Origin of the sequence: Mesorhizobium sp. WSM3866 (assembly GCF_002294795.1) — a bacterium.
Lineage (GTDB): Bacteria > Pseudomonadota > Alphaproteobacteria > Rhizobiales > Rhizobiaceae > Mesorhizobium.
In genome coordinates, this window is sequence record NZ_NSGC01000008.1 from 109627 (window position 1) to 164169 (window position 54543).

Here is a 54543-nt window from a genome sequence, read left to right on the forward strand (position 1 = left end):
CCGTGGCGGGCGTTGTCGCTTTCCACTTCGGCCTCACCGCCCTGCCCGGCGGCTTTGCCGGCGTGGACATCTTTTTCGTCATCTCCGGCTATCTCATCACCCGCCATTTGGTCAGCGAGATTTCGCTCACCGGCCGGCTCGACCTCCTTCGCTTTTATGCCCGACGCGCGCGGCGCCTGCTGCCGGTGGCGCTGTTCGTCATCGCCGCCACGCTTGCCGTCGGCACGCTGATCCTGTCGCCGGAGGAGCAGCAGCTCTATTCCAAGGGCGCGATGTTCGCCTCCGCTTACATGATCAATCTGTGGCTGATCCGCTGGTCGTTCGACTATTTCGCCAACGACGCCGCCAACAATCCCTTCATCCACTACTGGTCGCTGTCGGTGGAGGAGCAGTTTTACCTCGCCTGGCCGGCGCTGCTGATGCTGGCGGCCTGGCTGAGGCCCGGCAAGCGGACGATCATGCTTGCGATCGGCATTGCCGGCCTGGTCTCCTTCGCGGTCTGCGCCTGGCTGACCCCCATTTCGCAGCCCTGGGCCTTCTACTTCTCGCCGCTGCGCGCCTGGGAATTCGCCGCCGGCGGGCTGGCTTCGATGGCGCCGGCATGGCTGCTCCAGAACCGCCCGCGGCTCGGGACGGCGTTCAGCCTCTGCGGGCTGGTCCTCATTGCCTTCGCTTACCTCACCTTCAGCGAGGAGGCTCCCTTCCCCGGTTTCCTGGCGCTCGTGCCCGTGGCCGGTACTGTCCTTCTCTTGCTGGCGGGCGCGGCCGGCGTCGGGGACGGCATTCTTTCACGCAATTTCGAACGGAAAAACGCGGGGCTCTTTTCCTCGAATTGCGTGAATGCCGCCCTGGCGCTGCCGCCCTTGCAGTGGATCGGAAAGGTTTCCTACTCGCTCTATCTCTGGCACTGGCCGGTGATCGTCTATGCCGGCATGCTGGTCGAGGAGCTGACTTTTGCGCAACGCCTCGCCTGCCTCGGGCTGACGTTGGCGCTCTCTGCGCTGAGCTATCATTTCATCGAGAATCCAATCCGCCGCAATGGCTGGCTTATGGCCAATGCGGCGCGGGCGCTGGTGCCGGCCCTCCTCCTGACCGGCACCGGCGTCGCAGCCGCTTACGGCAACGCAGCGCTTGCCGTGCGCGCCGAGGACCCCGAGCAGCGCGCGATCGCGGCAAGTGCGGCCGAGCCGGCCACCGCGCGCGCCAAGGCCTGCGTCGAGGGCTACGACACGGTAACGCCGAAACCCTGCGTGTTCGGCAATGGCCAGCGCGTGATCGCGCTGTTCGGCGATTCGCACGCCGATCACTGGTCGACACCGCTGATCGAGGCAGGAAAGAAGAACGGCTACCGCGTCGAGACCTGGCTGAAGAGCTCGTGCCGGCCCTCACGGTTTTCCTACTTTGTCACGAAGCTCAACCGCGACTACCGCGAATGCGACCAATGGCGCGAACAGGCGATCAAGGAGATCATCGCGGCCAGGCCTTCGCTGGTGGTGATCTCCGAACTGGCGCTGACCTCCTCGCGCAAGATGGCGGCGGGCAAGGGCGAGCCGGACACGCCGGACGCCGTATGGCGGGCCGGCCTGCGCTCGACACTGACCAGCTTGAGCAAGGCTGGGCTGAAGATCGCCTTCATCCGCGACGTGCCCTTCAACGACGAGAACATCGACACCTGCGTGTCGCGCGCGCTGTGGCGCGACAAGGCGCCCTCGCTCTGCGACCAGAGCCGCGCCTATGCCGCCAACGACCAGATGGCGGCGGTCGAGCGCGAGATCGTCACCAGCGTGCCCAATGCCACCTACGTCGACCTCACCGACCGCTTCTGCAACGCCACCACCTGCCACGTCTTCATCGACGGCCAGCTCGCCTTCCGCGACCAGCATCATCTGGCGACGCCGTTCGCGGAATCGCTGGAACCGGAGGTGGAAAGACGCGTGATCTCGAAGGTGGGAAGGTAGGGCGCCGCCCCTGTCGTTCGTCATGCTAGGGCGGAGCAAGGAGCGAAGCGACGCGCGCAGACCCTAGGATCCATGCCGTGACGCTAAAGCGTTGCACCAGTGACAGAATTCTGCACCGTAGCGCTTCACGCCGAAGGTCACCGCATGGATCCTCGGGTCAAGCCCGAGGATTGCGACCGTGCGACCGTCGGCGTTCCTTCACACCTCGTCTGTCCTGCCAGACATCCCCCGCAAGGGGGGAGATCAGCAGCTTCTGCTCACTCCGCCACAACCACAAAATGCTTGGTCACCGGCTCGAGGATCTTCCAGGTGCCCTTGAAATCGGCTTCGACCACGAAGGCGTCGCCGGGGCCGACCTCGACCGGCTCGCCGCCATCGGGCGTGATGAGGATGCGGCCGGCGATCATGTGGACGAATTCATAGTCGGTGTAGGTGGCGTGATAGGTGCCGGGCGAAGCGCGCCAGGTGCCGGACATCACCTTGCCGTCCTCGCTGGTGTGCTGGACGGCGGTCTGCATGGTCGGCGATCCCTCGACCGCGATCCAGCCCGGCAGATCGCCGCCATCGCCATGCTCGACGGGGCCGAATTTCAGGATAGTGGGCTTGGTCATGGCAGGCTCCTGCGGTTGGGATTGGCTGGACGTGGCAATAGACGACGACGCCGAGCGCGCACGCGCTGCACGGCGACAGCAGGTGGCGATATGGCGACTCCGAAGATCGAAAACAGCGGGGCGAAGAAAAGCGTGACCTTCCCCGCAAGGGCGAAGATCGTCAGCTTCGGCGCCGCTTCGCTCCTTGCTGGGCCCAGGATCGCCGCCCAACTTTCTCGGAACACCACCGGTCCCGAAACCGTTTGTGCCTCGAAGGGGCAACCATCGACCTCAAGGAGGCAGCGATGAAAAAGCTTCTGCTTGCTTCGATGATCGCCATCGCCTCGGCGTTTGCGATCGCGCCGGCGAGTGCCGGTAGCGTTCAGTTCGGCATCGGCGTCGGCCCCAGCTACGGCGATTACTATGGTGACTACTATGGCGGGTATTACCCTCACCGCTATTACCGACACGTCTACGGTGACGACTACTACACTCCCTATCGCGAGCGTTATGTGGTGCGCTATCATAACCGGTATTATCGCGATCATTGCCGGATCAAGATCGTGAAGCACTGGCGCCACGGCCACCGCGTCATCGAAAAGATCCGCATCTGCCGGCGCTGACCGACCAGCGAGCGGACATCTCCCCTCGGGCGAGGGGAGATGTCCGGCTGCGGCTGCGCCGCCTTGCAAATTCCCGCCAAAATGCCATCTAGAAGCCGGCATTCATAAGGAAAGCAAAAAGTGACGCAGCGAAGCGGCAGCGCCGACCTGCCGCTGCATGGCGGGCGGGTCCCGAAATGGCTGGGCGATCGCATGACGAGGCTCGGCGCGGTGCTGTGCGAAGCCATCATCCATCATTACGGCCGCGACGAGCTTTTGCGGCGCCTCGCCCATCCCTTCTGGTTCCAGTCCTTCGGCGCCGTGATGGGCATGGACTGGCATTCTTCCGGCATCACCACTTCCGTCATCGGCGCGCTGAAGCGGGGCCTCAATCCGATGGCCGGCGAGCTTGGCATCCATGTCTGCGGCGGGCGCGGCGCACATTCGCGCAAGACGCCGGGCGAGTTGCTGGCGATCGGCGACCATGTCGGCCTCGACGGCCAAGCTCTTGCCACTGCCAGCCGGCTGGTCGCCAAGGTGGACAGCGCCGCCGTGCAGGATGGCTACGACCTCTACCTGCACGGCTTCATCGTCAGCGATGACGGGCGCTGGGTGGTGGTGCAGCAGGGCATGAACGGCGACGCCCGCCAGGCGCGCCGCTACCACTGGCTTTCGGAGGGGCTGACCAGCTTCGTCGACCAGCCGCATGCGGCGATCGAGGGCGAACGCCAAGGCGAGATCGTCAACCTCACCGACCACCGCGCGGAGAAAGCCCGCGGTGGGCAGATCGCGCTTCTGAAGACGATGAGCCCGGAAAAGATCCTGAGCGAGCTTGCCGTGCTGGAGCCGCGAGCCGAAGCGCCCGAGCCGGCCGCGCAGCCGCTGCTGCCCAACCTCGTCATGCCGGCGCATCACGACGTGCGCGAAAGCGACATCGTCATGCGCCGCCTGCACGGCAACATTGCCGCCGCGATCGAGAGCGGCCCGAAGGATTTTCCCGAACTGCTGCTGGTGCCCGGCGTCGGCCCGCGCACGGTGCGCGCGCTCGCCATGGTCTCCGAGGTGGTGCACGGCGCGCCCTGCCGCTTCTCCGACCCGGCGCGCTTCTCGCTCGCCCACGGCGGCAAGGACCGCCACCCCTTCCCCGTGCCGCTTAAGGTCTATGACGAGACGATCTCGGTGCTGAAATCGGCGGTGAGCAAGGCCAGGCTCGGGCGCGAGGAAGAGCTGCAGGCGCTCAAGCGGCTGGACGGGGAGTCACGCCGGATGGAGCGCTATGTGACGGGGCCGAGCCTGAAGGAGATCGTCGCGGGGGAAATGGACCAGTCGCATTTGCTCGGAGGGCGGAGCGTGTTTGGGTGGGAACCACCACCTGATAGCGACCCGAAGCCGCTGAAGAAAGGCGCTTGAGACACGGCTGAAACGGCGTCACGCAAAGCGCGCAGATAACCGCATCGATCGGCGCTGCCCCTCATTGCCCTGCCGGGCATTTCTCCCCGTATAGTGACGGGGAGAAAGATGCTGTCACCGCCGCTTTCGCCAACCGCCAACGTCGCGGAATAGCTGCCAGCGTCGCGGCCATCCCCTTCTCCCCGTCACTATACGGGGAGAAGGTGCCGGCAGGCGGATGAGGGGCAGCGCCGAGGCCAGAAGTTTTTGCGCGGTCGTCTTTCAATACGCTCTTCGCAGTGAATCGTCGGAATGAATAACAATGCGAATTTGTCCTTCGGCACGTGGTTTAATCAGTGCTGGGATTGGGAGAGAGCCGCAGCCGCCTCCTGCTTCCAGCTTCAGCGGCCAGTTTCAGCCACTTCAAACTTTCGCCGGCGTCGGCTCTCACCCCGTCTGCCCCAGTGGCATAGGCTTTGCAACCATAAGCTGGTAGGGTGTTGCTGGATCGGCGCCTTCCTCGACAACCAGCAGGCCCCACGAGCCAAGCCGACGGAACCAGTAAATCGCATCCGCCTCTTCTAGACTGGATGGTCACTGCGAAGCGAGGTGGTCGTGGTCGGCTGGCCGGGTCATCTTCAATCCGGAGATCAGTGGATTAACGGTCATCGCCAGCTCGATTTAGGTGCCCCCAGGCGGCCTTAAGCACAAACAGCAGTGTCATCAACATTGCGGTGTTGAGAACAGGATGGGCGCTAAACACGGTCGCAATTACTGCAGCGACGCCGATCATGAACATCATTGAACCGAAAACAAGTCTAATGAAACGCATTCAGTCACTCCAGTTGCATAGTCACATAAGCAGCTTTCGATCCGGCACAAGCTAGGCACATCGCTTTCCCCTCACCCTACCTTCCTCCCCATCATCATCCCGTAATGCACCGCCAACAAATCCAGCCCGACCTTCAGCAGCTTGACCACCACATCGCGGCCGTCGCCGGTGCGTTCGGCGATGGCCTTCACCGACTGGCCTTCGAGGCAAATCTTGCGCACCACCTCCGCCACCTCCCAGTGGGCGAGCGCGGCCGCTGCGTGGGCGTGGGCGCGGCCGGCTGAGAGCACGCGGTCGGGCACGCCGCCGCCGAGGCGGCCGCCGTCGATGCGCTCGCTCCAGGATTGCGGCTGCAGGCCCTCGCGGGCGGAGCGCTCGAAATCGTCGCGAAAACGCTGGCCGGCTTCGCGCTGCTGACGGGTGAGCGAGGTGATGCCGGTGAGCGGATCGACATTGCGCAGGCGCACGATGCCGCCGGTTGAGGTGTAGCCACCGTTCGACACCTGGTAGACGCGGCGCGCCTCGGCCGTGCCGGGGGTGAGGCGCTGGCGGCCGAAGGCGTCGGGCTTCAGCGCGAAGTCATGGCCGATCTCGCGGCGGATGCGCACCTGCTCGGCCTCGCCCTTGGGGAGTTTCGGGGGTTGCGGTTTCTTGGCGGCTTTGCGGGGCATGGGCGGTGTCCTTTGTGGTGGGTGGTGTGAGTGGCCAACGGGAGAGGCTGCGTTCCTTCGCGCCCCCCTCTGCCCTGCCGGGCATCTCCCCCACTTGGGGGGAGATTGGCAGCTTGGGCGTCCCCGCTCAGACCTGCGAGGGTGGAGGTTGGCGAAAGCGGTGGCGAAGTCTGATCTCCCCCCTTGTGGGGGAGATGTCCGGCAGGACAGAGGGGGGCGCCGTCCCGCCGGCATTTCGATCATTGTCGGCTCCCCCTCCGTCGCGGCTGCGCCGCGCGACTAGCCGGGGCGAACCACGGGTCTCGCCCGTCCTTCGGACCCCCCACTTCGCGGCGGCGAAGAAATGAGCGCCCGCTTCGCCAACAGCTCCCGCATCAGCCGCCGTTCCCGCACCTCGATCGAAAGCTGGGCGCTGGACGGGCAGAACTGGGCGTTGTCGACCTTCGCCTCGCCGCGGATGAAGCGCTGGATCGCGGCTTGCACATCGGCAAGCTCGGCATCCTGCACGGCTGCGAGATAGCCGCGCAGCTGCATCTCGGGATCAGCGAGCGCGGATTGCGGGAAGCAACTGAACATCGCGGCCAGCGCTTTCGCCGCCTGCTGCAATTCGGCTGCGGTCATTGATCTCCTCGATGATGGCGTTGGCGGCATCGACATGTGTCTTGCGGCGATGCCAGTTCTGTCCGGCTGAACGGCCCGAAAATAATTTCTCGTTCTTTTGCCGCGGAGCGGCAGCCCGGGAAGAAAACGCCAGGGCGTTTTCTCCCGATGGATCTATGGCTATTGGATTGTTGGATTCTGGATTCTTGGATTCTGGACTCTGGGGCTTATCCTCCCCCTTATCCCCTGACTTAACCCGCCGCTTATCCAAGCGCGAAAACGCCCTTTCTTTCGAAAGGCTTGGGTTGCCGCCCTTGAGGCCGTTGCGGCGCACCACGCGCGCCTTACGCGCATCCGCGATCATGCGCCGGGAGTAGATGCGGCCATGCCGGTCTCGCGAGAAGACGCGGTTCTGCTCGAGCTCGGCAAGCAGGCATCCCAGCTCCATTTCTGTGCAGCCGGCAAGGCGCGCGAGCGCCGCCTCCTCCAGCCCCTTGCCGGCGATGGCGACATAGCCAACCGGCTCGTGCGCGGCGGCAATGCAGAGCATCCGCATCCACAGGCCTTGGGCCGCCAGCGAGCAGAGGCGCAGATTTGGATCGGACTCCCAATCCGACCAGAAAAACTTCGACCAGGTCGTACCGCTCATGGGATTGCCTGATGAGAGGCCGGGCAGCGGCAGGTGGCTAATCTCCCCCCTTGCGGGGGAGATGGCCGGCAGGCCAGAGGGGGGTGCTGTCCCGCCAGCCTATCCGCTCTGCTTGTCCTCCACTTTGCCCATTGTACTGCTGTCGTACCTTGAAAGGATTGGCGAGGCTGGCGTTCCTTCACACCCCCCTCTGTCCTGCCGGACATCTCCCCCGCAAGGGGGGAGATTAGCCACCTGCCGCTGCCCGGCGCCTTCATTGTTGCCACTCTCACATCCCCCTCCCGCGATGGCCGTGAAACCGCGCATGATGATGCGCGCAGTAGGAGCGCGTGGCCGACGTCGGCAGGCCGCAGCAGAGCATGTCGGGACCGGGCCGCGCGCCGACGGGATCCTCGTCCGCCTCCTCGCGCAACGCGAGATCGACCGGCGCGCGGCAGCGCTTGAACAGGCAATCAAGGAAGCGCATCGCCGCGACATGCGGCTGGCGGCCGGGGTTTACCGGGGGCGGCGGCGCGGGGAGCTTGTAGAGCTGGACGTCCGATTTCTCGCGGGTGCCGGGGGAAAGCCAGGCGGGCGGCATGCTGCGCGCCGGTTTGCGGGCTTTGGATTTTTTGGGTTTGGGGGGAGTGCGGGCATCCGGCTCCGTGGATAGCTCAACAGCCGATAGGTTGGCGGGACAGCACCCCCCTCTGCCCTGCCGGGCATCTCCCCCGCAAGGGGGGAGATTGGCAGTTGCGGCGCCGGCGCCCTCAATCAGTTCGGCATGCCTGGAAAGCGCTGCCGGCTCGGAGAGCGTGACACCTCCAGCCGCCACCCTGCCCCGCCGGCCCGGCCGGTCCGGCCGTGCATGTTTCCGCGGCCTGCCGCGGCGCGGCCACCCTTCGGGTTGGCGAAGCCGATGGCACGAAGGCCGGCGTTGCGGTGCACGATGCCGATAATGGCGTTGCGCGAGACCGGGCTGCCGCGCAGCGCGCTGAAGCGGCCGGCGATGCGGGAGGCCGATAGCCCCTCCTTCAGCCAGGCGGCGATCTCGTCGATTTCCTTTTCGGTGTAGGCGGCAGCCATGTCTCATTCCATTGCTTGCGAAGGGTTGCGAAGCGCTCGGCATGTGGCCAAGCGCCAGGGTTCGGCCGCGGGGCCGTTGGTCAGGTCAGGGAAACGGTTGGGATCAGGCGGCGCCGGGCGCCGCACCAAGCAGGCGAAGAAGGGCCGCCTCGGCGGCGGCCCGGGTCAGGCCCGACACCGCCAGGCCCGCCTTGCGGTCGAACAGGATGACGGTGCCGTCCTCGGTGCGGATGCAGGAGACGAGCCGGCCCGAATTGGGGGCCGGAGCCGGGGGAGGAGCGGCTCCGGCCGTTCCGGTGAACCGGGGTGCGGGCGGTTCGACCGGATCCGGGGCAGAGGCCCCGGAAAGCGTCCGGACCGGGGAGGAGGACGGCCCGGACGATTGGAATTCGACAGGCGAGGCAAGCGCGTTCATGCCGCCTCCCCTTGCATGGCGGCAGCGGCGCGATGGCCCGCCAGCCATTCGTAGCTGATACCGGCAATGCCGCGCCTGCGGCTCGCGGCCACCACATGCGGCCAGTGCTGCGGCGCGATGCGTCCGCGACGGCGCATCTGGCGGGCGGCTTCATAGCCGCAGCCGACATCTGCGGCGAAGGCGCCGATACTCTGCCAGGAATCAATTAGCCCCGAGATGCTCGTTGGCAGCCCCGAGATGCTCGTGGGCGGCCCCGGCACATTCGCGGCGGAGATGCTCGCAGGGAATGCGGAAACGCTTGCGGTAGGCTCATTCATGCGCTAAGCGTACGTTATGTACGAATGACGCGCAAGCGAAATCGTACAATTTGGACGATAATTTTCAGGCATTTTGTACGATGATGGATTCTCGGCACAGATTGCAGCAGGCGCGCGCCCAGGCCGGCTATGCCTCGCCCAGCGATGCCGCTCGGGCCTTGCGCGAAATCAACAAGAACACGCTTATCAGCCATGAGAACGGCAACCGGCCGCTGTCGCGCAAGGCGGCGGAGAAATACGGCCGGCTGTTCGGCGTCGACCCGGGCTGGCTCTTGTTTGACGCCGACGGCGTCGAAGCCGCGCCTGTGCACCTCGCCGCCTCGCCCATCACCATCGACGTGCCGATCGTATCGTGGATCAGCGCCGGCGAACTCGGCAGCCAGGACAGCGTGGTCAACCTTTCGGACTACCCGACCATCCCCACCGCCGATCTCGAGGAAGGCGAGTGGATTGCGCTGCGCGTCGACGGACCGTCGATGAACAAGATCTCGCCGCCGGATTCGATCATCTTCGTCAACCTGCGCGACAAGCGGCTGGTGACCAATGGCTGCTATGTGATCGCCGACGAAACCGGCCGCGCCACCTACAAGCGCTACCGCCCGAACGACACCCCGCCCTTCCAGCCGGCGTCCTATCTCGACATCCCGCCGCCGGAGCTCGAAGGCGCGATCACCATCATCGGGCGGGTCAAGCGCTCAATGATCGATATGTGAGAGACAATCTCGCTGAGAAACCGTCGCTCAACGAAGAACAAGAAGAACGTCGCGTTGCCAGGCTTTGAGGGTTGCGTTCTTTGGCCGAGAGCGAACACAGGATAGCGTTCGCAATTTCTGCTTGCATTTCGGAACAAAAACGGAACTATATAGGCAATTGCAGCCGCTGCCGCGGCAACTCCGGGGGGAGGATCAAAACATGTCACGCCGCACCGGCGCGTTCACCCGCGCATTCGTTGCATGGCTTTCATTTGGCCCGCTTTTGGCGCCGGCGGGAATAGTGGTGACGCTTGGCGGGCTTCGCAGTCCGGCCCTCGCAGAGAGCAAGGATTACGCTACTTGCTTCAGCGACGGCGCCCTCTCCGCCGACCAGCAGATTAGCGTCTGCACGCCCATCGCCGAGGACAGCGCCGAGATTCCCGATCTTCGCGTTAACGCCTATTTCTGGCGTGGCCTGGCTTACACGCAGAAGAACGATATCGACCGCGTCATCGCCGACATGACCGACGTGCTCGCGCTTGATCCGACATACGTGCCCGCCTTTACCAATCGCGCCATTGCCTGGGAGAGCAAGGCAGATTTCGAGCGAGCCGTCGCGGACTACACTCGCGCAATCGCGCTCACGCCAGACGATGCCAACCTCTATGCCGACCGCGCCAGGGCACTCAACAAGAAAGGCGAGCACGACCGTGCGATTGTCGAATGCGACAAGGCGATCGACATCGATCCCGCCAACGAGATGGCCTATGGCGTGCGCGGCGTCGCCTGGGAGGACAAGGGCGACGCCACGCGGGCCCAAGCCGACTATGACAAAGCAGAGAGCGTCCGCGCGGACCCCATCACCCCTTACCATGACCGCGCACTTTCATGGATCGCCAAGGGCGAGCGCAGGCGCGCGGAAGCCGATTGCAAGCACATCGCCGGCGTCGATGCAGACAAAGGGCGTGATTGCTCACGCCGGATCGCCGAGGCTTTTGGCGAGCCGCGCGACGGAGGTGGCGAGAAAACCGCCACCGCCCAAAATGCGGTCGGCATAGAATGGCAGGAAAAGGGCGACCATACCCGCGCCATCGCCGCATTCGACGAGGCGATCCGGCTCAATCCAGCAAGTTCCGCATTCTACTTCAACCGCGCCAAGAGCTGGGGCTTAAAGAAGAATTATGCCCGCGCTATCGCCGATCTGGATGAAGCCGTACGCCGCGACCCGGCCAACGCCCCGGCTTACCGCGTGCGCGGCATGACTATGGCTCGAGTCGGCAATTCGAAAGAGGCGCTTGCCGATCTCGACAAAGCGATTTCCATCAGTGCCGACGATCCAAAATCGTATTTCGAGAGGGCGCTTGTCTGGGAGGCGAGCGATCCTGATAAGGCAATAGCGGACCTGGACAAGGCAATCGCGCTCGACCCGGCCAACGCGGACTACCGAAAGGAACGGCTGAGCGTCCAGATTGGCAAGCGCAGGGCCGAGTGGCAACCCGTGCTGCAGTCACCGGGCGCTACGACCAGTCAGGCTCATGTCCCAATCCCAGCTGAGCCGCAGGCGGCCAAGCCTATCGCGCCTCCCACGTATGAGCCGCCGCAACTCTATGCCAAGCGCGACAATTCCGCCGCCATCGACTGGAATATGAAATCGGGGTTGCAGCAGATGCAGGTCGACCCCAAGGGCGCGATAGATACATTCAGCTTTGTCATCGGCCTCGATCCCTACAACGCCGATGCCTACTACCACCGATCCATCGCGGAGGCCTTGCTTGGCAATTTCGACCTCGCCGTCGGCGACTGCCGGCGAGCCGTCGAGCTCGACCCGAAGCGGGCAGGCACGTGCAGGGAACACCTGCCCGGCGAGCAAGGCAAGCCGACCGCCGCGAAGCCAGGCAGGGATCCGGCGACCGCCAGGATCCTGCTCGAGCGCGCCCAGATGCGGCTGTCGGCAAGGCCTTGGCCGCCAAGCGCGCCTACGACCTAGCGATCGCCGACTACGATCGGGTGATCCAGCTCGTTCCGGATCTGGTCTCGGCCCATATTCGCCGGGGGATGGCCAAAACCATGTCGGGCGATGTCGAGGGCGCGCTTGCCGATTGCGGCCATGCCGCCACGCTCGACCCGAAGGCGCGCGACGCGTTCTTTTGCAAGGGCATGGCCTGGCACGCCAAGGGCGACGGCGGGCGGGCGATCGCGGCCTATTCATTAGCGATCGCGATCGATCCGAAAGACGCCGCCAGCTATTATGGGCGCGGCATGGCACGGGCCGACAGGAAGGACTATGACGGCGCCATCGCCGATTTCGACCGGGCAATCGACCTCGACCCGCACAATCCGGATTACCTGGTCAGCCGCAAGGCGGCCGACGCGGCAAGAGGAAAAGGCGATGTCGCGGCCGAAGCCGGCGGGCCTGATCCGAAGAAGCTCAAGGCTTTCACCGATCTCGGCGATGCCCTCTACAAGAGGCACAAATTTGATCGCGCCATTGCCGAATACAACAAAGCCATCACGCTCGATCCGAAAATGGCGTCCGCATATCTGGGGCGCGGCATGTCGCTGGTAGCGAAGGGCAAGTATGACGCGGCCATCGATGATTACGGCAAGGGGATCGAACTCTATCCTGCCTACGTCGAAGCTTACCTCGGCCGCGCCGTCGCCTGGAGCAAGAAGAACGAACTGGATCGAGCGATCGCCGATTTCAGCCGCGCGGCCAAGATCGACCCCAGTTCTGCGCCAATCTATTTCGGGCGTGGCAGCGCCTGGCTCGCCAACGGCGATTACGACCAGGCGATTGCGGACTACGACCAGGCGCTCAAGCTGGATCCAAGGCTGGCCCTAGCCGAGGAGGGCCGCAAGCTCGCCGTGGCGGCCAAACGCAAGTCAGCCGGAAGCGATCCTGTCGGCTCTGACCAGAGCAAGTTGAAGACCATCGTCGACCACGGCTACGTCTGGTACAAGAAACGCAAGTATGCACGCGCCACCACCGCGTTCGAACAGGCCATCGCGCTCGATCCGAAAAACCCCGCCGGCTATCGCGGACGGGCGATGGTCCGCACCGACACCCATGACTATGATGGCGCCATTGCCGATTTCAGCAAGGTCATCGAACTCGCGCCGAAGAGCAGCGATGCCTATTTTGGGCGTGCCGCTTTGTGGGGGAAGAAAAACGAGCTTGACCGGGCGTTAGCCGACTATGACCGAGGCCTCGAGATCGATCAGAGTTGGAGCATGGCCTATTACGGACGGGCAACCAAAAGGCTGGAGAAGGCCGATTACGAGGGTGCGATGACAGACTTCGACAAGGCGATCGAACTGGATCCCAAAGTCGCGCGCTTCTACATCGATCGCGGCTTTGCCTATGCGGCAAAAAAGACATCGACAGCGCAACGCGAGACTTCAACAAGGCGATCAGCCTGGACCGGAAGAAGAGCGCTGGCGCCCATTTCGGTCTAGGTGCAATCAAGGAAAGCCAAGGCGACCACGATGGCGCCATCGCCGAGTACAGCCGCTCTATCGAGATCGACCCGACATATGCCGACGCCTACGATTTGAGGGCACATTCCTGGAGAGCTAAGGGCGATTTGAAGCGCGCCGAGGCCGACCGCAAGAAGGCGCTGAGCCTCGGACTGAACTAGACAGGCATTTTAGAGGGGCGGATGTCGCGTTGGAAATGGTTGCAGGTGGAGGCGGTCGTCCCCTTTGAGCTTCGTTGAGGCAAAAGTGCTACCAGCGATGTTCGGTGGCGGCAGATATCACCATGAGTCGGTGGCGAAGCCGCCCCAGCCTGTGATCACCGCCTACATCGATGCCTAGATCCGGAAGCAGGATCTCCAGATCTCTGAGGCTGTCGCCCGCGAATTTCCGGACGACTACGATGCGATGCTGCGCAAGATCACTGCCGCCGCCCAGACCGGAAGCCAAACAGAAGTGCGCAATACCAGCAGACAGGCCGTCGCCGATCTGCGGCACAGATATGCACGGCTCCTGCCTTCAGCGCCGGACAGCTAGTTCTCGCTAGCGCTTTCGGGCAACTCGACATGCTCAATCATGTCATGGCGCGCGAAACGCCGGCCACCTGCAACAATTACCTGCGCTATGTCTCGAAGTATGGCCTTTCCTTCAGCGCCTTGCCGTTGCCGTCGAGCAGAATTCCCGAGGCAAACAAATACCCGCCCATCGCTTCCATCTTCGCCATGTCCATGGTGCCGATGGCGCCGTTAGCATTCCTTCAAAAAATGCCGGTCGTTCAGCGCCGGGTTGGTGAGCGTGTCCTTGTTCGCCGCGATCAGCGGGTCGCCTGCGTGCTTCGCGCGGTCGACGGCGAAGGCGTAGCCGGCCCGCGTCCCTCGAAAAAAGCAGCGGCGGCTTGTCGGTTGGCGCCAAGGAACGCGTTTCCGGAAATGATCAAGGTAGTGTGCTCGTCCGGCAGCCGTAATCGGCGTAACGGAAGCTGCGCTGCTCCAAGCTTCCAAGCCCGGCCTCAACGCCTTCCAGGTCGAGTCTTCGGGCGTGACGTCGACCGCACCGGGCAAACCGTTTCCCCAATCCGCAGAAGAGCGGCCCATCTCTCTTAGGAGATGCCGGTCGTTATAAGATTTTTACCAGTTTCTTATAATGCTCTTGAATCTCGCCGAATAAGGCCCAGTTATAAGAAAATTGCAGGTTTCTTATAAGGCTGCGCACGCCCGGGAGCGGCCATGAAAACCATCGATCTTGCCTATCGTACCCTCTATGCCGAGCTGGTGCAGCGCAGCCTGGATGCCTCCTTCGAGACCGAATTCTCGACGGCAGGCAATTTCGTGCGCGTGCCGGTGAAAGGCCGCGACTACTGGTATTTCGAAGAGACGCGGCCGCAAAAGTTCAGGCGCTATGTCGGCCCGGCGGAAGATCCCGAGATCGCCAAACGGGTCGCGGCCTTCAAGGAGATCAAGGACGATCTCAGGGCTCGCCGCAAGCTGGTCTCCACGCTGGTTCGCGACGCCGGCCTGGCGGCGCCCGATGCTTTCAGTGGCGACGTCGTCGAGGCGCTGGAAAAGGCCGGGCTCTTCCGCCTGCGCGCGGTGCTCGTCGGCACCGTCGCCTTCCAGACCTATGCAGGGCATCTCGGCGTCAAACTGCCAGGAGCCGCGCTGCAGACCGGCGATGCCGACTTTGCCCAGTTCCATTCCGTCTCGGCCGAAGTCGACGACAGCATGCCGCCGCTCATCGAGGTGCTGAAGGCGGTCGACCCGACATTCCGGGAAATCCCGCACCGAACCGATGCGGGGCGCACGACGCAGTTCGAGAATGCTTCGCGCTACCGCATAGAATTCCTCACTCCGAACCGAGGCAGCGACGAGCATGCTGACCATGCCAGCCCGATGCCGTCGCTGGGCGGCGCCTCGGCCCAGCCCTTGCGCTTCCTCGATTTCCTGATCCGAGACCCGGTGCGGGCAGTACTGCTCCACCGCTCCGGCGTGCCGGTGCTGGTCCCCTCTCCCGAACGCTTTGCGGTCCACAAGCTGATCGTCGCGGCGCGACGCGAACGAAGCGCTGCCGCCAAGCGGGAAAAGGACCTGCATCAAGCGGGCCTGCTGGTCGAGGCGCTCGAGACCACGCGTCGGCGAGACGACCTCGCCCATGCCTTCGCGGAAGCGTGGAACCGGGGCGAAGCATGGCGTGAGGCGCTGCGCAAAGGCTTGCAACTGCTTCAGCCGGACAGGCGCGAGATGGTGGACCTGGTCCTCGGCAGGGCGCTCGACGAAGCGCGCATCGAGCTCGACGGTTTCATGAGACGGTCCAGGTGAGGTATCGTTCAAATTGTACGAAACGTTCTTGACCACTTTTCGTACCTAATGTACGATATTGCCCTTCGTTGAGGGGATATTCTTGAACACCGCGAACCATGCCGCTTTCGCCGACCTTTCCCGCCCCTTGCTCTCGCCTTTGCCGCTCGCCGAGCGCGAACGCCTGGCCGGCGCGTGGCGCATGGCCAGCCAGGACATCGCCGACGACATCCGCTTCATCCGGCAATATCTGAAGGTGATCGCGGAGAAGGACGACCGGCTTTCGACCGGCACGCTGGTGCACGGCCGCGCCTATGTCGAGGCCTGCGCAGCCTGGCTGCCCGAAACGATCGCGCGATATTTGAGGAACCTCAGGCTGATCAGCGAATGCGAGTGCGCGATGACTGCGGCGGCCGTGCGCTTTGCAAAATCGAGCGATGCCTGGCAGTGAGATGTCTTCCTTCTTCGCGGAAGAAGACCACCAATCGCGACGAGACAGAGGGGCGCGAAGGAGCGCGGCGACGGAACGGTTTCCGCCCGCGCCGGGTGTAGAGAATTCCATTTTGCAACCTTCGGATGCACCTCGACAAATGTATCGTTTCACACAATTGCCAATTGGTGGACGCGGGCGAGCGGCCGGTAGTTAATTCCTTTCGGGCGAAGGAAGGCATAGTCGCGTACCAGGGAGGAACTCGTTTGATAGACCAGCAAATCGACATCGGCGCACCAGCCGACGATCAGCCTTACGAAGTCACCTCATTCGCCAGGAAGCATGGGCTGACGATCCCGATCGCGGACGCGGTGCTTTTTGCCAAGGGTCCGTCGCCGTCGCGGGCGGCCTGCGATACCGCCGCGCTGGCTTTCCTCTGCGCCGTTGCGCAATACGCCAGAAAGCAAGGGAGGCGATAGCCGTTTAGCCTCCACCTCCGCGCCCTAAATCTTCGGGCGCGGGCTTGCTACATTTCGGTTGGTGCGGATGGCAGCGGCGGAACGGCCGCTGGGGTCAGGCCTTGGCTTTCGGCTTGGCAGGAGCCTTGGCCTTGGCGGGGGCTTTGGCGGGCGTTTCGGCCTTGGCCGACTTCGGCTTGGCGGCGGCCGTCTTTTTGGGCGCGGCCTTGGACTTCGGCTTTACTTCGGCGTCGATCTCGGCGGCCGCCTGGTCCCAGTGCTCCATATGCGCGCCTTCCGGCCGGCCGGCCTGCTCCCAGATCTCGTGCGCCCGCCGGCGAATGCGTTCCTGCCTGTCGTCCGTCACTGTCGCCTCCTTTGAGTGGGGCCGCTCCCCGACGGAAACATTAGCTGAATTTTCCGGTGGCGTCTTGCGCATCGACGCGTAGGTGCCTGAACTTCGGCAGCGATTTCTTCAGTGCACGTCGGAGACGATCGCAACGCCCAGATACGCCGCCTTCTTTGTAATCAATGCGGCTAAATCGGCGTCAGAGCGTTCGGTTCCGGTGCGCCTGCGCAGCAGGCCAATCGCTTCCTTCATCGATAAGAGGCCAGTGCGGCGTTCGGCCAGAAGCTGGTCGACCGCCTTTGCACAGTCGACTGATTCGACATGGGGGTGATGCATGGCTGCGACTCCTTCCTAGGAGCCGGCATCCCCCCGCCGGCATGGCGGGAGGATCGGGGCTCGTAAGCGTAAGATCACTCGATGACGTGGATGACCCTGCGTGTACCAGGATCGATCAGGACAGTGCGATCGTTGACCACGGCATATCTGTACTGAACGTCCGGCACCTCCCGCAGCTCGACCGTGTCAGGCACCGTCGAGCCGACGCCCAGTTCCAGCCCCAGTATGTTGACCGAGGCGATCGGGTGCTTGTGGACATATTCCTTGACGACAGTCTGCTGCTCCGGCGTGACGATGATCTGGTCCGCAGCGGCAAAGCCTACGCCGGCGATCAGAGCAAGGCCGGCAACAGCAGGAATAAGGGTGCGTTTCATCATAAGTCTCCTGTTGTGTTGGCGAGCTCCGCCCGCCTCCGCCGTCGCGGAAACCTGGCAGGTCGAACATAGGAGCTCCCGGGGCAAACGCGTGCATTGGGGTCTTGTTCCGTCTGCGGCGCCTAATTGATTGTTGCCGGCGGAACCGCCGGGGCAGCTTCGCATTGTTTGAATTGAATAAATTCGACCAGCAAAGGCCCGCCATGACTGCAGTTCACATCACAAGCGACATGCCGCTCCGCGCGCCGGTGGCGATCGCAGTCGGGGCCGGTTTCAAGCGCGAGATCGCTTCCCTGGCGGCGATGCAGAATTTCCTCAAAGAATGGCCGCCGGCAATGCGCGGCGACTGTTATGCCGCGGCCGTGCAGACCTGCGAGGCGGCGCGGACAGGCGAGAGGAAACTCGGGGAAGCGCGGCAGGCCTTCGTGGCATTCGCTCAGAAGGCCGGCATTCTGTGGACCGGCGTCGACCCCGTCACCGCGCTACGCGAAGCCAAGATCAGACGTCTCAAGGCCAGGAGCATAAGCCAGCAGCGCCGGCAATGGCCGCTGGCGTGACAGGCTGCTGAAGTCCGGGCCTATAGGATCGGGCTTATCGGACCAAGCATCATCGAAAAAGCCCTCGCGGCCGAAGGCTTTTGTCGCGTAGCGCCGCTCACTGCCGCCCAGTGCTGGACGGCAGCCAGTCGACATCGATAACGGCTGTCAGTTCAGCGAAGCTTCGCACGACTCGGTGAGGAAAGATGCGGCGATCAGATCGTCCGCATCGATGCGTAGGGAGCCATCGCCGCCCCCCATTATGGCCGCGACCTTCTGGAAGGTCTTTATTTCATGTGCGGTGATGTGGGCGTCTTCCATCCTGGCCCGCAACTCGGCGACGCGCATCCCGAGCGAGCGGGATGTTCCGATTTCTCGTTTCGACATGTTAACTAGTCCTCCTCGCCCCTGCCCATGCCTGTTCGCCGCCGCCCGATTCTGCTTTCTGCCACCGGTTTGTGTTGCCTATGAGACAGGTTTGTTTCTGCCACCGGTTTGTGTTGCCTATGAGACAGATTTGACCCAAAGCGCCCAACTTGGGTGTGGGTCAAAGGTTCCGTTAGCATATCGTAAATTAATAATTTTCCGTTAACCGCCCGCCGCCGTGACCGGCGGCGGGCCATCCGTTCGGCCGATTACGCTATCGGTTAATTGAGCACCTTGATGATCTTGCGCGTGCCGGGGTCGACGATCACAGTCCGGTTATCGACCACGACATAGCGATATTTGACGTTCGGCACCTCGTGCAGTTCGACCGTCTCGGGAAGCGTGCTGCCGATGTTCAGCTCGATGCCGGGAACCTTCACCGAAGCCAGCGGCTGCTTTTGCACATATTCCTTGATGACGGTTTCCTGCTCGGGCGCGATCACGACGGTGTCCTGCGCAGCGACGGCGCCAGCGCCGGCGAGAAGCAGGAGGGCCGCGGCGGCGGTGGTGATGTGCATTTTCATGGTCGTCTCCTTTGTGTGGTCAATCGCCTCCTCTGCTGCGCCTGCGATTTCCACAGCCGATCGGCACCGTCCTAACGCCGAGGACCGCGGCTTGTTCCTGCAAAATTCCGCGCATCCGCCGGCGTAAGAACGCCGCCGCCGCTTGGCTAAACAATCTCGGAACAATGCCTTCCAAGTCGTGTTTAACCAACGAAGGGACCGACTTTCCGAGGAGAAATCAGATGAAGCATCTTCTGATCACGAGCATGATCGCGCTCGGCGTTGGTTGCGGCGCCGCGATGGCGCAGACCGAGTCCGTGCAGCCGAGCGGCGGCGATAGTTGTGCCGCCGGCCAGGCCGACTGCCCGAAGGGCGGCAAGGCTGGCGAGCAGGCCCAAGGCAAGATGAAGTCTCAGACCGAGCAGAATGCCCAGGGCACCACCAAGATGAAGACTGAGCAGAATGCCCAGGGCGAGGCTGGCACCAGCACCGAGCAGAACGCCGAGGACAATACGCAGCTGAAGAAGAAGCAGCAGGCGCAGGGCAAGGCCGACACAAAGACTGAGCAGAACGCTCAGGACAATACCACGCTGAAGAAGAAACAGCAGGCCCAGGACAAGACCGGCACCAGCACCGAACAGAATGCTGACAGCAACACAAAGGTGCAGACCGAGCAGAATGCTCAGGGCAAGACCGGCACCACCACCGAGCAGAACGCCCAGGGCACCACCAAGATGCAGACCGAGCAGAACGCCCAGGGCACCACCAAGATGCAGACCGAGCAGAACGCCCAGGGCAACGTCCAGACCGACCAGGACAAGACGGCCTCGATCACCAATGTGACGGTCGAGCAGCGGACGCAGATCACGCAGATCATCCGCGAGACCAACGTCCAGCCGGTTCGCGATGTCAGCTTCGACATCTCGGTCGGGGTCGAGGTTCCGCGGCAAAAGATCCGGCTGCATCGCCTGCCGGCCCGCATCGTCAAGATCGTCCCGGCTTACGAAACCTATATGTATTTCGTGCTGGCCGACGGGCGCATCGTGATCGTGGATCCGGACACCTACAAGATCGTCGTGATCCTGGAGGCCTGATCCAGACAGCATTTCAGACAGGAGGCCTGCCGTGCCGCATGGCATGGCGGGCTTTTCTTATGTCGCTTCAGCCGCGGGCGCAAACGCCCCTCTCCCCGAGGCCGGGGCAGCCCCATCAAAGCCTTATCGCCCGCCCCCACCGGAACACAGCCGTCGGACTGAGGTCTGGTTTGGCAGGGCATTGGTCCCCCTCTCGAAACATACAGGCAGTTATCTTGTTGGATCATGACTGGCGAGCATAGGTCCCTTCATCGTCGGTTGTTGTTGCACCCGCCGCTACCTGCGATGCGGCGGGTGCTCCTTTTGGGGGTGCTGCATGCAACTCGGAGAGATCATTGCGAACCTGTTCGCCGCCGTTCTTCTGATCGGCGTTGTGGCGCTTGTGTTCTTCGCAGGCGGCAGGCCACTCTGGCCGGATCGCGAGGCCAAGATGGTCATCCTCTTGCCGCCGGATGCCATGAGAACGGGATCGGTCAGGGCGCTGGCGCACGTTCGCCTGCCCGACGCCTTCGATACAAGAATGGTGCAGCCAAGGCCCCAATCCCGATAGCCGGTGGGCCAGCCCCTAGCCGGCCGCGACGTGATCCGGCCGAAATGGGGGTCAGAGCTAACCCTCCACTTCTTTCGCGGAAAGGCGGAGAGGCCGGCCTCCCGCCGATGAAGGGACGTGCTCGGCGGGCGGGCACTGCGGCGATCGTCAGAGGGCGTCAGCACAGCAGCATTGCGGCAGCGGCGAAGACGATGCGCGTTCCAAAAGCAGGCGCAACAAGCCAGCGCGCCGCGTAGACGCTGCCGTCCATTAGCTACTCCTGATCATCGTTCCGCGAGGGAACGGAATCGGCCTCGGCTGGGTTCCTCAGGCGTAGGTCCTTCGGCGGGCCGGAATTAAGACCTATGGCAAGGGGTCTGCGTGAAGTCTTGCGATCCTGGCGGAAAAAGTGCAAGGGTCAAAATGGGTAGAGCAATGGGCGAGATCGTCGAAGACCCTAACTGGTCGCGGCGCTCGGTTGGGCAAATGTATTTTCCGCAGTTTCTTGTGGGAATGACGGCAACGCTTCTGGTGGTTCTCGGCTGGACCTTCATGTCCACCGGGTCCGTCTGGCAGTCGCTTGGCTGGACGTTCCTGGCGGGCGTGGTGCTGCAGGCAGGCTACTTCGTGGCCGTGCTGTGGCTCGTGCAAGCCGAAGGCCGGGCCACGGACGAGAGCAAGGCGAGCGACGCCGGCGCCCCCGCCAAGCTGCCCGGCCCGTTCGAGCGCGACGGCATCGTCCACGCGCTCATCTCGCGGCTGTTCCCGAGGCTGCTGCCGTAAGGCGGCTCAGCGTCCGGCCGAAGCCCCGACGCCGTCATCGTTGGGCGTAGCGACGCGAAGCGGAGCGAAGACCCGAGAACCCACGCTGTGACCTCGTCGAGGAACGCAGCGCGGCGGAATTCTCAACCGTCGTAACGCTCTGAGCTTACGGCCTGCAGTCTGCGCCGCGTCGCTTCGCTCCCTGCTCCGCCACAGGATGACGTGCCAATCTTGGCCGCGTGCGATCGAGCAATTGAGCGCGTCGCACTGGGCCGGTTCAGGCGACGCGCTGTTGGGTGCACCGTTACTGCGCCGGAGCGACCGTGGCCGAGCGCACCGTCTCTGCGGACGAGAAGACGATGAAGGCAAAGGTCAGCACCGCGGCGGCGACGATCAGCGAGCCGATCGCCACGACCGGCTCGATCTCCGGATGGCCTGCGGCCAGCATCCAGTAGAGCGCCGGCAGCATGATCACGAGGCCAACCGTGTAAAGACCGTAGTGGATCATGGCGATGCGGCGCTCGGCCTTGGCCGGATTGAGCGCGTAGTAACCGCCGAAGATCGCGCTGGTCACCCAGCCGAGAAGGTTGATGTGGGCGTGCGCCGGGAAGGCGCCGTGGTCGCCCGAAATCGCCATCTGCAGCCCGGCGGCTATGCCCAGGATGAGAAAGATGCTGGCCGTCTTGAAGAAAAGCTCCGAAACCCGTGGCATTTTGTTGTCCTCCCAATGCCCTGTGAAATCCCTCACCCGCTAAGTCTACACACCGCAATGCATATTAGCCACACGACAGCGACGTTTTGGTGTGCATTGCGCACAGCGTCAGGCGAGGCAAAAAGACTCGCAAGGTCGGCGGCGGCGGGGCAGCGCTCCCGGGCCTGCAGTTGTTTTCCCCAATGCAGGGCGGCTCGCAAAAGAAATTGCCCGTTCCCCATTCCAACGCCGGCTTTTATATCGTAGTACGACATTCACAGCGAGATCTCGGGGGTGGCAACCGGGGCCGGGAGCTGACCACGCAGCTCCCGGTCAAACTCGTTTTCGGCGCGCCGATTTTCGACTACCCGGTCTGCGTCACCGCCGTCGGTTCTGCCACCGTTTCAAACACGTGGCACAACGCCGACCAAAACCGACGAAAGGCTTCCAGCGGTGCGGACGCCGAGGGATTTTTAGCTATTCCTTAACTAATGTTATTCGGTCGGTACACCCCCGCATGTTAACCTTCGGACGCGGGTAGAAGCCGTCTGACCACCTCGGCTTTTGCTACTTTTGGGCTCGCCTCAAGGGCGAGCCTTTTTTTGAACTCCGCCCTGTGCCTCGGCGTGGCGTTTCTGCTCGCCGCAACCAGGATTCCCCCCGGCCTTCCCTGGATCAGTAGCCATCGTTCCAATGCATTGCCGTCAAGCCAAACAAAATGCCGCCGGGTCGCCCCGGCGGCATGCATGCACTCCACTGCGGCAGGTTCGCCGCGTGTGCCTTATGGCGTGGACGTCGCCGCGGCCGCCTGGTCGATCTTGTCGGCCAGCACGTCCTTGGCCCAGTCCGTCACCTCCTGATCGACCGGCTTGTTGGCCATGTCCTGCAGGGCGGCGTCGAGCGTGGCGTCATCGGGGGCAGGGTTAGCGGTCACCGCAGCCTGGGCATCCGTGACCGCCTGGGTGTCAGCGGCGATCGCGGCGTTCTGGGCGTCGATCTGCGCCTGAACGTCGGCAACCTGCGCATCGAAAGCCGCCTTTTCCTCGGCCGTCATGTTGGTCGTGTCTGTTGCATTGAGGTCGGCGAGCTGTTGGGTGAGCGTGCCGAGCTGGGCCTGGTCGGCGGCCAGCTTCGCGTTTGCCGCGTCAAGCTTGGCCTGCGCGTTCTGGGCTACGGCGGCCTGGGTCACATAAGCCTGAATGCCCGCGAACTTCTTGCTCTTGGAATTCATGTAGGCATTGATGTTGCGCTGGAGCGAGTTCAGCCGGCCGAGCTTGGCATGGATGTTCTTCTCCTTCGGGGTGGCGGCCGTAGTGGTATCGTCCGTCGTGTCGTCATCGGTTGCATCGTCGACCTGCGACTTGGCGGCCTTTGCCGATGCCGACTTGCCGTGCGAGGCGCCGCTGTTGCTGCTTTGGCCCTTGCCGCCGCCGTTGCCGCCGCCGTTGCCATTACCGCCGCCATTGCCGTTACCGCCGCCATTGCCGTTGCCGCCGCCATGGCTGCCGCCATTGCCGTTGCCACCGCCATTGCCGCCGGCTCCGGCGAGTGCGGGAGCAGCCGCGAGCGCCAGAATGGCAAGCGAAGCCAAAAGTGTTTTCCGGATTGTCATCATGTTTCTCCGCAGGTGAATCGCCACCAATGCCCAACCGCTAGATCGCGTCATATGAGATTTCCCTAACGGCTTGGAGTAACTTTTAAACAAATTCGGTGGCGGCAAGAGAGTATCCCGAGAAGCAGCTCCGGAAATCCTGCTGAACACCTGTTAACTTGCTGAAATTATTGCGTAAATAAATGGGCTAAGGCCAGGTCCGCCCTCTGGAACAATGAAGGCCCACCTCCCGTCGGACCATGGGCCCAACGCTATGCGGCCAGCGTCCGTCGAGGAGTACAAGACGCCTGTTTATAAAGGCGATTTTCGGACGTGCGCGGCATCGTTTCGGGCAACCCGCGGGAGCGGTGATGCCACCAGCGCTTGGGGCGCGCTACCGAGGTGTTCTTATCCCGCTTTGCGGCCAATCCCAGATATATACTTATATATTCTTCCTCGGCATGCCCTGAAGCGTGTCGCAATCTTTCGGCCCACACAGCTTGTTAAGCTTAGCCCTGGCTTTGACCCGAAACGAAGTCCCACTTTGGGGAGACGTGCTTCAGCTGTTGATCAGCGGCACGGTGACAGTGGTCGAGTAATTGATCGGAAAATCGCTGAAATAGGGAAAGTTGATGACGAAGGCATAGCTGGCGCTGACATGCGCCATCTTGAACCCGCCGCTCGGCGGGTCGGTGGTGATCGTAACTGTCACGTTCTGCAAGCCGAGCGCCTGTAGTTTCTGCGTCGCGATCGCCTGGATCTGAGCCTGGGTCATCGTCCTGTCAAGCTGCAGCGAGCGCGCCGAGGCCTCGAGCGCATAGCGCACGCTGGACTCGTTGTTCATCGACCAGCCGAAGGCGAAGATGCCGAACAGAAGCATGATCAGGAAAGGCACGATTAGCGCGAACTCGATCGCGGCGCCGCCAGAGGCGTTGCTGGCAAACAGCCTGGTTTTTTGCTTAGCGGACACGGACCACCTGCTGATGGCTGAGCGCGCTATTGCCCGGGAAGACGCCGAAGGTGAACGGCGGAACCCAGGTGCCCGACGCCTGGATCTGGACATAGATGGAAGGTACTTTCGATCCCGCACAGGTGGTCGACGACGTGACCACGGTCGTTCCGCATTTGTAGGTGCGTGTCACCGTGATCGCCGCATCGGAGGGTTTCTTCTCCCAACTCGCAAGAGCGGCGGCCTGAACGGCGGTGTCGTCTCCCCCGCCGGCCAGCAGCAGATTCGCCGCCGTCTTCACACCCGCCCGCATCGCCATCGAGCTGGTGACATAGGACCAGCCATCGGCGATTCCGAACAGCGCGACGCACAGCACCGGCAACACCAGCGCGAATTCCACCGCGGCCGCGCCGGAGCGATTCTTGCGGAAGCGGATCGCTGCCGGCGCCACGCGGCTACTCGACAATCGCAACAGACGGGGCGGCGGGGATGTCTTGCAGCCCAAGGCTCGAGCAGTTCTGGTTGATTGTGGAATTGCCCGACCACTGGATGGTGTCGGCCACAACCTGGGTGCAGCCGTTCGCGCCCGAGAAATTGCCGAGATAATTGACCTGCTGCTTGGGGAAATAGATTGCCCCGGTCAGCGAAGAAGTCGCCGTGCCGTTGAAGGTGCTCTGTGCGGCGTTGCCCGTCCTGTCGCCATAAAACAGCACGCCGGAATAGGTCCCCGAGGTCGGCGCGCTGAGCGTCACCGTGGCGTTGCCGTTCATGCTTATGGTGTTGCTGCCCGTCATATAGATGGTTACGCCGTTGGTGCAGGGTGCAGCGCAGGTGATGACCGCGCCGGCGTTGATCTTCAAATTGCCCTGGACAACGTAAGTGCCGGAAGAAAGCGCGACATTGCCGTTGAGGTTCATACCATTGCAGTAGGTACCGGGCTGGATTGTTTGCGTTGACTTGCCGCTGTTGACATTCTGGCAAGAGCCGCTGGTCGAGGGCGCCGGCAGGCTGGAGAACGGATCGGACGCGGGCAAGGCCTGGGTTATCGGCGACTTGCAGGTCGTGGTCACCGGGTTGTTCAGCGAAACGCCGCCGACCGAGATCAGGCAGTCGGCCTGAAGCCCTGCCGACCCCTGGACCTTGATGGCGTCCGCGGCGCTCGAATTCGACATGACCGAGCAGCCGGTCAGCTTGACGCTGGTGCTGCCGGAGAAAAGCGCCGCCTGCGAGGCCGACTTATTTAGCGCCAGCACGCAGGCCTTGGAAGCATCGGTAATGAGCGCCACCGCCCTCGCCTGCTCCGGCACCTTGGTCTGCGTGAAGATCGAGGTGAACATCCGGTCGAGGTTCTGGTTGAGGATGACCTCGACTGCCTTCTTGGCCGTGTTCGGCCCCGAGGTGGGCGGCGTGTGGACGGTGATGGTGCCATTGCCGAGGCCGTTGTCGGTCGCCGACTGGGTCGCGGCCGCCGTGATCGTCGCAGTGTCCGATCCCTGGATCTTTTCCAGCGCGCCGGCATAGGCGGCGGCGTCCGCCGTCGCCTGCAGCTTCAGGCTCGAATAGTACCAGTAGGACGTCTCGACGCCGAGCCCTGCCCCGCCGACGACGATCGGCAGGGTGAGCGCGAAGATCGTCGCAACATTGCCGCTCTCGCCGCGCCGCAGGCGGCGGGAGACGAACTGTCTGAAAATCCGACCGAATGTGTTCATGGCCGAGCGCGCCCAAGCTATCCCAGCCACCACGTTCAACACCCGGCGATAAACGAATGGCTAATTTTTTTCCTCGACTTGCGATTTTCAGACCCTTGCATGCATATTTACCGCCCTGCGCGGCCACGACTCAGACTTAGGTCCCACTCTATATAGGACGTTAGGTCAAGCTGCGGATAAATCAGCGATTTTAGCTTTTGCTGCATTTTATCTTTTTCGGAAATCGGTCGTAGAGACGGCTGGAGTAGTGTCTCTGCCGTTTCCGGCGAGGGGTGCTGCCATGATCAGACGGTTCTGGGCTTCGACGCGCGGCAATTTCGCGCTGGCGACCGCAATCGCCATGGTGCCGCTGATGCTTGTCGTGGCCGGCGCCGTCGATGTGGCCGGCACGAGCGACGACGCGGCGCAACTGCAGAACTCGCTGGACGCAGCCGGGCTGGCGGTGGGCACGAAATACCAACCGACCATGTCGGCCGGCGATGTGCGCCAGCTCGGCCTGACTTTCTTCTCAGCCAATCTGAGCGTCGCCGATGCCGGCGAATATTCGGGCAGCGTCGGGGCCTTCCAGGCAGCGGCCAGCGGCGATCCGAGCGGCTACACCATCGCCCTGTCGTCGAGCATCAGCCGTGCGGCTTTCATCAGCGGCGCGCCGGCCTGGCAGGCGACCCGCTCCGCCTCCGTCGAGGTCAAACCCGGGGCGCAAGCGTGCGTTCTGGCGCTCGATCCGCATGTCGGCTCCGCCGTCAACCTGCAGGGCTCGACCAATGTCGCGATGAACGGCTGCGTGATCGCCGCAAACTCGGACGCGGCCGACGCCATCGACCGCGGCGGCTCGGCCCTGCTCAGCGCGGCATGCGTCTCGACGGTCGGCTCGACCTCGGGGATAACGCCGCCCAACGCAACACTCTCGTGCGACGCACCGCTCGAAAACCAGTACGCATCGTTCGACCCGTTGGCCAATGTCACCCCGCCCGCTTATGGCATGTGCCAATCGATGCCGAACGGCAAGACGGTCACGCTTTCGCCCGGCACCTATTGCGACAAGACCTGGTCAGGAAAGATCACGCTTAATCCGGGCGTCTACATCCTGCGCAATGTCACCATAAAGCCCGGCGGCAACGGCAGCCTCACCGGCCAGGGCGTGACGATCTTCCTGATGGAAGGCTCGCAGCTCTACATCAATGCCAATGAGCAGGTGAACCTCTCGCCGCCGGCCAGCGGCGCCTATGCAGGCATCACCATCTTCCAGGCCAAGGGCAACACCTCGGCGCTGACGATCAACGGCGGATCCGGCTCGGTGGTCAGCGGCTTCATCTATGCCCCCGACGCGGCGATCTCCTATGCCGGGAATTCGGACATGAACGCGCAGGGCAATTGCCTGCGGCTGGTCGGCAATACCGTAGGCATGACCGGAAACTCGGCGGTGAAATCGGACTGCGCGGCCGAGCTCGGCAATCGCGAGATGTATGCCGGCAGGATGATCACCCTGGTGAAATAGCGCCGCTCTTCTTCAAGGGGAAATCAGCACTCGCCGACGATATCGGCGCCCGGCTGTTCGTCGAACAACACCGCGCAGCCGCGCTGCAGCGCCACCTGGCTCAACGCGTTCGCCGCCGCTTCGTCGGACGAGACGAAGTCCCCGGTCAAGACGCGCAGTTCCTCGACGGCTTTCGACATTGAAACAAGGCGCCCAGCCGCGCCATCGCTGGCGCAGGCGTCGACGACGCAGAGAAGATCGATCAGTTCGAAGCTGTCCATGGCGGCCTCCGCCCACAGGATCCCTTCGCGGAAGACAACGGCGTGACGGGCGGCCGGGTTCCGCTCGGAGTGGTGCATCATGATTTGGCGACAGCCTGGGCGGCCCGCGCCGAGATCGAGCGAAGCGGCAGGCAGGGCTTAAAAGCACGTCGCGCACGCCTGTGGTCGGATCGACCGGCAAAAGCGCGGCGAACAGGTTCGCGAATCTCGGCAGACTGCGGGATTGTGGGAGTTGCCCGCCACATCGCAGGAAATGGCGGGCAACTCCACTTTCAAACCGCCGATGAAGGGACGTTACTCGACGGTTGTGCCACAATGAGTTGTGGGCCTACTTGTTTCCGGAAATCGCCCATTCGGACCTCTGCGCTCAAAGGTGCGGCCTCAGGTCCCGCCTGACAAGGGACCGTGGCCCGAAAGCAGGAACATTCCAGCTTTGGCGCCGTTGCCACGACATCCCAATCGGCAGAGGAGAGGAAACCATGGCCGACAGACCTACAGTTGTAAACACCAGTGGCGGGGGCGGCGCCGGCACAGCCGTGGCCATCGTTCTTGCCATCATCGCGATCGTGGCCCTGCTGTTCTTTACCGGCATCATCAATGTCGGTGGCCGCACCGGCGGTGGCGGATCGACGGATGTCAACGTGAAGCTCGATGCGCCGAAGGTCGAGGCGCCCAAGGTGGAGACGCCTGCGGCACCGTCGACGACGCCGGCACCCGCACCGGCCGCACCGGCTCCGGCCCCGGCGCCGGCCAACGGCGGCTGATCCGCCAGGCGCAACCGGCAGGCCGGCTGCGCGTTTATCGAATGGCTACTCCAGCTTCGGCCCGCGCATTCCTCTGGTAGGCGCGGGCCCTTTTTCTCTCGGGCCCTCTTTTCTCGGGCAGGTCCGCTCAGTCATCCAATTCCATCGGCCGATGGCCCGGCCTTTGATGCCAGACGACCTGGCGGAAGTCCGTCAGTTCGACGACTTGGTCGCAGGTCGGACAGATATAGTTGTCGCAGCACTGGCGAAGCGCCGGCGGAGTGCGGCGCACTGCCCCGACCGGCGGACGGGTTTCCGTTTTTCCTACCTGATGAAGCATCGATTCCTCCCAGTTTTTCTGATTTTTCGAGTATCGCCTTACACCCGGCTTGGCCTCGCCTATGGCGGTTTCGATGGGCGCGGTGAGCGCGCGCCCGCGAGCGGAAATGAAAATGGACTATCGCGGACGGGGCCTGGCTTTGCCGCGGCGCTATTGGCGAAATTCACTTGCCGAGGGTTCACAGGATTCTCCCCAAGGGGCGAGAAACGGGGTGGCCCCTCAACCACCGTCGTGCCAGGCGCAAGGAACAGCAAAACACCGGCAGAGCGTGCTTGCAATAGGGCCTGCGCGGCAAAATCGATTTCGCGCCGCGCCCGGCAATTACATTAGCAATCATTCATTGAAAGGCGTATCAATCCAGCGGCGGTCGCCGACGATCGCGCGTCAGGCCCCGCTTGCAATCCTTGGAAATGGGAGGATGCCATGGCCGAAGCTGCAATGAAGGTCACCAAGCTCGAATCCAAGTCGCATAACAATCCCGACGAGGTTCGCTCGCCCGCCAAGACCCGCGTCGAAGTGGTGCGGCTGCCGGGCTACACGCTCGGGCGGCTCAACATGGAGCCGGGCTGGAGATGGTCCGAATGCGTGAAGCCGGTGGTCAAGACCGACAGCTGCCAAGTCTCGCATGTCGGCTATGTCGTGTCCGGGACGATCACCATACGCATGGACGATGGGACGCAGAAGACCTTCGAGGCCGGCACGTCCTATACCATCCCGCCCGGGCATGACGCCTGGGTGGAAGGCAATGAGCCATTCCAATGCATCGAGGTGCTCAGCGCCGAGCAATACGCCAAACCGGCCTAGCGGCGGCTGTCGGCGAAGGGACGGCCGATCCCCCATGTGGGACGATCAGAGGGGGCGCTGTCCCGCCATCGTCTCAGAACCTGGATCTCCGGCTCGGCCGCACTTCGTCATCCTGGTCTTCGCGCGTCGCTCGGCTCCTGACTTCGTCCTGGCATGACGCAGTTTTGGGCCGCGATCCTTCGCGCCCCTCCCTGGTCAGCGGTCAACCCGTCAAAGGGGAGCACACCGGCGCAACCGGTCAAAGCCCTTGGTTGTGACGGGTTGCAGATGTTCTCATACCCAGCTGGCCGGCTTGACAGGAAACTCCTTTTGTTCTCTTTATGTTCATACGCATTACCGCTTACAACAGTTGCTGCTAATGCTGCGATGCCGCAAAGCGGATGGATGGAGCCGGGAGCGCGATGGCCGCCACGAACGCCGCTTCGGCCGCTACGATCCTGCATGCCGATCTCGACGCCTTCTACGCCTCGGTCGAGCAACTGCTCGACCCGTCGCTGCGCGGCAAGCCGATCGCGGTCGGCGGCGGCGTAGTGCTTGCCGCTTCTTATGAGGCGAAGATTTTTGGCGTGCGCGGCGGCATGCCCGGCCGCAGGGCGCGCGAGCTCTGTCCGCAGCTCATCTTCGTCGGCGGCCGCTTCGGCGAATACCAGCGTCTCGGCGACGCCGCGATCAAGGTGCTCGACGATTTCACGCCGCTGGTCGAGCGCATCTCGATCGACGAGGCTTTCGCCGATGTCGCCGGCTGCACGCATCTGTTCGGACCGCCGGACGAAATTGCGCGAACCATCCGCCGCCGCGTGAAGAGCGAGCTCGGCCTGCCGATCTCGATCGGCGTGGCCCGGACGAAGCATCTCGCCAAGATCGCCTCGCAGGTGGCCAAGCCCGACGGGCTGGTGGTGGTCGAGCCCGGCACCGAGCTTTCCTTCCTGCACGATTTGCCGGTGTCGCTGATGTGGGGCGTCGGTCCGGCAACCAAAGCCAGGCTCGCCGAGATCGGCGTCGAGACGATCGGGCAATTGGCGCGCACGCATAGCGGCGCGCTGGAGCGGCTGATCGGCCATGCCGCCGGCCAGAAGCTCGCGGCCCTTGCCTGGAACCGCGACCCGCGCCGGCTGGAGACGCATCGCCGCGCCCATTCGGCCGGCGCGCAGTCGGCGCTGGGCCGCAAACCGGCGCTGCCGCGCGTCTTCGTGCCGACGCTCCTGCATCTCGCCGATCGCGTCGCCAGCCGCCTGCGCGCCAAGGACCGGCCCGGCCGCACGGTGACGGTGCGCGTGCGCTTTGCCGACATGCGCGCGGTCACGCGCTCGGTGACGCTGGAGCAGCCGATCCAGGCGACGGCCATGCTCGCTGACGTCGCGGAAGAGCTGGTCAGAGGCGTGCTCGCCGCTCACCCGGGCGAACGGGAAATCTCGCTGCTGGCGATCTCGGTCTCGCATCTGGAAGAGCATGCCGAGCTGCAGCTCGAACTGCCGCTCGGCCTGGCGGACGAGAAGCTGAAGCCCGGCAGCCGCAAAGGCCTCGCCCGCTTCGGCGCCGACCGCGCCATAGACAAGATCCGCCAGCGCTTCGGCAAGCAGGCCGTCGGCTACGGCACCGTCGCGCTGCAAGCAGCGCGCTCGGTGCCGGATGAATTCAGGGAGCTGGCGGAGAAGGAGCTGTGAGGGAGGTGCTTCGGCATCTGCTCTGCGGCGCTGGAGATTGGCGAAAGCCGACGCGCCGTCCGATCTCCCCCTTGTGGGGAGATGTCGCCGAAGGCGGCAGAGGGCGTCGCCGCGCGTGAAGCGCCGGCGTCGTCGGCGACGAAGACAATGCTGGCGATCTATGAGACGACCCTCTCTGGCCTGCCGGCCGTCTCCCCCTCAAGGGTTGAGATCACGCGCTCGGTCGGCTGCCCTCAACCCGCCACCGCCCAGTCCAGCCGCATCGCCGCGCTCATCGTTTGCCCATCTTCAAGCACCGTCAGCCCTTCGCCGTGATGCGCATCGACCGGGTGCGACACCGGCTCGAAGCAGAAGAAGTCGGCGTCGGATGACGGGGAATAGAGGATATAGACGCCAAGCTCCGGCGAGGCGGTGAGCGTGACCCCGATCCCCTCCTCGAGCTGCGCGATCGAGGCGCGACGATTCCAGCCGTCGAAGGCGTTGTTGACCCAGTCCCACGGCAGCGGGATGGAGCGCGAGAAATCCCAGGCCGGGCGCTCGCTCACGGGCACCACGCCGACCGGCAAATGGCGCTCGTCCTCCAGCCAGACACGCCTGGCCTTGGCCTCGAGCAGGGTTGTGTCGCCGCGCGGGAACCACGGATGGAAACCGAGGCCGTAAGGCAGGCGCATGCCGGCGCGGTTCTCCACCGTCAGCCGCGCCTCCAGCGCGCCGTCCCGCAGCGCATAGGTCACGGTAGCCGCATAGCGGTAAGGACCGATCGCGCCCTCGTCGAGCACCAGCTCCGCCTCGGTGTCAGTGCGGCGGGCGAGCCGCCACGGTTTTTGGAGACCGTCGCCATGGATCGGAAAGGCTTCGCCCGGAATGTTCGGCGCGACGGCGTGGAAGCGGCCGTCGAAAGTGAAGCCGCCGCCGGAGATGCGGTTCGACCACGGCACCAGGAGTTGGCAGCCGGACGTGCCGGTGCCATCGCCCGGCTTCAGCAGCGGAACCGGCGCGCTGCCGATCACCAGCGCGTCATAGCGCGCGATCGCCGCGCCCTTCTCAGGCGCCAGGACCAGCCTCGCCTGCCCGTCGTTCAGCTCGACCGCGCCGGCCATATCCTCACCAGCCGCCATCGATGGCGATGTTCTGGCCGCTGATCATGTCGGAGGCGGGTGAGACGAGGAACAGCACGAGCTCGGCGACATTGTCAGGCTCGATGCGCGTCTTGAGGCTTTGGTTCTCGAGGATCCAGTCATTGTACTGCTTCAACCGGTCGCCGAAGACGCGCGCCTCCGCCTCCGAGACCACCGCGCCCGGCGACACGGCGTTGACGCGGATGCCATGCGGCCCGAGCTCGCGCGCGAGCGACTTGGTGAGCCCGAGCATGGCGCCCTTCGAGGCGACATAGGGCACGTAGCCGTCCCAGCGGCCGTTGATCGTGATCGAGCAGAAGTTGACGATCTTGCCGTAGCCCTTCGCCTTCATGCCCGGCGCGCAGGCCCGCGCCAGCGCAAAGGCGGCCGAGGAGTTGACGCGGATCTGATCCTCATATTCGGCCAGCGAGAACTGCTCGAACGGCCGGTTGATGATCAGCGCCGCGTTGTTGATCAGGATATCGATCCCGCCTTCCTTGGCCGCCAGCGCGGCAACAGCCGCTTCCGCATCGGTCAGCCGGTTGAGATCGCAGCCGACGAAGGCAATATCGCCCCTGGCCTGCCCGGCAAGTCCCGCCACCGTCTGCTCGGCATCGCCGATGTCGGGGCGGTCGAGCACCAGCACGCGCGCGCCGTCCCGCGCCAGCGTCACCGCCTGGGCCCGGCCGAGCGAGCCGAGGCCGCCCGTCAGCAACACTTTACGACCAGCGAGTGCCTTCATTGCCTACCCTCACAGGACAGAATGGACTTCGTCGATCGAAGTGTCGCCGATGCGCTTGTCCAGCACGATCTCGCCGCGCGCCATCGCGACGATACGGTCGCAGCACTCGAAGACGTGGTGCATGTTGTGACTGATGAAGACGCCTGTCACCCCCTGTTCCTTCAGGCCGCGCACGAAGCCGATCACCTTGTTGGTCTCCTTGACCGAGAGGTGATTGGTTGGCTCGTCGAGGATCATTACCTTCGACTTGAAGTGCATGGCGCGCGCGATCGCGACGCCCTGGCGCTGGCCTCCGGAGAGCTCGCCGACGAGCGCGTCGGGGGAGCGCAGATGCAGGTCGACATTGGCGATGGCGCGCACGCTTTCCTCGGCCATCTTCTTCTGGTCGAGGATGCCGACGCCGAGGATCGAAAACCGGGTCGGCTCACGGCCGATGAACAGGTTGCGGGCGATCGACATGGTGGGGACCATGGAATTGTACTGGTAGATGGTCTCAATGCCGAGATCCATCGCGTCGCGCGGCGTCGCGATGCTGACCTCCCTGCCCTCGACCTTGATCTCGCCCTGGTCGGCGCGGTGGACGCCGGACAGGATGTTGATCAAGGTCGACTTGCCGGCGCCGTTGTCGCCGACCAGTCCGAGCGCCTCGCCGCGCTTGAAGTCGAGCGTGACGCCTTTGAGGGCATGCACGCCGGAATACCATTTGTGCAGATCGCGCACCGAGATGATGGCATCGCTCACGGCTCAGCCCTCCATCTTGATGGCCTTGGCGCGCTTGCGCATCCAGGCATTGGCGACGACGGCGAAGATGGTCAGGAAGCCGATGGCGAATTTGAACCAGTTGGCGTCGACATGGCTGAGCACGAGGCCGTTGTCGATGACGCGGATGAGCGTCGTGCCGATGATGCCGCCCATGACGGTGCCGATGCCGCCGGCGAGCGAGGCGCCGCCGATGACGGCGGATGCCACCGCCTGCAGCTCCATGCCCTCGCCGATCGAAGGCAGCGGCGACCCCAGCCGCAGCACCTGCAGCATGCCGGCGAAACCCGAGAGCACCGAGCACAGCATGAAGCAGACGATTTTGACCCTGGCGGTCGGGATGCCCATCGCGGCGGCGGCCGGCAGGAAGCCGCCGGTAGCCTTGATCCAGTTGCCGAAATTGGTGCGCGACAGCATCAGCGAGGTCAGCACCGCGACCGCGACGAACCACAGAAACGACATGCGGAACATGTTGCCCGGGCCGACAAAGGAAGTGAACAGCCAAGTCGGCAGGTCGGCGGGCAGCAGCGGCGGGAAGCCGCCGGACACGACGACGGTGAGCGAGCGCGCCATGAACAGCATGCCGAGCGTGGTGATGAAGCTCGGGATGGCGAAGCGGATGGTGACGTAACCGTTGATGAAGCCGATGGCCGCCGAGACGAGCAGCCCGGCGAGCAGCGCCAGCGGGAACGGCCAGCCCTGCACCATCAGCACCGCCATCGTCATCGGCATCAGCGCGAAGACCGAACCGACCGACAGGTCGAACTCGCCGCTGATCATCAGGATGGTAACGCCGATGGCGACGAGGCCGGCCTCCGGCAGGATGCCGAGGATGCCTCGCAGATTGTCCTGGTTCAGGAACACGCCGTGGGAGCGGACCTGGAACAGGACAATGAGCAGCACCAGGAGGATCAGCCCGGCCAGTTCCGGCTTCTCGAGATAGGTCTTGAACAGGCGCTTCAATGAAAGGCTCCGGTGCGGTGATTGTGAAAGGTACTGTGGCGCCGCGTTCCTTCACACCCCCCTCTGTCCTGCCGGACGGTCCGGCAGGACAGAGGGGGGTGATGTCCCGCCAGCATTTCGGTGACGGGCGTCTCGGCCAATCTCAAAGGCATGCGACCTCAGCGCATGCCCTGCGCGGACAGCGCCATGATCGCATCGGCGTCCTTCTGGCGCACGATGCCCTGCCCCGTGTCGATGTCGGAAGGCGCAAGACCGAGCTTCTTGTTGAGATAGACTTCCATCACCGGCATGAAGCCCTGCATGTAGGGCTGCTGGTCGACCAGCGCCTGGACATAGCCCTTCTGCATCTGCTGCAGCACTTCCGGCACGAGATCGAAGCCGCCGAGCAGGACCTTGCCGGGCGCGACCCCGCGATCGGCCAGCACGCGCGCCACGCCGGCGCACCAGAAGCCGGTGTCGAAATAGGCGGTGGTGTCGGGATGCGCGTTGAGATAGGCGCCGACGCGGTCGGAAGTGATGGCGAGGTCGGTGCCGCTGTCGATGCGCTCCCACGAAAGGTCGCGGTCCTTATGAGCGGCCTTGTATTCCTCGAGGAACTGCATGACGCCGGCGCCGCGGGTTTCGGACCAGTTCTGGCCCGGCGCCGAGATGCCGACCAGCACCTTGATCGGACCATCCTTCGGGAAGCTCTCGGAAATCGCCTTGGCGAGCGAGTAGCCGGCTGGCTTGAAGCCCTGGCCGATGAAGGCCTGGCGCGCATTGCCCTTGGCGCCTTCGGTGTCGTCGACATTGACGGCGATCACCACCACGCCGGCGTCGCGGGCCTCCTTGATGACATCGTCGAAGGCATGGTCGTCGACGATGGAGGTGAGCAGCGCGTCGGGCTTGGCGGCAAGGGCCGCGCGCATGTTCGCGACCTGCTGCTCGATCGATCCCTCGGTCTGGGTGAAGACCATGTTGCAGTTGGCCTCGACCTTGGCGCAGCCATCGTCGAAACCTTTCTTCACCGCCTGCCAGAATGTGTTGGAGGCCGACGAATGATGGGTAAAGACGATGTTGAGCCCGTCGGCTTTGGCGGCCGATTGCCCGCCGATGAGGGCGGCGCCGAGCAGAAGCATTGCTGTCAGTTTTCTCATGTTTGTTCCTCCCTATGGATCCTAGATGTGCGTCTTGGGCTAAATGTCCGTCTGGCTGCTGACGCGGCGGTGGACGGTGTAGGCCTTGCCAAGATCGGGACTGAGCGCCAGCCCGAGCCCAGGCCCCGGCGGCACGGTGATCATGCCGTCTTTCACCTCGGGCAGCGCCGTCACCAAGTCGCGGTACCAGGTGCGGTAGAAGGCGCGCACGCTTTCCTGGACGAGCGCGTTGGGCGCGTTGAGCGACAAATGGGTCGACGCTGCGAGCACGACCGGACCGGTGCAGTCGTGCGGCGCCACCGGCAGCCGCCAAGCCTCGGCCATCGAAGCGATCTTGCGCGCCTCCGACAGGCCGCCGCACCAGGAGATGTCGAGCATGACGATCCCCGCCGCTCCAGTCTCCAGAAGGTCGCGGAAAGCCCAGCGGCTGCCCAGCGTCTCGGAGGCCGAGATCGGGGCCGGACTGGCGGCGGCGTAACGCCTCAAATCGCCGAGGCTGTCCATGCGGATCGGGTCCTCGTGCCAATAGGTGGCGTAGGGCCTGAGCGCCTCGGCGATCCTCATCGCCGGCAGGAGCTGCCACATCGAATGGAACTCGACCATGATGTCGATCCTGTCGCCGACGGCTTTGCGAATCTTTTCAAAAGGCTCGAGCGCCGCCTTCAAGTCGGCTGCCGAGATGTCGTTGCCGCGCGTCTTCTCCGCCGCGTGGTCGAACGGCCAGATCTTCATTGCGGTGATGCCGTCGGAGAGCAATTCCTCGGCCAGCTCGCCGGCGCGGGTGAGGAAGGCGTTGAGATCGTCGTAATCGCGCCCGGCGCCGATGCCGTAATTGGCCGTCGTCTGGCCCTTGGCGTCCTTGATGTACTCGGTGCCGGCGCAGGTGTTGTAAGTGCGGATCGAGCGACGGCTGAAACCGCCGAGCAGCTGCGCGACCGGCTGGCCAGTGGCCTTGCCGAAAATGTCCCACAGCGCGATGTCGAAGGCGGAGTTGCCGCGCACCTCGGCGCCGCTGGAGCGGAAGCCGAGATAGCCGACGAGATCGGCGGCCAAAAGATCGATCTCCAGCGGATCGCGGCCGATCACCCTGGGCGCCACATATTCGTGCAGATATTCCTCGACGGTGCGCGATAGATAAAACGTCTCGCCGAGTCCGGTGATGCCCTCGTCGGTATGAACCTCGACCCAGAGCAGGTTGGGCCGTTCCTCGATGCCGACGGTCTCGATGGCGCGGATCTTCATCAGGCTATCCCCGCGTCGATGAGCGCCTTGACGCTCTTGTCGAAATGCTCGGCCATATGCTCGGCCGCAAGCCGCGGATCGCCCTTGAGGATGGCGTCGGCGATGTCCTCATGGCCCTTGATCATCTTGAGCTGGTCCTCGTCGGAGGAACGGGTTCGCCAGCCGATGACCCAGGTGCGCCGCGTCACGCCGCTGAAGGCGGTGACGATCAGCGAAAAGACCGGATTGTGCGAGGCCGCCGCGATCGCCTCGTGGAAGGCGATGTCATGCTCCATGACGGTCTCGGGGCTCTTGCAACTCTCGCGCATCAGCCGGGCCGACTGGGCGATCGCCGCGGCTTCCGCGTTGGTGCGGCGCAGCGCGGCCAGCGCCACGGTGCGCATCTCGATGGTGCGCCTGACGTCATAGACCTGCTGCACGCTGATCTGCTGGGTGGTGATGCCATGCTCGATCACCATCGACATGGCGCCGGTGTCGAGCTTGGCGACGGTGGCGCGGCGCCCGGCGCTCATGTCGATCAGCCGCATCGCCGACAGCGAGCGGAAGGCCTCGCGCACGACCGTTCGGGAAACGTTGAGCTGGCGCGTCATGGCGGCTTCGCTGGGCAGCGGATCGCCAGGTGCCAGGCCTTCCGAGCGGATGTGCTGGGTTATCGCCTGAATCGCCGTGCTGACCAGGCCAGGACTCGGTTCATCAGGTGGGTCCGTCTGCTCTTGCATGCGTTTCCTCAACACCTGTATGACAGGTTTATGTTGAATTGCTCATAGTTCGGCTTAAAGATATATGTCAAGCTGATTTTCTGACACGCTGCCCCGAGGCGCCCCATGCACGAGAAGCAAGCCGGCCTGATCTTCGATGCGCGCGACGTGGTCGGCGAAAGCCTGGTGTGGGACGAGCGCCGCGAAAGGCTGGTTTGGGTCGACATCATCGGCCGCAGGATCCATCGGCTGGATCCGCTGAGCGGCGCGCATGAAAGCTGGCAGACGCCCGATCTCGTGACCTCGGTCGGCTTGCGCAACGACGGCGGCGCGATCGTCGGGTTGCGCAAGGAGATCGCGCTATGGGACTTCTACGGGCCGTTCCGGGCGCTCGCGACGATCGAGGACGACAGACCGGGAACGCGGCTCAACGAGGGCGTGGTGGCGCCGGACGGTTCGTTCTGGGTTGGAACGATGGCCAACAACATCGGCCCGGACGACGCGCCGGTGCCCATCGCCAGCGATGAAGGTCGGCTCTACCGGGTCGGCCCGGACGGCAAAGCGACGCCGCTCAGCGAAGACCGGTTCGGCATCACCAACACGATGGTGTGGCTGCCCGACGGACGCTTCGTCACCGCCGACACGACGAAGAATGCGCTCTACTGCTATGACTGGGACAAGAAGGCGGGACGGCTCGGCCGGGCGCTCCCCTTCTTCACCGGCTTCGAGCGCGGCCTGCCGGACGGCTCCTGCCTTGACGCAGAGGGCTATATCTGGAACTGCCGGGTGGTTGGCGGAAGCTGCCTCGCCCGCATCGCGCCCGACGGCAGGCTGGACCGGATCGCCGAATTGCCTTGCAGCTGGCCGACGAGCTGCGCCTTCGGCGGCCCCGGCCTCGACACGCTGTTCGTCACCTCGGCGCGCTTCACCATGAGCGCCGAGCATCTCGACGCCAGCCCCTTCGAAGGCGGCCTGTTCGCGCTCAGGCCCGGCGTGCGCGGCGTGCAGGGCAACCGGTTCGGATAATCTCCCCATCGAGAGATCGGCAGCAGCGTTCAAAAAACTTCACCATCGATGTCGGACTGGCCAATCACCGTTCGTCATAGGAGCATAGACCGGCAATCAACAGGAGAAACGATATGCCCAGCACTGTCCGCCTGCACCGCGTGCTCGCCACCAAACCTGAAAAAGTCTATCGCGCTTTCATCGAGGCGGACGCGCTGGCGAAATGGCTGCCGCCGAACGGCTTCACCTGCACGGTGCATCACTTGGATGCAAAGGCCGGCGGCAACTTCAAAATGTCGTTCCGCAACTTCACCACGGGCGAAAGCCATGCTTTCGGCGGCGACTATGTCGAGCTCGTTCCGGGTGAGCTCGTGCGCTACACCGACAAGTTCGACGATCCCAACCTGCCCGGCGAGATGCAGGTGACGGTGACGTTGAAGAAAGTCTCGGTCGGCACGGAGATGGAGATCACCCAGGCCGGCATTCCGGACGCCATCCCCGCCGAGGCCTGCTATCTCGGCTGGCAGGAGTCGCTCAAGAACCTGGCAAGGCTCGTCGAGCCCGAGATCAATCAGTAAAGATCGATCGCAAGGTCTATGCGGCCGGCCGCGACGAAGCGGCCGGCAAGCGGCCCCGCTTTCCACTCCGCGACGTTACGCGTTTCCCCCGCTTGCCAGAACGGCTGCGCTGGGCTGGATTGAGCAAAGCCGAGCTCGAATGCCGAACGGACAGGCAGAAGGGGGGCGCGATGGAGCCGATTCCAGCCGGATCGTCACCGGCTGACGACAAGGTCGAGCATTACGAGCTCGGCCTCTGCCTGTCGGGCGGCGGCTATCGCGCCATGCTGTTCCATGCCGGCGTGCTCTGCCGGCTGAACGAGGCCGGCCTGCTTCAGAAAATCGACATGGTCAGTTCGGTCTCGGGCGGCTCGATTGCCGCCGGGCTGCTTGCGGTTCTCTGGCCGCGCCTCAGCTTTGCCGACGGCGTTGCCACGAATTTCCGCGAGCTTTACGTCGAAAAAATCCTCGCTTTCTCGCAGGTCTTCCTTGACGCGCCGTCGATCCTCAAGGGCGTGTTCAACCCGTTTTCGAGCGCGGCGCGCGAAGTCGCCGCCTGCTACGAGCGCCATCTGTTCGACGGCAAGGTGCCGACGCTGAAGAGCCTGACCCGGCGTCCGTGGTTCGTGGTCTCAGCACCGGCTCGCTGTTTCGCATGTCCAACCGCTACATTGCCGATTACCGGATCGGCATGGCCAAGCATGCGGACCTGCCGGTCGCGACCGCGGTCGCGGCGTCGTCTGCCTTCCCGCAGTTCCTGTCGCCGCTCAGGCTCGACCTCACTCAGTTCGCGTGGGAGAACGACAAGCTCGACGCGAGCGTCGGCCCGCCGGTCCCGGCCGGCCGCGCCGTGCTCACCGATGGCGGCGTCTATGACAATCACGGCATCGAGCCGGCGCTGAAGCGCTGCCGCTGGCTGTTGGTCAGCGACGCCGGCGCGCCCTGGCGAGCGTCCGGCTCCGGCTACTGGAACTGGTTCTCGCAGTTGAAGCGCGTGCTCGACACCACCGACAACCAGGTGCGCTCGCTCCGGCGGCGCGACCTCATCGCCCGCTTCCAGGCGGCGAAGGATGCCGACGACCAGGGCCTGCCCAATGACGCGACCCGGCCCGACTATGCCGCCACCCGCGGCGTCTACTGGTCGATCGCCAGCAAGCCTGACGCCGCCGAGCCGAGCTTCGTGCAAAGCGCGGCAATCGCGCCTGCCGATATCGGCACGTCGCTTCATTTCCTGGGAAGCGAGGAGACGATCGATCTCGTCAATTGGGGCTATTGCGCCAGCGACCAGGCGCTGCGGAGCTGGTACCGGCCGGCGGTGCCGGCTGGAAAGGGCGTGCCACTGAAGGCGGGCGACGTGAAGCCCGGACGCTGTGCGGTGGTGTCAAAGGCGCTGATGAGCGGTTTCAAGGTGTGAGCATGGCGTTCGGACTCCGCGTCCGCTTTCGCCAATCGGCATCGTGGCGCAATCCAAACCGGTTCGTGCCCTGCACCGCCGCGTGCTAACAGAGGCGCTTTCAACAAGGATGGACAGCGACATGGCAGGAGAAAAAGTAGCTCTGGTGACGGCGGGGGGCAGCGGCATGGGCGCGGCGGCGGCGAAGCGGCTGGCCGCCGACGGCTTCAAGGTCGGCGTGCTCTCCTCCTCCGGTAAGGGCGAAGCGCTGGGCAACGAACTCGGCGGTTTCGGCGTCACCGGCTCCAACCAGTCGAACGAGGATCTGAAGCGGCTGACCGACGGCGCGCTGGAACGCTGGGGCCGCATCGACGTGCTGGTCAACAGCGCCGGCCACGGGCCGCGCGCGCAGATCATCGAGATCAGCGACGAAGACTGGCACAAGGGCATCGACACCTATTTCCTCAACGTCGTGCGACCGACCCGGCTGGTGACGCCGGTGATGCAGAAGCAGAAGGCGGGCGTCATCATCAACATCTCGACCGCCTGGGCGTTCGAGCCGAGCGTCGCCTTCCCGACCTCGGCGGTGGCGCGCGCCGGGCTCGCCGCCTTCACCAAGATCTTTGCCGACACCTATGCGGCCGATAACATCCGCATCAACAACGTGCTGCCGGGCTGGATCGACAGCCTGCCCAGCGTAGAGGAACGCCGCCAAAGCGTGCCGATGAAGCGCTACGGCACATCCGAGGAAGTGGCGGCAACGATCTCCTTCCTCGCTTCCGACGGCGCGGCCTATATCACCGGCGAGAACATCCGCGTCGATGGTGGATTGATGCGGGGGTACTGAGGCTCGTTTTCGGCAGGCGGGTCGTTTCGCCGGCAATGCGTGGCCGGCGAACGCCCTCCGATGGCAGGAGGGAGCCGGCGCAAAGGTTTCGTATCCACTGCTCTCCCGGCCCTTGCTCCGGAACGCTGCGCGCCTGCTCGGTTGGCTCTCGACCGTTGCGATGGCGTTGTCGGCGTTCGGTCTTGCGGCAGGCTGGTTTTTCCAGCCCGGTCGATAGCGGACTGACGCGGCTGCGGCTTGACCGCTGGACAGCGGCCGCCGCCTCCCGCACCCTTAAGACTGCAAGGGAGACAAGGATGAGCGCTTCACTCAGGCTGGGCATTGTCGGCGGCGCTGGCTGGCTGGGCGGCGCCATCGCGGGTGCCGCGCTTTCGGCCGGCGTCGCGCGGGCGGAGAACCTTGCCCTCTCCTATCGCAGCACCAAGCCGGATCGCTTTCCAGGCGTCTTTTGGACCGACGACAACCAGGCGCTCGCCGACCGCTCGGACGTCATCATGCTTTCCGTGCGGCCGCAGGACTGGCCGTCGCTCGAGCTGGATGCCAAGGGCAAGCTGGTGATTTCGGTTATGGCCGGCATCCGGATGGCCGAGATCGGCGAGAAGCACGGCACCGGCCGCGTGGTGCGCACGCTGCCCAACGCGGCTGCCGAGGTCGGCAAATCGTACACGCCGTGGATCGCGAGCGGCGACGCCACCGAATTGGACCGCGCGACCGTGCGCGCGATCTTCGGAGCCTGCGGCGTTGAGGATGAGGTCGGCAGCGAGCGCGACATCGACTATCTCACCGGGCTGACGGGCTCGGGGCCCGCCTTCCCTGCCCTGCTCGCCGAAGCGATGATGCGCGACGCCGTGGCCTTCGGCCTCAAGCCGGAGGTCGCGCACCGCGCGGTCAACACCGTGCTCACCGGAACCGGCCGGCTGCTGGAGCTCAACGACGCTTCACCGGCCGATACGGTCGAGGCCTTTCTCGGCTATCGCGGCACGACAGCGGCCGCGATCGAGACGATGCGCGAAGCGGGCTTCGACCAGGCCGTTGCCAAGGGACTGGCGGCCGCGTTCCTCAAGTCGATCGCGATGGGCAAGGCGTGAGCCGACGACGCCGCCCTTTGAGCGCGGAATGCATCAGGCGAGCATCCGCCGGATCGGGCCCCGCCGCTCAGGTGAGTCGTGCCGCCTACGCGAACTCCTCGCGCCGCGATGCTTAATTTTTGATAAAAGAAATTAGTAATATTGTGTAAAACTGAGTGAGCCCTCGCGTGCAAATTGTATTAGGGCGTTCTCACTCTCTTTTCTTGCGAATAATTGATCGCTGAACGGCAAATTTTCTCTGTACTATTACACAATTCCTTGGAACGATACCCGGAATTACAAGTTGACCCGCTAGCGATCGGTTGAGTTCGCATGCCGATTCAAGCAAGCCGTGTATTGCGAGGAGGGTTGTCCGATGAGCAGCTTCGTCAATGCCGTAGGCGTTCCTCTCCCCTATAGCGGCTCGTCCAACCATTGGTACTCGGCGGCGGGGTCCGGACCGGACTTGTGGGGCACCTCCGGAAACGACACCTTCTATGGAGCTTCCGGCGTCAATGTCACCATGCACGGGAGCTACGGCGATGACATCTATTATCTCTATGCCGCGGGCAACAAGGTGGCCGAGGGCTATGGGGCAGGCATCGACACCATCAGCACATGGATGAGCTACACGCTTCCCGACAATGTCGAGAACCTGATCGTCACCAACGCCAAGAACTACGCTTTTGGAAACGACCTGGACAACATCATCACCGCCAAGGCCGGCCACCAGACGCTGGACGGCGGCAAGGGCAATGATGTGCTGATCGATGGCGGCGGCGGTTACGACACTTTCATCATCGCGAAAGGCAACGGAAGCGACCTGATCGCCAATTTTGCCGCGACTGACAGCGTCCGTCTCGATGGCTATGGGTTCACTTCCTTCGACGCCATCCACTCGAACATGATCCAGGCGGGACCGAACGTCATCTTGAACCTCGGATCCGGCGAGATCCTCATGTTCAGGGACACGACCATCGACAAGCTGCAGCCCAGCCAATTCCAGCTGCCGATCGACAAGTCCGACATGACGCTGTCTTTCAGCGACGACTTCAACGCGCTGAACCTCCACAACAGCCAAGGCGGCACGTGGGATACCAACTTCTGGTGGGGCGCGCCGAACGGCAGCACGCTCGCCACCAACAACGAGCTGCAATGGTATGTCGACGCCAATTACGCGCCGACGAGCTCGGTCCACCCGTTCAGCGTGAACAACGGCGTGCTCACCATCACCGCGGCGCAAGCGCCGGCGGACATCAAGCCGCTGATCAACAATTACGAATACACCTCCGGCATCCTGACCACGCATGACAGCTTCTCGCAGACATACGGCTATTTCGAAATGCGCGCCGACCTGCCGGAAAACGCCGGCGCCTGGCCGGCCTTCTGGCTGCTGCCGGAAGACGGCTCGTGGCCGCCTGAGCTGGACGTCATCGAAAGATACGGCCAGACCCCGAGCTCGCTTCTGATGACCGCGCATACGATGGAGACGGGTACGCACACCATGGTCGGGTCTACGGTGAATGCGATGGATACTGCCGGTTTCCACACCTATGGCCTGCTGTGGACGCCGGACAAGCTTGTCTGGACCTATGACGGCGTGCAGGTCGCGGAAGCGGCGACGCCCTCGGACATGGATAAGCCCATGTACATGCTGGTCAATCTTGCGATCGGCGGCCAGGCCGGCGCGCCGCCGGATCATCTTGCCACACCGGCTGAGATGAAGATCGACTACATCCGCGCCTATACGCTGGACGCTGTGGAGGCTAACCCCCTGATCGCCACCAGCAGCACCACCACCGCAACGCACAGCACTGCCACGCACAGCTTCGGCAGCAGCACGCTGCATCACGGTTCCGAGTTTGGGGGCCACGCTTAAGATTTTCAGGCGATCGGTTCGATGTCCCGGGATCATGCAGCGGCGGCCGATATGACTGCACCGTCGAGCCTGCGGGCGGTGTTCCTGCGCGCCGTCGGCGATGTCGGGCTCTTCTCGCTGCTGATCAACATCCTGCTTCTGGTGATCCCGCTTTATCTGCTTCAGGTCTATGACCGCGTGCTGCCCTCCTCCAGCGTCGAGACGCTGGTCTATCTGTCGGCGATTGCGGTTCTTGCGCTCGCTTTCCTCGGACTGCTGGACGCGATCCGCGCCGTCTACACGCAGCGCGTCGCGGCCGCCGTCGACAGGAAGCTCGGGGCAAGGACATTCGCCCTCTCGCTGGCGCCCAAATATGCCGGCGGCCTGTCGCCGCTGCGTGATCTCGCCTCGGTCTGCGCCTTCGTCCGGTCGCGCGGCGTGGCGGTGCTGTTCGACCTGCCCTTTGCGCCCGTCTTCCTCGCTTTGCTCTATCTGATCCATCCGGTGCTGTTCTGGGTGACAGTCGCCGGCGCGGTGCTTCTGCTCGTCCTTGTCGTCGCGAACCAGCTCGCCATTGGCCGGAACGATGCCATGTCCGCGGAACGCTCGGCGTTGGCGAGCCATGCGGAACAGGTCTTTGCCCGCAATGCCGAAACGCTGCGCGCCATGGGCATGGTCGAGAACGCCGCTCGGGTCTGGGGGCGGCATGTCGGGGCAGCGCTCACGCTTTACGACCGTTCCTCGAGCGCCAATGCGATCTTCAGCGGCGCCTCGCGGGCGCTGCGCATGATGCTGCAGCTGGCGATCCTCGGCGCCGGCGCGTGGCTGGTGCTCGAGGGGCAGATGACGGCGGGTATGATCTTCGCCTCCTCGCTGGTGTCGTCGCGCGCGCTGCAGCCGCTCGACCAGCTGATCGGCGCCTGGCGGCAAATCGTCGAGGCAAAGCGGGCCTGGAAGCGGCTGGAGACGGCGCTTGCTGCGCACCCGGCCGAGAAGCGGAAACTGGCGCTCCCCGATCCGTTAGGCGCGATTTCGGTGCAGGACGTTTTCTTCATGGCACCGAACGCACAGCCCGGCACCGAACCTATCCTCAAGCGGCTGAATTTCCAGATCGGCGCCGGCGAAGCGGTGGCGATCGTCGGGCCGAGCGGCGCCGGCAAATCGACGCTGGCGCGGCTGCTTGTCGGTGCCGCGCAGCCGACCGGGGGCGCAGTGAGGATCGACGGCGCCGACCTCAGGACCTGGGAGGAAAAACAGCTCGGGCGACAGATCGGCTACCTGGCGCAGGAGGTGGAGCTCTTTCCCGGCACGATCGGCGACAATGTCGCCCGCTTCGACGCGCAGGCCGAGGACGCCGCGATCGTCGAGGCCGCCAGGCGCGCCCAGGCGCATGAGTTGATCCTGGCGCAGCGCGACGGCTACCAGACAATGATCGGCCCTTCCGACAGGACGCTCTCGGGTGGCGAGCGCCAGAGGATCGGGCTGGCGCGCGCCTTCTACGGCAACCCGCGCATTCTCGTGCTCGACGAGCCCAGTTCCCATCTCGACGGCAGCGGCGAGGCGGCGCTCGAAGTGGTGCTGGTCGCCGCGCGGGCGGCGGGCGTCACGATCCTCGTGATCACACATCGGCCGTCCATCGCAACGGCCTGCGACCGCGTGATGGTTCTGCGCGGTGGGGTGATCGAGGCCTTCGGCCCGAGCGCCGAGGTGCTGCGGCGGTCCACTGTCGATAGAGGCGCCGGCAACGCCCCGGCCGCCCAGCAGGGCACGGTGGTGACCGGATCATTCGCGCCGATGATCCGCACGCACGGCATCCGCTTCGGATCCTAGACGATGACGATCGAGAGCCTTGCCTGGGATGGACAGCCGCGCACCGACTTCCGGCGCGTGGCCTTCATAGGATATGCGGCAATCGCGCTCTTTGCGGGCGGCTTCGGCTATTGGGCGGTAAGCGCGCCGCTGTCCGGCGCGGTAATCACGCAGGGCACGATCTCGGCGACGGGCGGCAACATCCTCATCCAGCAGCCCGAGGGCGGCATCATCCAGCAGCTGCTGGTCCGCGAGGGCGACCGCGTGCAGCAGGGCCAGGACCTCATCCTGCTCGACCGGACGGCAGCGCAAGCCGAGCTCAACCGTCTGACCAGGCAGTCGATCGCGCTCAAGGCGAGCATGGCGCGGCTGGAGGCGGAGCGCGACGGGCTGGACAGGCTCGCGCCGATCACCGAGGCAGCGCCGGCGCCGTTCCAGCAGGATTTCCAAAACCTCATCCGCGAGCAGCAGAAGGAGTTCGACGCCAGGCTCGCCCGGTTCCGGTCGGAGCAATCGATCATGGCGCAGCGGGTCGCCATGCATCGCGAGTCGGTCGTGGGCTTGAACGCCCAGAAGCTCGCCATCCAGCAGCAGGCCGATGTCGTGAAGAAGGAGCTCGGCATCAAGACAGGCCTGCTCGACAAGGGCCTCACCAACCGTACCGAATATTCGCAGTTGCTGCGCTCGGAAGCCGATCTGGTCGGCCAGGCCGGCGCGCTGGAGGCCAATCTTGCCGGGGCCAACAGCCAGATCGTCGAGGCGCAGGTGCAGGTCGAGCGGCTGACCACGCAGCGCGTGGAGGAAGCGCTGACCAAGCTCGACGAGGTGCGCACCAACCTCGCCGACATCGAGGAGCAGATCAGGGCAGCCGAAGCGGTGCTTCAGCGCACGACGATCAAGGCGCCGGCGGCAGGCATCGTGGTGTCCTCCACCTATAATTCGAAAGGCAGCGTGATCGCGCCCGGCGAAAAGATCATGGAGATCCTGCCCACCGCATCGGGCCTCAACGTCGATGCCAAGCTGCGGCCGAAAGACGTCGATCAGGTGCGCGTCGGCCAGCCGGCGAAGCTCAGGCTGTCAGCGCTCAACACGCGGCTGACGCCAGAGGTATCGGCGACCGTGACGCAGATCTCGGCCGACCGGCTGATCGACCAGGCTACCCACGAACCCTATTTCCGCGCCAAGCTGAAGATCGCCGACGCGCTCCCGCCCGGCGTCAAGCCGGAGCAACTCTATCCGGGAACGCCGGTCGAAGCCTTCATCAACACCGGCGACCGGACCTTCTTCGAGTATCTGGCGCGGCCGATGGTGGATTCGTTCGCCCGGGCGTTTGCGGAGAGGTGAGCGGGCGCTCCGCGCGACGCGACGGCGCCCTCCGTCGGGGAGTTGCGTGCCTACGCGGGAACATAAGTCAACCTGATCGCTTCCTCCCCGATCAAATCACTGGCCACGAGCCGGAGCCGCGGCCGGGGGCCGGCGAAGAATGGCTTTCCGTGACCAAGCACGACGGGATGGATGTAGAGACGATACTCATCGATAAGCCCGAGGTCGGTCAGGCTTCGCGCCAGGTCCGGTCCGGAAACGGCGATCTCCCCAGCGAGCCGAGCCTTCAGGTCACGTATCATCTCCGCCAGGCCGCCTTCGACAAGCGTGGCGTTGGGGCCAACGGACTGCAGCGTGCTCGACACGACCCACTTCGGCTGGCTCCGCCACGCCGTCGCGAATTCGCGGAGCTCAGGGGTCCACTCGGAACGGTCCTCGTCCCAGTAGCGCATGACCTCGTACATGCGACGGCCGTACACGCTGCCCGTCAGGCCGCGCACTTGCTCTATCCAGTGACGAAACAGCGCGGGATCGGGCGCAAATGCCTCGTGGTCGACATAGCCGTCCAGTGACTGATTCATTCCGAAGACGAGCTTCGCCATGCTAATTCCATCCCAGCATTCTTTCAGGATACCAGTGAATCGCGCCGCTGCGTGCTCTGTGACGGCCTTGTCACGCTCCTGGCCAGCACGATTGTTCAAACGGCGATCTGAAGCGCCCCGTAGCGTTTGACTTCGGCTTCGATCTCCCTGACCAAAGTCTCCAGCGCGGGATTTCGGGAGTTGCGTGCGCGCCTGATCACATAGGCCAGGTCCGGCGGCTTGGGGAAGTGTTTGTCGACGATCTCCATGCCGGGTTGCAGGTGCCGCTGGCTCAAGAGCGCGACGCCGAGCCCGGAGGTCACGCCGGCGACGATCCCGGCTGCGCTGGAGCATTCGAACACGGTCTCGAACACCGTTCCCTCGTCCTGCCCAAGATCGAGGCCCCAGCGCCGATAGAAGCAGTTCTCGTCGAAGGACAGGAACGGGATCGGCTTTTCCTTCGACAGGACCAGATCCGGCGACTTCACCCAGTGCAGCGTCTCGCGGTAGAGGACGATGTCGGCAGGGCGAACCTCGTGCTGGAACAGCTGGACGATCGCGGCGTCAAGGGCCCCCTGGCTGAGCTGCTCCCGCAAGACGAGGCTCATGCGCACTTGCGTACGGACGCTCACCTCGGGATGAAGCCTGCGGAACCGGCCAAGAATGCGCGAGAGATCCGTGCAGGTCGTATCCTCGGTCATTCCCAGCGCGATCTTGCCTTGCAGCGTGCTTTTCGAGAGGCTCAGTACCGCCTCGTCATGAATTCCCAGGATGCGCCGCGCATAACCCAGGAGATCGTGCCCGGCCGTGGTGAACAGCGGCGCGTTTGGCTTCCGGCTGAGGATTTCGCAGTCGAGGCTCGCTTCCAGCCGCCTCATCTTGTGGCTGACGGCCGATTGCGACAAACCCAGAACCTCGGCCGCACGGGTGACACCGCCATGTTTCTCGATCGCGACCAGCGCCCGCAGGGCATCGACATCCAGGCGGCGGCTCATAATTCCAGCCATGACAATCCTCGCTCGCAATGAAAGCACCGCGCCAAACCTCTGACACAGAGCGGATTTTCGGGCAAATATTTATGTCATTGTTCGTAGCTGTTTCATGAGCCTATCGAAATTTGTCATGTGCAAGGCAGCGAGTGTGCAGCCATAAGTCTGCGCCAGACAGCGCTGGTGATCCGCTTCAGGAGCATGGCGCACCGCTCGAATAAAGACAGCCCATGACGCTTCTGCAGAACAAGCCTCATCCTCTGGTATGGCCGACCGTGGCGGCAGCCCTGGTCCTAAGCTGGAGCTCCGGCTTCGTCGGCATCCGCTACGCCAGCGAGAACGCCGACGTCATGCTGGTCCTGTTCTGGCGGACTTTTTTGTCCGGACTTATCCTTCTGCCATTTGCTCTTTTGATCGGGCAGCGCATCAGCGGGCGCGCCTTGGCGCAGCAGATGGCGTTCGGCGTGGCGACGATGTTCCTCTATCTAGGCGGATTCGCCCTTGCCATCGGCCAGCGCGTTCCGACCGGCCTTGTCGCGCTGATCTCCGATCTTGTCCCTCTCGCCATCGCGGCGCTGTCGCAGCCCATTCTCGGCCACCGGCTGAGCGCAAGACAATGGATCGGAACAGCCCTGGGCGTAACGGGCGTCCTTATCGTCTCCCTGGACAGCCTCAGTCTCGGCAAAGCACCGGTCTGGGCCTATGTCCTCACGATCGCTTCCATGCTGGTGTTCGCCCTGGCGACCGTGGTGCAGAAGCGGATCAGGACGATCGATATGCCCATCCATCAGAGCTTGTGCATTCAATGCCTGACGGCGGCGATCCTTTTTGCCGCCTGCGCCGAATGGAACGGCGGCCTGACACCGCCGCTCGATGGGCGTTTCCAATTCGGCATGGCGTGGCTGGTGCTGTTCTCGACCTTCTTCTGCTACGGCGTCTACTATATGAGCCTGCGTCACTACACCGCCGCACAGGTCAGCAGCGTGGTCTATCTCAGCCCGCCGGTGACGATGCTCTGGGCGTGGCTGATCTTCGGCGAACCGCTATCGAGAGCGATGTTCCTCGGCCTGGCGGTGACCCTGTTCGGTGTCTGGCTCACGGCATCGAGGAGCGCTGCATCGAAGGACGAGGCGCGTTTGAGCTCATGCGAGCAGCCTGCCGGATAATCACGCGACACCAACAAGGAGTGCAATTCCATGAAGCTGACCGATTTCAAGGCCCTGACCTTCGACTGCTACGGCACGCTCATCGACTGGGAATCGGGCATGATCGAGGGCCTGAAGCCGCTGACAGAGCGCGCCGGGCGCCGTTTGAGCCGCGACGAGATCCTCGAGGCGCATGCCCGGCACGAATCCAGCCAGCAGAACTGGACTCCGGCAAGACGCTACCGCGACCTTCTGCCGATCGTCTACAAGCGGCTTGCCGAGGAATGGGGCGTCGTCGCCACCGCAGAGGAATGCACGGCCTATGGCGAAAGCGTGAAGGATTGGCCGGCCTTTGCCGACTCGGCGGAAGCCTTGCGGTATCTCAAGCAGCACTACAAGCTGATCATCCTTTCCAACGTCGACAACAAGAGCTTTTCGTTCAGCAACAAGAAGCTCGGCGTCGACTTCGACGCGATATACACGGCAGAGGACATCGGCTCCTACAAGCCCTCCGCCCGCAACTTCGACTATATGCTCGAAAAGCTGGCGATGATCGGGGTGGAGAAAAGCCAAGTCCTGCACACTGCCGAAAGCATGTTCCATGATCACGCTCCCGCCAATCGCGTCGGCCTGGCATCGTGCTGGATCTATCGCCGTCACGCCGACCAGGGCTTCGGCGCCACGATGCACCCCGGCGACATGCCAAATGTGGACTTCCGCTTCGACAGCATGGCCGACCTCGTCAACGCGCACAGGCAAGAATTGGGCGCCTGAGTCCGCAGCGCGCGGAGGAGGCGCTGACCGAGCCGATGAGACCCCGAGATAGCTACACGACGCTACGCCGCCTGCTTTCGTGGCGTCCTCTCGCAACCGGATTCAATCCGCCAGCCTTGGAACCAAAAGACCTGCGAGACTGTTCAGCTATCGTTTCATACAACGCTGACGTGCCCTGCCGGTTGGGCAATCGGCGCTTTCGAGGAGTCTCACCATGTCCAGAATTCGTTCAGCCGCGATTGCGGTCATCGCCGCTGTCGGCGTGAGCTTTGCCAGCGCTGCTCACGCCGACAGCGGCACGATCCGCTTCTCGATCTATAAGGCGGCCTTCTTCATCGGCGGCGCCGGCGGCGAAGGCACGCTGACCTTCCGTGGTCGCAACTATCCCATCTCGATCGGGGGCATCTCGGGCGGCCTCGCCTTCGGGGCTTCCAAGACCTATTTCAAAGGCACAGTGCGCCACATTCGCCGCGCCCGCGACGTGGCGGGAGTGTACGGCGCAGCGGGCGGCGGCGGCGCGCTCGGCAGAGGCGCTCAGGTGATCGTCATGACCAACGACAAGGGCGCCGAGCTCCAGCTCACAGGCCGGCAGGTAGGCCTGCAGATCAATGCCGATCTCAGCGGCATGACCATTGGGCTGAAATAAGGGGCGGTCAAAGCGGTCATTCCCTCCGCCAATTGGCGCTACCTGATCCAGCCGCACCGAGTGTCCGGTAGAATGGGAAGGGCCCGATGTCGGGCCCTTTCCCTTGCTTGCCTGGACTGTTTGCGTGGAGGCACGGCACGACGCGATCGCCAACAGTCGGAGGCTCTCTGGCTCAATCGCCGCCTGTAGACATCGCGCTCCCAATCACCCAATCTGAGCTGCGGGAACAGAAGCGCTTCAAAGAAAGCGCGGACCTTCGGGTGCGCATGAAAAATCGATGGACCTTGTATGATCCACGGCTGGCCTGGATGCTTATCGCGCCGGTGCTGCTGCTCTTGATCTTCTTCCTGGTGCTGCCGATCGCCGTGATGTCGGTCTACACCTTCTTCACCTTCGTCACCGCCGGCGTGGAAACCAGCGCGCTGACAACCGCGAACTGGCACGAATTCCTCACCGACAGCTACTATCACGGCTTTCTATTGAAGACGCTGCGGGTCGGCGCCATCACCGCGCTGCTCTGCGGCGTGCTCGGCTATTTTCCGGCCTATTTCATCTGGGCGACGAGCTTCAGGCACAAGTGGCTGCTGCTTCTCCTGCTCATCGTGCCGTTCTGGATCAGCTTCACCATCCGCACCTTTTCCTGGATCAACATTCTCGGCGAACAGGGCGTCATCAACGTGGCGCTCATAAAGTTGGGCATTGTCAGCGAGCCGCTGCCGATGCTCTACACCGAGGGCGCGGTGATCATGGGGCTGCTGCATTTCCTGCTGCCCTACATGATCCTCAACGTCTATGTCAGCCTGGAAAGCATCGACCGCACGCTGATTGCGGCAGCCCGCTCGATGGGCTGCACCAGTGCGCAGGCGTTTCGCGAGGTGACGCTGCCGCTTTCGCTGCCCGGCCTCGCGGCCGGCCTGCTGCTCTGCTTCGTGCTTGCCGCCGGCAGCTATGTGACGCCGCAGCTTCTGGGCTCGGGCCGCGACGCGCTGTTCGGCAATCTGATCTACGACACCATCATGAGCGAGCTGAACTGGCCGATGGGCGCCACGCTTTCGATCGTGCTGTTCGTCGTGCTCGGTTTCTTCGCCGCCATCTACACCCGCTACATGGGCATGTCGCAGATCGTCAAAGGCCTTGGAGGATGAGGGGATTGGGCGGATGAAGCCTGCACGCCGGAAAGAGGAAGGCAGATGGGCCTGGCGGCTGACTGGCTTCGTCACGCTCTGCGTCTACATCTTCATGTTCGCGCCGATTGCGGCGACCGTCATCCTGTCGTTCAACGCCTCGATGTTCGGCGGCTTCCCGATGACCGGCTTTTCGCTGCAATGGTACGGCAAGCTGATGGCCAATGAGGCGGTGCTGGCCGCGTTCCGAACGTCGCTGTGGATCGCCCTGGTCACTGCGGCCGCCGCCACGGCGATCGGCGTCGTCACCTCGTTCGCGCTGGTGCGTTTCGAGTTCCCCGGCAAGCAGACGCTGAGCACGCTGGTGATCCTGCCGGCGCTGGTGCCCGAAACCATTCTGGGCGTCGGCCTCCTGGTGCTGATCAAGGCGGTCGACCAGCCGCGAACGTTGCTCCTCCTGGTGCTCGGCCATATTCTGCTCGCCGTGCCCTATGTGGTGCTGATCACCCAGGCGCGCATGGTGGGCATCCGGCGCGTCTATGAGGAGGCCGCGCTTTCGCTCGGCGCCTCGCGCTTCTCGTCCTTCCGCGAGATCACGCTGCCGCTGCTCATCCCGGCGGTCGTTGCCGGCGCGCTGCTCGCCTTCACCATCTCGTTCGACAACACCTCGGCCAGCCTGTTCTGGCGGCCGGCCGGCGTCGAGACCATGCCTACCCAAATCCTTTCGATGCTGAAGATTTCGATCAGCCCGGAGATCAATGCGCTGGGCACGGTCATGATCCTGGTGACCGTCGGCATCCCGCTGATTGGCGGCATTCTCATGCAAAGCCTGACAAAATTGAGAAGACGAGGCGAACCAAAGGAGGAAGCAAAATGAAACTATCCACCACCAAACGGCTGGAACGGCTGCATGACCGCTACGTGAACGGCGATTTGAGCCGCCGCACCTTTCTGAGCCTGACCGCCGCCGCCGCGGCCTCGGCGGGCCTCTCCATGCCGTGGATGAGCCGCGCGCTCGCCGCGGTCGAGCAGGTGCGCTTCGACGGCTGGGGCGGAACCGTGCAGGAGGCGATCGACAAATACGCCTTCCAGCCCTACACAGCCAAGACCAAGATCAAGGTGGTCCAGGGCACGTTCGGCGACGAGAACGAGATCATCACCAAGATCAAGACG

The 54543-nt window shown here is 63.9% G+C and carries 62 protein-coding genes and 1 pseudogene (2 of these 63 cut by a window edge); 33 read left to right on the plus strand and 30 right to left on the minus strand.

Features of this window, described 5'->3' with window-relative positions; genetic code table 11:
* On the plus strand, window positions 1-1958 hold the 3' portion of the coding sequence (locus CK222_RS19140; RefSeq protein ID WP_245433095.1) for an acyltransferase family protein. The gene continues 55 nt to the left of window position 1, outside the view; the window shows 1958 of its 2013 coding nt (coding positions 56-2013); its start codon lies beyond the left edge, outside the window; the stop codon is at window positions 1956-1958.
* A gap of 257 nt (window positions 1959-2215) precedes the next feature.
* On the opposite strand, the gene CK222_RS19145 is transcribed toward CK222_RS19140, so the two are convergent.
* Window positions 2216-2569 carry a cupin domain-containing protein gene (locus CK222_RS19145; RefSeq protein ID WP_095778861.1) on the minus strand — a complete coding sequence of 118 codons (354 nt, stop codon included), beginning with the start codon at window positions 2567-2569 and terminating at the stop codon, window positions 2216-2218.
* Window positions 2570-2853: 284 nt separating this feature from the next.
* Here CK222_RS19145 and CK222_RS19150 point away from each other — a divergent pair, with 284 nt between their 5' ends.
* Together CK222_RS19150 and CK222_RS19155 are read left to right on the plus strand one after the other, a co-directional pair.
* The gene (locus tag CK222_RS19150; RefSeq protein WP_095801564.1) at window positions 2854-3171 is read left to right on the plus strand and encodes a hypothetical protein; all 318 of its coding nucleotides are present in this window, start codon (window positions 2854-2856) and stop codon (window positions 3169-3171) included.
* Window positions 3172-3291: 120 nt separating this feature from the next.
* A complete protein-coding gene (locus CK222_RS19155) occupies window positions 3292-4560 on the plus strand; it encodes a DUF763 domain-containing protein (RefSeq protein WP_067322358.1) in 1269 nt (422 codons plus the stop codon).
* Between the two features lie 637 nt (window positions 4561-5197).
* Here the strand turns inward: CK222_RS19155 and CK222_RS32335 are convergent.
* The 8 genes from CK222_RS32335 to CK222_RS19195 form a co-directional block, all read right to left on the minus strand.
* On the minus strand, window positions 5198-5371 hold the full coding sequence (locus CK222_RS32335) for a hypothetical protein (RefSeq protein WP_176477677.1): 174 nt from the start codon (window positions 5369-5371) through the stop codon (window positions 5198-5200).
* A gap of 71 nt (window positions 5372-5442) precedes the next feature.
* Window positions 5443-6042 carry a DUF6456 domain-containing protein gene (locus tag CK222_RS32340; protein ID WP_095801436.1) on the minus strand — a complete coding sequence of 200 codons (600 nt, stop codon included), beginning with the start codon at window positions 6040-6042 and terminating at the stop codon, window positions 5443-5445.
* Between the two features lie 279 nt (window positions 6043-6321).
* Complete coding sequence (locus CK222_RS31740) at window positions 6322-6663, minus strand: hypothetical protein (protein ID WP_127326152.1); 342 nt, start codon at window positions 6661-6663, stop codon at window positions 6322-6324.
* Window positions 6584-7291 (minus strand): hypothetical protein, encoded by a 708-nt coding sequence (locus CK222_RS19175; RefSeq protein ID WP_067322350.1) that lies wholly within the window; start codon window positions 7289-7291, stop codon window positions 6584-6586. The genes CK222_RS31740 and CK222_RS19175 overlap by 80 nt, the downstream gene beginning before the upstream one ends.
* 268 nt (window positions 7292-7559) lie before the next feature.
* Window positions 7560-7871, minus strand: a complete 312-nt coding sequence (locus CK222_RS19180) for a hypothetical protein (protein WP_095801438.1) — start codon at window positions 7869-7871, stop codon at window positions 7560-7562.
* A gap of 173 nt (window positions 7872-8044) precedes the next feature.
* Window positions 8045-8356 (minus strand): hypothetical protein, encoded by a 312-nt coding sequence (locus tag CK222_RS32940; protein WP_245433096.1) that lies wholly within the window; start codon window positions 8354-8356, stop codon window positions 8045-8047.
* Window positions 8357-8459: 103 nt separating this feature from the next.
* On the minus strand, window positions 8460-8771 hold the full coding sequence (locus tag CK222_RS31750; RefSeq protein WP_067001068.1) for a hypothetical protein: 312 nt from the start codon (window positions 8769-8771) through the stop codon (window positions 8460-8462).
* Entirely contained in the window at window positions 8768-9088 is a 321-nt protein-coding gene (locus tag CK222_RS19195; protein WP_245433098.1) for a hypothetical protein, read from the minus strand. Before CK222_RS19195 ends, CK222_RS31750 begins: the two co-directional genes overlap by 4 nt.
* An 80-nt stretch (window positions 9089-9168) precedes the next feature.
* On the opposite strand from CK222_RS19195, the gene CK222_RS19200 reads away from it, so the two are divergent.
* From CK222_RS19200 to CK222_RS19210, 3 genes are all read left to right on the plus strand, one after another.
* Window positions 9169-9801 (plus strand): XRE family transcriptional regulator, encoded by a 633-nt coding sequence (locus CK222_RS19200; RefSeq protein ID WP_067321658.1) that lies wholly within the window; start codon window positions 9169-9171, stop codon window positions 9799-9801.
* A gap of 199 nt (window positions 9802-10000) precedes the next feature.
* Complete coding sequence (locus CK222_RS19205; RefSeq protein ID WP_141247086.1) at window positions 10001-11767, plus strand: tetratricopeptide repeat protein; 1767 nt, start codon at window positions 10001-10003, stop codon at window positions 11765-11767.
* Window positions 11740-13236 carry a tetratricopeptide repeat protein gene (locus CK222_RS19210; protein WP_095801440.1) on the plus strand — a complete coding sequence of 499 codons (1497 nt, stop codon included), beginning with the start codon at window positions 11740-11742 and terminating at the stop codon, window positions 13234-13236. The genes CK222_RS19205 and CK222_RS19210 overlap by 28 nt, the downstream gene beginning before the upstream one ends.
* 270 nt (window positions 13237-13506) lie before the next feature.
* Here CK222_RS19210 and CK222_RS31755 read toward each other — a convergent pair whose 3' ends face one another.
* Window positions 13507-13752 carry a hypothetical protein gene (locus tag CK222_RS31755; protein ID WP_141247087.1) on the minus strand — a complete coding sequence of 82 codons (246 nt, stop codon included), beginning with the start codon at window positions 13750-13752 and terminating at the stop codon, window positions 13507-13509.
* 68 nt (window positions 13753-13820) lie between these two features.
* On the opposite strand from CK222_RS31755, the gene CK222_RS31760 reads away from it, so the two are divergent.
* The 4 genes from CK222_RS31760 (at window position 13821) to CK222_RS32945 (ending at window position 16457) form a co-directional block, all read left to right on the plus strand.
* Window positions 13821-14357 (plus strand): hypothetical protein, encoded by a 537-nt coding sequence (locus CK222_RS31760; protein ID WP_141247088.1) that lies wholly within the window; start codon window positions 13821-13823, stop codon window positions 14355-14357.
* A gap of 123 nt (window positions 14358-14480) precedes the next feature.
* On the plus strand, window positions 14481-15569 hold the full coding sequence (locus CK222_RS19225; protein ID WP_095801442.1) for a GSU2403 family nucleotidyltransferase fold protein: 1089 nt from the start codon (window positions 14481-14483) through the stop codon (window positions 15567-15569).
* A gap of 82 nt (window positions 15570-15651) precedes the next feature.
* Complete coding sequence (locus CK222_RS19230) at window positions 15652-15999, plus strand: hypothetical protein (RefSeq protein WP_095801443.1); 348 nt, start codon at window positions 15652-15654, stop codon at window positions 15997-15999.
* Between the two features lie 125 nt (window positions 16000-16124).
* Window positions 16125-16457, plus strand: a complete 333-nt coding sequence (locus tag CK222_RS32945) for a hypothetical protein (RefSeq protein WP_082980647.1) — start codon at window positions 16125-16127, stop codon at window positions 16455-16457.
* 94 nt (window positions 16458-16551) lie between these two features.
* On the opposite strand, the gene CK222_RS19240 is transcribed toward CK222_RS32945, so the two are convergent.
* From CK222_RS19240 to CK222_RS19250, 3 genes are all read right to left on the minus strand, one after another.
* Window positions 16552-16803, minus strand: a complete 252-nt coding sequence (locus CK222_RS19240; protein WP_095778871.1) for a DUF2934 domain-containing protein — start codon at window positions 16801-16803, stop codon at window positions 16552-16554.
* 108 nt (window positions 16804-16911) lie between these two features.
* Window positions 16912-17121, minus strand: coding sequence for a hypothetical protein (locus tag CK222_RS19245; RefSeq protein ID WP_067001047.1), 210 nt, complete (start codon window positions 17119-17121; stop codon window positions 16912-16914).
* Between the two features lie 74 nt (window positions 17122-17195).
* Window positions 17196-17495 carry a DUF1236 domain-containing protein gene (locus CK222_RS19250; protein WP_067001089.1) on the minus strand — a complete coding sequence of 100 codons (300 nt, stop codon included), beginning with the start codon at window positions 17493-17495 and terminating at the stop codon, window positions 17196-17198.
* A 203-nt stretch (window positions 17496-17698) separates the two neighbouring features.
* Between CK222_RS19250 and CK222_RS19255 the strand changes: the two genes are divergently transcribed.
* On the plus strand, window positions 17699-18052 hold the full coding sequence (locus CK222_RS19255; RefSeq protein ID WP_245322363.1) for a DUF982 domain-containing protein: 354 nt from the start codon (window positions 17699-17701) through the stop codon (window positions 18050-18052).
* A gap of 147 nt (window positions 18053-18199) precedes the next feature.
* On the opposite strand, the gene CK222_RS19260 is transcribed toward CK222_RS19255, so the two are convergent.
* Window positions 18200-18418, minus strand: coding sequence for a hypothetical protein (locus CK222_RS19260; RefSeq protein ID WP_067001044.1), 219 nt, complete (start codon window positions 18416-18418; stop codon window positions 18200-18202).
* Window positions 18419-18678: 260 nt separating this feature from the next.
* Window positions 18679-18981, minus strand: coding sequence for a DUF1236 domain-containing protein (locus tag CK222_RS19265; RefSeq protein WP_067001081.1), 303 nt, complete (start codon window positions 18979-18981; stop codon window positions 18679-18681).
* 221 nt (window positions 18982-19202) lie between these two features.
* On the opposite strand from CK222_RS19265, the gene CK222_RS19270 reads away from it, so the two are divergent.
* The 3 genes from CK222_RS19270 (at window position 19203) to CK222_RS19280 (ending at window position 21366) form a co-directional block, all read left to right on the plus strand.
* Window positions 19203-20054: a DUF1236 domain-containing protein gene (locus tag CK222_RS19270; RefSeq protein WP_095801444.1), complete on the plus strand. Its 852-nt coding sequence runs from the start codon at window positions 19203-19205 to the stop codon at window positions 20052-20054.
* Window positions 20055-20370: 316 nt separating this feature from the next.
* Entirely contained in the window at window positions 20371-20604 is a 234-nt protein-coding gene (locus tag CK222_RS19275; protein WP_095801445.1) for a polymerase, read from the plus strand.
* A gap of 414 nt (window positions 20605-21018) precedes the next feature.
* The gene (locus tag CK222_RS19280; RefSeq protein ID WP_245299725.1) at window positions 21019-21366 is read left to right on the plus strand and encodes a hypothetical protein; all 348 of its coding nucleotides are present in this window, start codon (window positions 21019-21021) and stop codon (window positions 21364-21366) included.
* Window positions 21367-21649: 283 nt separating this feature from the next.
* On the opposite strand, the gene CK222_RS19285 is transcribed toward CK222_RS19280, so the two are convergent.
* The 5 genes from CK222_RS19285 to CK222_RS19305 all read right to left on the minus strand — a co-directional run bounded on the left by CK222_RS19285 (window position 21650) and on the right by CK222_RS19305 (window position 26285).
* Window positions 21650-22057, minus strand: a complete 408-nt coding sequence (locus CK222_RS19285) for a hypothetical protein (RefSeq protein ID WP_095801446.1) — start codon at window positions 22055-22057, stop codon at window positions 21650-21652.
* Between the two features lie 760 nt (window positions 22058-22817).
* Window positions 22818-23756, minus strand: a complete 939-nt coding sequence (locus tag CK222_RS32345; protein WP_164896086.1) for a hypothetical protein — start codon at window positions 23754-23756, stop codon at window positions 22818-22820.
* 430 nt (window positions 23757-24186) lie between these two features.
* On the minus strand, window positions 24187-24597 hold the full coding sequence (locus CK222_RS19295; protein ID WP_067321690.1) for a TadE/TadG family type IV pilus assembly protein: 411 nt from the start codon (window positions 24595-24597) through the stop codon (window positions 24187-24189).
* The gene (locus CK222_RS19300) at window positions 24587-25027 is read right to left on the minus strand and encodes a TadE/TadG family type IV pilus assembly protein (RefSeq protein WP_067321694.1); all 441 of its coding nucleotides are present in this window, start codon (window positions 25025-25027) and stop codon (window positions 24587-24589) included. Before CK222_RS19300 ends, CK222_RS19295 begins: the two co-directional genes overlap by 11 nt.
* A gap of 4 nt (window positions 25028-25031) precedes the next feature.
* Window positions 25032-26285 (minus strand): pilus assembly protein TadG-related protein, encoded by a 1254-nt coding sequence (locus CK222_RS19305; RefSeq protein ID WP_067321698.1) that lies wholly within the window; start codon window positions 26283-26285, stop codon window positions 25032-25034.
* A 280-nt stretch (window positions 26286-26565) separates the two neighbouring features.
* Here CK222_RS19305 and CK222_RS19310 point away from each other — a divergent pair, with 280 nt between their 5' ends.
* Window positions 26566-27783 (plus strand): TadE/TadG family type IV pilus assembly protein, encoded by a 1218-nt coding sequence (locus CK222_RS19310; RefSeq protein WP_095801447.1) that lies wholly within the window; start codon window positions 26566-26568, stop codon window positions 27781-27783.
* Between the two features lie 23 nt (window positions 27784-27806).
* Here CK222_RS19310 and CK222_RS19315 read toward each other — a convergent pair whose 3' ends face one another.
* Window positions 27807-28043 carry a hypothetical protein gene (locus tag CK222_RS19315; RefSeq protein ID WP_095801568.1) on the minus strand — a complete coding sequence of 79 codons (237 nt, stop codon included), beginning with the start codon at window positions 28041-28043 and terminating at the stop codon, window positions 27807-27809.
* Window positions 28044-28522: 479 nt separating this feature from the next.
* Here CK222_RS19315 and CK222_RS32700 point away from each other — a divergent pair, with 479 nt between their 5' ends.
* The 3 genes from CK222_RS32700 to dinB all read left to right on the plus strand — a co-directional run bounded on the left by CK222_RS32700 (window position 28523) and on the right by dinB (window position 31594).
* Window positions 28523-28807, plus strand: coding sequence for a hypothetical protein (locus tag CK222_RS32700; RefSeq protein ID WP_067001023.1), 285 nt, complete (start codon window positions 28523-28525; stop codon window positions 28805-28807).
* 742 nt (window positions 28808-29549) lie between these two features.
* On the plus strand, window positions 29550-29930 hold the full coding sequence (locus CK222_RS19330; RefSeq protein ID WP_095801448.1) for a cupin domain-containing protein: 381 nt from the start codon (window positions 29550-29552) through the stop codon (window positions 29928-29930).
* Window positions 29931-30331: 401 nt separating this feature from the next.
* A complete protein-coding gene (gene dinB / locus CK222_RS19335; protein WP_095801569.1) occupies window positions 30332-31594 on the plus strand; it encodes a DNA polymerase IV in 1263 nt (420 codons plus the stop codon).
* Between the two features lie 233 nt (window positions 31595-31827).
* Here the strand turns inward: dinB and CK222_RS19340 are convergent, their stop codons facing one another.
* The 7 genes from CK222_RS19340 to CK222_RS19370 form a co-directional block, all read right to left on the minus strand.
* Window positions 31828-32712, minus strand: coding sequence for an aldose 1-epimerase (locus CK222_RS19340; RefSeq protein ID WP_245433100.1), 885 nt, complete (start codon window positions 32710-32712; stop codon window positions 31828-31830).
* Complete coding sequence (locus tag CK222_RS19345) at window positions 32699-33454, minus strand: SDR family oxidoreductase (RefSeq protein ID WP_095801449.1); 756 nt, start codon at window positions 33452-33454, stop codon at window positions 32699-32701. Before CK222_RS19345 ends, CK222_RS19340 begins: the two co-directional genes overlap by 14 nt.
* A gap of 9 nt (window positions 33455-33463) precedes the next feature.
* Window positions 33464-34195: an ATP-binding cassette domain-containing protein gene (locus CK222_RS19350; protein ID WP_066993169.1), complete on the minus strand. Its 732-nt coding sequence runs from the start codon at window positions 34193-34195 to the stop codon at window positions 33464-33466.
* A gap of 3 nt (window positions 34196-34198) precedes the next feature.
* Window positions 34199-35176 carry an ABC transporter permease gene (locus CK222_RS19355; RefSeq protein ID WP_066993166.1) on the minus strand — a complete coding sequence of 326 codons (978 nt, stop codon included), beginning with the start codon at window positions 35174-35176 and terminating at the stop codon, window positions 34199-34201.
* Window positions 35177-35334: 158 nt separating this feature from the next.
* Window positions 35335-36312: a sugar ABC transporter substrate-binding protein gene (locus CK222_RS19360; protein WP_095801450.1), complete on the minus strand. Its 978-nt coding sequence runs from the start codon at window positions 36310-36312 to the stop codon at window positions 35335-35337.
* 39 nt (window positions 36313-36351) lie between these two features.
* Window positions 36352-37554 carry a mandelate racemase/muconate lactonizing enzyme family protein gene (locus CK222_RS19365; RefSeq protein ID WP_095801451.1) on the minus strand — a complete coding sequence of 401 codons (1203 nt, stop codon included), beginning with the start codon at window positions 37552-37554 and terminating at the stop codon, window positions 36352-36354.
* On the minus strand, window positions 37554-38273 hold the full coding sequence (locus CK222_RS19370) for a FadR/GntR family transcriptional regulator (RefSeq protein ID WP_095778886.1): 720 nt from the start codon (window positions 38271-38273) through the stop codon (window positions 37554-37556). Before CK222_RS19370 ends, CK222_RS19365 begins: the two co-directional genes overlap by 1 nt.
* Window positions 38274-38378: 105 nt before the next feature.
* On the opposite strand from CK222_RS19370, the gene CK222_RS19375 reads away from it, so the two are divergent.
* The 9 genes and pseudogenes from CK222_RS19375 (at window position 38379) to CK222_RS19410 (ending at window position 48132) form a co-directional block, all read left to right on the plus strand.
* The gene (locus CK222_RS19375) at window positions 38379-39278 is read left to right on the plus strand and encodes an SMP-30/gluconolactonase/LRE family protein (RefSeq protein WP_095801452.1); all 900 of its coding nucleotides are present in this window, start codon (window positions 38379-38381) and stop codon (window positions 39276-39278) included.
* Window positions 39279-39391: 113 nt separating this feature from the next.
* Entirely contained in the window at window positions 39392-39835 is a 444-nt protein-coding gene (locus tag CK222_RS19380; RefSeq protein WP_095801453.1) for an SRPBCC family protein, read from the plus strand.
* 263 nt (window positions 39836-40098) lie between these two features.
* Window positions 40099-40428 (plus strand): annotated as a pseudogene (locus CK222_RS33380) (patatin-like phospholipase family protein); the annotation flags it as partial.
* Between the two features lie 41 nt (window positions 40429-40469).
* Window positions 40470-41228, plus strand: coding sequence for a hypothetical protein (locus CK222_RS19385; protein WP_280951774.1), 759 nt, complete (start codon window positions 40470-40472; stop codon window positions 41226-41228).
* Between the two features lie 121 nt (window positions 41229-41349).
* On the plus strand, window positions 41350-42054 hold the full coding sequence (locus CK222_RS19390) for an SDR family oxidoreductase (protein WP_095801571.1): 705 nt from the start codon (window positions 41350-41352) through the stop codon (window positions 42052-42054).
* 296 nt (window positions 42055-42350) lie between these two features.
* Entirely contained in the window at window positions 42351-43142 is a 792-nt protein-coding gene (locus CK222_RS19395; protein ID WP_095801454.1) for a pyrroline-5-carboxylate reductase dimerization domain-containing protein, read from the plus strand.
* Window positions 43143-43497: 355 nt separating this feature from the next.
* Window positions 43498-45000 carry a family 16 glycosylhydrolase gene (locus CK222_RS19400; protein WP_095801455.1) on the plus strand — a complete coding sequence of 501 codons (1503 nt, stop codon included), beginning with the start codon at window positions 43498-43500 and terminating at the stop codon, window positions 44998-45000.
* Between the two features lie 51 nt (window positions 45001-45051).
* Window positions 45052-46809, plus strand: coding sequence for a type I secretion system permease/ATPase (locus tag CK222_RS19405; RefSeq protein ID WP_095801572.1), 1758 nt, complete (start codon window positions 45052-45054; stop codon window positions 46807-46809).
* Window positions 46810-46812: 3 nt separating this feature from the next.
* A complete protein-coding gene (locus tag CK222_RS19410) occupies window positions 46813-48132 on the plus strand; it encodes an HlyD family type I secretion periplasmic adaptor subunit (protein WP_095801456.1) in 1320 nt (439 codons plus the stop codon).
* Window positions 48133-48182: 50 nt separating this feature from the next.
* Here CK222_RS19410 and CK222_RS19415 read toward each other — a convergent pair whose 3' ends face one another.
* Both CK222_RS19415 and CK222_RS19420 read right to left on the minus strand, forming a co-directional pair.
* Window positions 48183-48713 carry a dihydrofolate reductase family protein gene (locus tag CK222_RS19415; RefSeq protein ID WP_095801573.1) on the minus strand — a complete coding sequence of 177 codons (531 nt, stop codon included), beginning with the start codon at window positions 48711-48713 and terminating at the stop codon, window positions 48183-48185.
* A 95-nt stretch (window positions 48714-48808) separates the two neighbouring features.
* Window positions 48809-49699, minus strand: coding sequence for a LysR family transcriptional regulator (locus CK222_RS19420; RefSeq protein ID WP_095801457.1), 891 nt, complete (start codon window positions 49697-49699; stop codon window positions 48809-48811).
* Window positions 49700-49911: 212 nt separating this feature from the next.
* Here CK222_RS19420 and CK222_RS19425 point away from each other — a divergent pair, with 212 nt between their 5' ends.
* The 6 genes from CK222_RS19425 to CK222_RS19450 all read left to right on the plus strand — a co-directional run.
* Window positions 49912-50847 carry a DMT family transporter gene (locus tag CK222_RS19425; RefSeq protein WP_095801458.1) on the plus strand — a complete coding sequence of 312 codons (936 nt, stop codon included), beginning with the start codon at window positions 49912-49914 and terminating at the stop codon, window positions 50845-50847.
* A 30-nt stretch (window positions 50848-50877) separates the two neighbouring features.
* Window positions 50878-51600: a haloacid dehalogenase type II gene (locus CK222_RS19430; RefSeq protein ID WP_095801459.1), complete on the plus strand. Its 723-nt coding sequence runs from the start codon at window positions 50878-50880 to the stop codon at window positions 51598-51600.
* Between the two features lie 214 nt (window positions 51601-51814).
* Entirely contained in the window at window positions 51815-52246 is a 432-nt protein-coding gene (locus CK222_RS19435; protein WP_066993122.1) for a hypothetical protein, read from the plus strand.
* Between the two features lie 308 nt (window positions 52247-52554).
* Window positions 52555-53391 (plus strand): ABC transporter permease, encoded by an 837-nt coding sequence (locus tag CK222_RS19440; protein ID WP_245322367.1) that lies wholly within the window; start codon window positions 52555-52557, stop codon window positions 53389-53391.
* A 13-nt stretch (window positions 53392-53404) separates the two neighbouring features.
* The gene (locus CK222_RS19445) at window positions 53405-54247 is read left to right on the plus strand and encodes an ABC transporter permease (protein WP_095801461.1); all 843 of its coding nucleotides are present in this window, start codon (window positions 53405-53407) and stop codon (window positions 54245-54247) included.
* On the plus strand, window positions 54244-54543 hold the start of the coding sequence (locus tag CK222_RS19450; RefSeq protein WP_066993114.1) for an extracellular solute-binding protein. It continues 843 nt past the right edge of the window; the window shows 300 of its 1143 coding nt (coding positions 1-300); it begins with the start codon at window positions 54244-54246; its stop codon lies off the right edge, out of view. Before CK222_RS19445 ends, CK222_RS19450 begins: the two co-directional genes overlap by 4 nt.

Excerpts from the sequence above, each read along its gene's own strand:
- CK222_RS19145 (WP_095778861.1), bottom strand. The coding sequence starts at position 2,569 with ATGACCAAGCCCACTATCCTGAAATTCGGCCCCGTCGAGCATGGCGAT.
- CK222_RS19150 (WP_095801564.1), top strand. The coding sequence starts at position 2,854 with ATGAAAAAGCTTCTGCTTGCTTCGATGATCGCCATCGCCTCGGCGTTT.
- CK222_RS32335 (WP_176477677.1), bottom strand. The coding sequence starts at position 5,371 with ATGCGTTTCATTAGACTTGTTTTCGGTTCAATGATGTTCATGATCGGC.
- CK222_RS32340 (WP_095801436.1), bottom strand. The coding sequence starts at position 6,042 with ATGCCCCGCAAAGCCGCCAAGAAACCGCAACCCCCGAAACTCCCCAAG.
- CK222_RS31740 (WP_127326152.1), bottom strand. The coding sequence starts at position 6,663 with ATGACCGCAGCCGAATTGCAGCAGGCGGCGAAAGCGCTGGCCGCGATG.
- CK222_RS19175 (WP_067322350.1), bottom strand. The coding sequence starts at position 7,291 with ATGAGCGGTACGACCTGGTCGAAGTTTTTCTGGTCGGATTGGGAGTCC.
- CK222_RS19180 (WP_095801438.1), bottom strand. The coding sequence starts at position 7,871 with ATGCCGCCCGCCTGGCTTTCCCCCGGCACCCGCGAGAAATCGGACGTC.
- CK222_RS32940 (WP_245433096.1), bottom strand. The coding sequence starts at position 8,356 with ATGGCTGCCGCCTACACCGAAAAGGAAATCGACGAGATCGCCGCCTGG.
- CK222_RS31750 (WP_067001068.1), bottom strand. The coding sequence starts at position 8,771 with ATGAACGCGCTTGCCTCGCCTGTCGAATTCCAATCGTCCGGGCCGTCC.
- CK222_RS19195 (WP_245433098.1), bottom strand. The coding sequence starts at position 9,088 with ATGAATGAGCCTACCGCAAGCGTTTCCGCATTCCCTGCGAGCATCTCC.
- CK222_RS19200 (WP_067321658.1), top strand. The coding sequence starts at position 9,169 with ATGATGGATTCTCGGCACAGATTGCAGCAGGCGCGCGCCCAGGCCGGC.
- CK222_RS19205 (WP_141247086.1), top strand. The coding sequence starts at position 10,001 with ATGTCACGCCGCACCGGCGCGTTCACCCGCGCATTCGTTGCATGGCTT.
- CK222_RS31760 (WP_141247088.1), top strand. The coding sequence starts at position 13,821 with ATGCTCAATCATGTCATGGCGCGCGAAACGCCGGCCACCTGCAACAAT.
- CK222_RS19225 (WP_095801442.1), top strand. The coding sequence starts at position 14,481 with ATGAAAACCATCGATCTTGCCTATCGTACCCTCTATGCCGAGCTGGTG.
- CK222_RS32945 (WP_082980647.1), top strand. The coding sequence starts at position 16,125 with ATGCACCTCGACAAATGTATCGTTTCACACAATTGCCAATTGGTGGAC.
- CK222_RS19245 (WP_067001047.1), bottom strand. The coding sequence starts at position 17,121 with ATGCATCACCCCCATGTCGAATCAGTCGACTGTGCAAAGGCGGTCGAC.
- CK222_RS19250 (WP_067001089.1), bottom strand. The coding sequence starts at position 17,495 with ATGAAACGCACCCTTATTCCTGCTGTTGCCGGCCTTGCTCTGATCGCC.
- CK222_RS19255 (WP_245322363.1), top strand. The coding sequence starts at position 17,699 with ATGACTGCAGTTCACATCACAAGCGACATGCCGCTCCGCGCGCCGGTG.
- CK222_RS19260 (WP_067001044.1), bottom strand. The coding sequence starts at position 18,418 with ATGTCGAAACGAGAAATCGGAACATCCCGCTCGCTCGGGATGCGCGTC.
- CK222_RS19265 (WP_067001081.1), bottom strand. The coding sequence starts at position 18,981 with ATGAAAATGCACATCACCACCGCCGCCGCGGCCCTCCTGCTTCTCGCC.
- CK222_RS19270 (WP_095801444.1), top strand. The coding sequence starts at position 19,203 with ATGAAGCATCTTCTGATCACGAGCATGATCGCGCTCGGCGTTGGTTGC.
- CK222_RS19275 (WP_095801445.1), top strand. The coding sequence starts at position 20,371 with ATGCAACTCGGAGAGATCATTGCGAACCTGTTCGCCGCCGTTCTTCTG.
- CK222_RS19280 (WP_245299725.1), top strand. The coding sequence starts at position 21,019 with ATGGGCGAGATCGTCGAAGACCCTAACTGGTCGCGGCGCTCGGTTGGG.
- CK222_RS19285 (WP_095801446.1), bottom strand. The coding sequence starts at position 22,057 with ATGCCACGGGTTTCGGAGCTTTTCTTCAAGACGGCCAGCATCTTTCTC.
- CK222_RS19305 (WP_067321698.1), bottom strand. The coding sequence starts at position 26,285 with ATGAACACATTCGGTCGGATTTTCAGACAGTTCGTCTCCCGCCGCCTG.
- CK222_RS19310 (WP_095801447.1), top strand. The coding sequence starts at position 26,566 with ATGATCAGACGGTTCTGGGCTTCGACGCGCGGCAATTTCGCGCTGGCG.
- CK222_RS19315 (WP_095801568.1), bottom strand. The coding sequence starts at position 28,043 with ATGGACAGCTTCGAACTGATCGATCTTCTCTGCGTCGTCGACGCCTGC.
- CK222_RS32700 (WP_067001023.1), top strand. The coding sequence starts at position 28,523 with ATGGCCGACAGACCTACAGTTGTAAACACCAGTGGCGGGGGCGGCGCC.
- CK222_RS19330 (WP_095801448.1), top strand. The coding sequence starts at position 29,550 with ATGGCCGAAGCTGCAATGAAGGTCACCAAGCTCGAATCCAAGTCGCAT.
- dinB (WP_095801569.1), top strand. The coding sequence starts at position 30,332 with ATGGCCGCCACGAACGCCGCTTCGGCCGCTACGATCCTGCATGCCGAT.
- CK222_RS19340 (WP_245433100.1), bottom strand. The coding sequence starts at position 32,712 with ATGGCGGCTGGTGAGGATATGGCCGGCGCGGTCGAGCTGAACGACGGG.
- CK222_RS19345 (WP_095801449.1), bottom strand. The coding sequence starts at position 33,454 with ATGAAGGCACTCGCTGGTCGTAAAGTGTTGCTGACGGGCGGCCTCGGC.
- CK222_RS19360 (WP_095801450.1), bottom strand. The coding sequence starts at position 36,312 with ATGAGAAAACTGACAGCAATGCTTCTGCTCGGCGCCGCCCTCATCGGC.
- CK222_RS19365 (WP_095801451.1), bottom strand. The coding sequence starts at position 37,554 with ATGAAGATCCGCGCCATCGAGACCGTCGGCATCGAGGAACGGCCCAAC.
- CK222_RS19370 (WP_095778886.1), bottom strand. The coding sequence starts at position 38,273 with ATGCAAGAGCAGACGGACCCACCTGATGAACCGAGTCCTGGCCTGGTC.
- CK222_RS19375 (WP_095801452.1), top strand. The coding sequence starts at position 38,379 with ATGCACGAGAAGCAAGCCGGCCTGATCTTCGATGCGCGCGACGTGGTC.
- CK222_RS19380 (WP_095801453.1), top strand. The coding sequence starts at position 39,392 with ATGCCCAGCACTGTCCGCCTGCACCGCGTGCTCGCCACCAAACCTGAA.
- CK222_RS19385 (WP_280951774.1), top strand. The coding sequence starts at position 40,470 with ATGTCCAACCGCTACATTGCCGATTACCGGATCGGCATGGCCAAGCAT.
- CK222_RS19390 (WP_095801571.1), top strand. The coding sequence starts at position 41,350 with ATGGCAGGAGAAAAAGTAGCTCTGGTGACGGCGGGGGGCAGCGGCATG.
- CK222_RS19395 (WP_095801454.1), top strand. The coding sequence starts at position 42,351 with ATGAGCGCTTCACTCAGGCTGGGCATTGTCGGCGGCGCTGGCTGGCTG.
- CK222_RS19400 (WP_095801455.1), top strand. The coding sequence starts at position 43,498 with ATGAGCAGCTTCGTCAATGCCGTAGGCGTTCCTCTCCCCTATAGCGGC.
- CK222_RS19405 (WP_095801572.1), top strand. The coding sequence starts at position 45,052 with ATGACTGCACCGTCGAGCCTGCGGGCGGTGTTCCTGCGCGCCGTCGGC.
- CK222_RS19410 (WP_095801456.1), top strand. The coding sequence starts at position 46,813 with ATGACGATCGAGAGCCTTGCCTGGGATGGACAGCCGCGCACCGACTTC.
- CK222_RS19415 (WP_095801573.1), bottom strand. The coding sequence starts at position 48,713 with ATGGCGAAGCTCGTCTTCGGAATGAATCAGTCACTGGACGGCTATGTC.
- CK222_RS19420 (WP_095801457.1), bottom strand. The coding sequence starts at position 49,699 with ATGGCTGGAATTATGAGCCGCCGCCTGGATGTCGATGCCCTGCGGGCG.
- CK222_RS19425 (WP_095801458.1), top strand. The coding sequence starts at position 49,912 with ATGACGCTTCTGCAGAACAAGCCTCATCCTCTGGTATGGCCGACCGTG.
- CK222_RS19430 (WP_095801459.1), top strand. The coding sequence starts at position 50,878 with ATGAAGCTGACCGATTTCAAGGCCCTGACCTTCGACTGCTACGGCACG.
- CK222_RS19435 (WP_066993122.1), top strand. The coding sequence starts at position 51,815 with ATGTCCAGAATTCGTTCAGCCGCGATTGCGGTCATCGCCGCTGTCGGC.
- CK222_RS19440 (WP_245322367.1), top strand. The coding sequence starts at position 52,555 with ATGCTTATCGCGCCGGTGCTGCTGCTCTTGATCTTCTTCCTGGTGCTG.
- CK222_RS19445 (WP_095801461.1), top strand. The coding sequence starts at position 53,405 with ATGAAGCCTGCACGCCGGAAAGAGGAAGGCAGATGGGCCTGGCGGCTG.